This window comes from Pseudoxanthomonas sp. J35 (assembly GCF_000513995.1).
GTDB lineage: Bacteria > Pseudomonadota > Gammaproteobacteria > Xanthomonadales > Xanthomonadaceae > Pseudoxanthomonas.
In genome coordinates, this window is sequence record NZ_AZVB01000004.1 from 1 (window position 1) to 57,213 (window position 57,213).

A 57,213-nucleotide genomic window follows, 5' to 3' on the forward strand; every position below is an offset into this window, starting at 1 on the left:
GATATCGCAGCCGCGCCTGGGCGTTACGCGCCTGGAAGCAGTGGAAGCGCCGGGCCCTGCGCAGCGGGCTGGAGCCGCTGAAGATCTTCGTCCGGCGCCTGGAGCCCTACCTGCCCGGCATCCTGGCCCACTGCCGGTGGCCGCTGGGCACCAACCTGGTCGAGGGCATCAACAACAAGATCAAGGTCATCAAGCGCATGGCCTACGGCTTCCGCGATGACGCCTACTTCTTCCTCAAGATCCGGGCGGCCTTCCCCGGAGTTGGGAGATGAACCAGAAAAAAGCGCCGGCCCCTTGCGGGACCGGCGCCTTGGACTGCTTGCGGACGGCGCTTACTTGGAGATGTCGTCGTCCTTGGTCTCGCGCAGGAACAGGCCGCCGACCACGACGGTCATGATCGCCACGCCGATCGGGTACCACAGGCCAAAGTACATGTTGCCGGTGGCCGCCACCAGGGCGAAGGAGATGGTCGGCAGGAAGCCGCCGAACCAGCCGTTGCCGATGTGGTACGGCAGCGACATCGAGGTGTAGCGGATGCGGGTCGGGAACAGCTCGACCAGGTAGGCGGCGATCGGGCCGTAGACCATGGTCACGTAGATCACCAGCACCCACAGCAGGAACAGCGTCGCCGGGATGTTGATGCGCTCCAGATCGGCCTTCTCCGGATAGCCGGCCGAGGTGAGGGTGGTCTTCAGCAGCTTGGTGAAGGCGTCGGCGCGGGACTTGACCTCTTCCTTGCTCAGGCCGGCCGCGTCATAGGCCTCCACGTCGGTGCCGCCGATGCTGATGCGGGCGATGCTGCCCGGAGCGGCGGGGACGATCTCGTACGGGATACCGGCCTTGGCCAGCGCGGCCGCGGCGATGTCGCACGAGTTGGTGAACACCTTCTTGCCGATCGGGTCGAACTGGAAGGAGCAGGTGGCCGGGTCGGCGTGCACGACGGCCGGCGAGTTCTGGCGAGCTTCCTCGATCGCCGGGTTGGCGAAGTGGGTCAGGCCCTTGAAGATCGGGAAGTAGGTCACCGCGGCCAGCAGGCAGCCGGTGAGGATGATCTTCTTGCGGCCGATCTTGTCGGACAGCCAGCCGAACACGATGAAGAACGGGGTGGCCAGGGCCAGCGCCGCGGCGATCAGCAGGTTGGCGGTGGTGCCGTCGACCTTGAGCGCCTGGGTCAGGAAGAACAGCGAGTAGAACTGGCCGCCGTACCACACCACGGCCTGGCCGGCGGTGGCGCCGAGCAGGACCAGCAGCATCAGGCGCAGGTTGCCGCCCTTCATCGAGTCGCGGAACGGCTTCTTCGAGCCCTTGCCCTCGGCCTTCATCTGCTGGAACAGCGGCGATTCGCTCAGCTGCAGGCGGATCCACACCGAGATGCCCAGCAGGACGATGGACACCAGGAACGGGATGCGCCAGCCCCAGGCCTCGAAGGCCTCGTTGCCCAGCGCCAGGCGGCAGCCCAGGATCACCAGCAGCGACAGGAACAGGCCCAGCGTCGCGGTGGTCTGGATGAAGCTGGTGTACAGGCCGCGCTTGCCGTGCGGCGCGTGCTCGGCCACGTAGGTGGCCGCGCCGCCGTACTCGCCGCCCAGCGCGAGGCCCTGGGCGAGGCGCAGTATGATCAGGATCACCGGCGCCGCCAGGCCGATGCTGGCGTACGTCGGCAGGATGCCGACGATGAACGTCGACAGGCCCATGATCACGATGGTGACGAGGAACGTGTACTTGCGGCCGATGCGATCGCCGAGGCTGCCGAAGAAGGCCGCGCCGAACGGACGCACCGCGAAGCCGGCGGCGAAGGCCAGCAGCGCGAAGATGAAGCCGGTGGTCTCGTTGACGCCGCTGAAGAACTGCTTGGCGATGATCGCCGCCAGCGAGCCGTACAGGTAGAAGTCGTACCACTCGAACACGGTGCCCAGGCTCGAAGCGAAGATGACTCGCTTGTGGCCCTTGGTGAGCTCGCCTTGCGGCGAGTGGTTTGCGGTTGTTGCGTTCATGCGGGGTCCCCTCCTCAGAAGCTGTACTTGACGTGGGTCTGGAAGCGCTTCAGATCACCCTCGCGGTCGTCCTCGAGGGAGCGCTGGCCCCAGCCGATCTCCGCACCGATGTCCAGCTTCGGCAACGGCGAATAGATCAGGTTGGCGTGGAACGACTGCGAGCGCTCGGTCACGCCCCAGCCGACGAGCGACGGATCGTTGTCGAAGTGGGCGGCCGAATACATCAGGTTGCCGCGCAGCTTGGGGCTGAACACGTGGCGCCAGGCGACGAAGCCGCCGTAGCCGTCGAGCGCCTCGATGTCGCCGCCGGCGTTGGTCTGGACCACGTCGCTGCCCAGGCCGAAGGCCATGTAACGGCCGATGCCGGCACCGGCATTGGCCATCCAGCGGATGTCGTCGCTGGCGCCGAGGTTGAACTTGCCCGACAGGCTGACCGCGCCGCCGGTGTCGCTGTTGTTGCCCGACTGGAACCTGCGCAGCAGGCCGGCGATCGAGAAGTGGCCCCAGTCGCCCTTGATGTTGTAGCGGGCGGTCAGGTCCGGGATGCTGTTGTCGCCGGTGGTGGTGCGCGCGCCGGCGGCGGCCGCGTACGGCGCGTAGGCCTGCACGGTGGTGTTCGGGTTCTCCAGGGCGACCGACCACGGGCCCTTGGTGTAGCGGACCTGCGACTGGCGCACGAACACGGTGCCGTCGGTCACGCCGACGAAGTCCACCGCGTCGGGCAGGGCCGCCACGTCCTGGAAGTTCGACCAGGTCTGGCCGGCCAGCCAGTTGTTCCAGCTGACGTAAGCCTGGCGCAGGGTCACCGCGTAGGTATTCGTGGCGACCTCGTTGCCGGCCAGCGCGTTGCTGCCGCCGCCGAAGAAGTCCATCTCCACGTAGGCCTTGAACTTGTCGCCGCTGTCGGTGGCGTGGTCGGCGCTCAGCCAGAAGCGCGAGAACTGCGCGTGGAAGTCGGTGTACGGGTCGCCGCCGTCGGCGCCGGCACCGCCCACCGGGATGGTGCTGGGCACGTAGAACAGGCGGCCGGACGAACCGTCGGCGATGCGCCCGTCGCTGGTGTCGGTGACCATCGCGTCCATCTTGATGAAGCCGCCGTACGAGAATGCTGTGCCGGCGTTGGCCGCGGTGTTGATCGTGGTGCGCTGGATCGGCTGCTTGCCCGCCGGCAGCGGTGCCGGCTGCGCGGCCTTGACCTCGGCGATCTGCGTCTGTGTCGTCTGCTGCGCCTCGAGCAGGGCCTGGACCTGGCGTTCAAGTTCGGCGACGCGGGCCTCCAGGGCCTTCTCCTTGGCGGTCTCGGCCATCGCCAGGCCCGGCGCCACCAGGGCGACGAACAGCGCCGCCGCCAGCGGCCGTCGTACCAGCCTCTTGTTGTTCGTACTCATCAAGCTCCCCTCCCTCTGTACGGATGACTGTTGGGTCCGGATGACAACGGCCGCGCTGCCACGCACGGCTGGCCGCAGCGGGAGACTGCGCATCGGCCCGGTGGGGTGCCTATTCGCCATTAGTCGAAGAGCGCGGCGCGGGCGCCGGCGGAGCCCGCAGCGGCGGGCATGCGCGGCGCCTCCCGCGTGCCCGGGGAGCGCCGCGCTTCGACCAAGGTCTTAAGCCGGCTGCTGCAATGCGTCACGGTGTATGCGTCAAACTGGGGCGCAACAGGCCGCGCCGACAGCGGCCGCCAGTCGAGGCATCCAAGAGGAGGGAGCAGCCATGGCCGACCTTTATCCCGTCAAGCCGGAGTTCGCCGCGCGCGCGCGCATCGGCAGGGACGACTACCAGCGCCTGTACCGCGAGTCCGTGGAGGACCCGGAGGGGTTCTGGCGCAAGGCGGCCGACCGGCTCGACTGGTTCCGCAAGCCGACGAAGATCAAGGACGTCAGCTACCAGCTCGACGACTTCCACATCCGCTGGTTCGAGGACGGCGAGCTCAACGCCTCGGTCAACTGCCTGGACCGCCAGCTGGAGAAGCGCGGCGACAAGGTCGCCCTGCTGTTCGAACCGGACAGCCCTGACGCGCCGGTGCAGAAGGTCACCTACCGGCAGCTGTACGAACGCGTGTGCAAGCTGGGCAACGCCCTGCGCAACCTGGGCGTGGGCAAGGGCGACCGCGTCACCATCTACCTGCCGATGATCCCCGACGCGGTGGTGGCGATGCTGGCCTGCGCGCGCATCGGCGCGATCCACTCGGTGGTGTTCGGCGGCTTCGCCCCCAACTCGATCGCCGACCGCGTCGGCGACTGCGGCAGCAAGCTGATCATCACCGCCGACGAGGGCCTGCGCGGGTCCAAGAAGATCCCGCTGAAGGCCAACGTCGACGCGGCGCTGAAGCTGCCCGGCACCAGTTCGGTGGAGACCGTGCTGGTGGTGCGCCACACCGGCGGCGCGGTGGACATGCAGTCGCCGCGCGACCGCTGGTTCCACGACGTGGTCGACGGCCAGCCGGCGCAGTGCGAGCCGGAGCGGATGAACGCCGAGGACCCGCTGTTCATCCTCTACACCTCCGGTTCCACCGGCAAGCCCAAGGGCGTGCTGCACACCACCGGCGGCTACCTGCTGTACGCCTCGTACACGCACGAGGCGATCTTCGACCTGCGCGAGGACGACATCTACTGGTGCACCGCCGACGTGGGCTGGGTCACCGGCCACAGCTACATCGTCTACGGCCCGCTGGCCAACGGCGCCACCTCGCTGGTATTCGAGGGCGTGCCCAACTACCCGAGCGTGTCGCGCTTCTGGGAGGTGATCGACAAGCACCAGGTCTCCATCTTCTACACCGCCCCGACCGCGATCCGCGCGCTGATGCGCGAGGGCGAGGCGCCGGTGAAGAAGGCCAGCCGCGCCAGCCTGCGCCTGCTCGGCAGCGTCGGCGAGCCGATCAACCCGGAGGCCTGGCGCTGGTACTACGACGTGGTCGGCGACGGCCGCTGCCCGATCGTGGACACCTGGTGGCAGACCGAGACCGGCGGCATCCTGATCTCGCCGCTGCCCGGCGCCACCGACCTCAAGCCCGGCTCGGCCACCCTGCCGTTCTTCGGCGTGCGCCCGGCCCTGGTCGACGCCGGCGGCGAACTGCTCGAAGGCGCGGCCGAGGGCAACCTGGTCCTGCTCGATTCCTGGCCGGGCCAGATGCGCACCGTCTACGGCGACCACCAGCGCTTCATCGACACCTACTTCCGCACCTACCCGGGCACCTACTTCACCGGCGACGGCTGCCGCCGCGACGAGGACGGCTACTACTGGATCACCGGTCGCGTCGACGACGTGATCAACGTGTCCGGCCACCGCATCGGCACCGCCGAGGTGGAAAGCGCGCTGGTCGCCCACCCGAAGGTGGCCGAGGCCGCCGTGGTCGGCTTCCCGCACGACATCAAGGGCCAGGGCATCTACGCCTACGTCACCCTCAAGGCCGGCGAGCAGCCCGGCGAGGAGCTGCAGAAGGAACTGGTGGCCTGGGTGCGCAAGGAGATCGGCCCGATCGCCACCCCCGACCACCTGCAGTGGGCGCCGGGCCTGCCGAAGACCCGCTCGGGCAAGATCATGCGCCGCATCCTGCGCAAGATCGCCGAGAATGCCCCGGACCAGCTCGGCGACACCTCGACCCTGGCCGATCCGTCGGTGGTCGAGTCGCTGGTCAACGAGCGGAAGGTGAAATGAAGCGGTGATTCGTGATTAGTTATTGGTGATTCGAAAGAGCCCAGGCGCTCTCCCGGTCACCACGGGGCGGCAGCCATGCCGCCCCCTGCTTTTTACGAATCACGAATCACGAATCCCCAATCACGACCCTTATGACCATCCTGATCGCCGACGACCATCCGCTGTTCCGCGAGGCCCTGCGCGGGGCGGTGCAGCGGATCCTGCCCGAAGCGACCCTGCACGAGGCCGACAGCGTCGATGCGCTGTACGCGCTGGTCGAGGCGAACGCGGACGCCGACCTGCTGCTGATGGACCTCAACATGCCCGGCGCGCACGGCTTCAGCGCGCTGGTGCACCTGCGCTCGCTGCATCCGCAGTTGCCGGTGGTGGTGGTCTCCGCGCGCGAGGAGCCGGCGGTGATGCGTCGCGCGCTGGACCACGGCGCGCTGGGCTTCATTCCCAAGTCGGCCGATTCGGAGACCATCGCCATGGCGGTGGAGACGGTGCTGGACGGCGAGCGCTGGGCACCGGCGGCGGCGGCCGCGGCGCCGGCGATGGACCGCGACGAGCAGGCGGTGGCGCAGCGCCTGCGCGAACTGACCCCGCAGCAGTTCCGGGTCCTGCAGATGCTCGGCGAGGGCCGGCTCAACAAGCAGATCGCCTGGGACCTGGGCGTGTCCGAGGCCACGATCAAGGCGCACGTGACCGCGGTGCTGCGCAAGCTCGGGGTCAACAACCGCACCCAGGCGGTGCTGATGGCCGGTCGCCTGGCGGTGGACCCGGACCGGGTGGTGGTGCCGCCGGACGAGGCCGACTGAGCCGACTGGGACGCTGGTCACCGGCCCGCGGGCCGCGTAAACGGTTTCATTGAACGAGGCTGAACCGGGTTCCGCCGCGACGGTCGCGGCGGTGGTGATGCGCTGCACAATACCGGCTTGCCTTGCGCACCCCCCTCCGGCGCAAGGCGTACCCGGAGAGTGCACGTGCTCCCAGTGTCCGGTTCCCTCGCCGCCCCCGTTTCCCTGGCCGAATCCCCCGCCGCCCCGGCGACGGACGCCGGCCGCGCCTGGCTCCCGGCCAGCGAGGCACCGCTGCCGATGCCCGTACAGTCGCTGCGCGAAGGCCGGCTGGCCGCCCGGGTCCTGCCGACGACCTCGCCGGGCCTGGGCCGCCGCCGCCTGTTCGTGGTGGGCGCCACCGCCGCCCTGACCGCCGCCGCCAGCATGGGCATGCTGCAGGTCCTGCGCATCGGCGGGCTGGGCGTGCTCGACCTGGTCCTGCTGGTGTTGTTCGTGTTCCTGTTCGCCTGGATCGCGCTGTCCAGCATCGGCGCGGTCTGCGGCTTCCTGCTGCTGATGGCCAGGCGCCACAACCTGCTGGGCATCGAGGTGGACGGGCCGTTGCCCCGGCTGTCCAGCCGCACCGCGCTGCTGGTCCCGACCTACCACGAGGATCCGGCGCGGCTGATGGCCGGCCTGCAGGCGATCTACGAGTCGGTGCAGGCGACCGGGCGGCTGGCGGCGTTCGACTTCTTCGTGCTCAGCGACAGCCGCAAGCCGGAGTTCACGGGGACCGAGGAGCGCCAGTTCGCCGCACTGCTGCAGCGCATCGGCGGGGAAGGGCGCGTGTTCTACCGCCGCCGCACCGACAACCGCGGGCGCAAGGCCGGCAACATCGCCGACTGGGTGCAGCGCTACGGCGCGGCCTACTCGCAGTTCCTGATCCTGGACGCCGACAGCGTGATGAGCGGCGAGACCCTGGTGCGCCTGGCCGCGGCGATGGAGCGCAACCCGCGCGTGGGCCTGATCCAGACCCTGCCGCGGGTGGTGAACGGGCAGACCCTGTTCGCGCGCATGCAGCAGTTCGGCGGGCACATGTACGGACCGATCATCGCCCGCGGCATCACCTGGTGGCACAGCAGCGAAGGCAACTACTGGGGCCATAACGCGATGGTGCGCACCCGCGCCTTCGCCGCCCACGCCGGCCTGCCCGAGCTGCAGGGCCGGCATCCATTCGGCGGCCACATCCTCAGCCACGATTTCGTCGAGGCGGCGCTGATGCGCCGCGCCGGCTGGGCCGTCCACCTGGTGCCGGAGCTGGACGGCAGCTACGAGGAAGGCCCGCCCTCGCTGACCGACCTGCTGGTGCGCGACCGCCGCTGGTGCCAGGGCAACCTGCAGCACATGAAGGTGGTCGGCAGCGCCGGCCTGCACTGGGTCAGCCGCACCCACATGCTGGTCGGCATCGGCCATTACTTCACCGCGCCGATGTGGGCGATGCTGATGCTGATCGGCCTGGCCATCCCGCTGCACCACGGCGACCTGGCCTGGGACGGCTTCCGCCTGCCCGGCTTCTCGCCGCTGGCCTACTGGCGCGCCTCGGACATGGAGCGGATCGAGTGGCTGTTCGCCGCGACCATGGGCGTGCTGTTCGTGCCGAAGATCCTCGGCTTCCTCGCTACCCTGGTCGATCCCGTCGCGCGGCGTGGGGCCGGTGGCGGTTGCAACGCCTTCCTCGGCCTGCTGATCGAAACCGTGCTGGCGGCGCTGATGGCGCCGATCGTGATGTACCGGCAGTCGCGCGGCGTGGCCGAGGTGCTGGCCGGCCACGACTCCGGCTGGGAAGCGCAGCGCCGCGACGACGGCAGCGTGCCGCTGTCGGGGCTGGTCCGCAGCTATGGCGGACTGACCCTGTTCGGCGCGTTCATGGGCGGGCTGTCGTGGATGGTCTCGCCGGGCCTGGCGCTTTGGATGTCGCCGGTGCTGGTCGGCATGGTCCTGGCGATCCCGACGGTGTGGCTGACCTCCGGGCGCGCGCCGGGGCGCTGGCTGCGCGAGCGGCGGATCCTGTGCATCCCCGAGGAAATCGACCCGCCGCCGGTGCTGCGCCGGGCCACCGAACTGCGCGCGGCGGCGGCGCAGGCATAGTTGCCGCCGGTTCCCGGGGATAGAAGGAAATACATGCTGCTGGAATGCGTGGAGCAGGAGACCGGCCCCGCGCCGGCGTGGACCGTGCTGTGGCTGCACGGGCTGGGCGCGGACGGCCACGATTTCGCGCCGATCGTGCCGGAGCTGGTGCGCCGCCACTGGCCGGCGCTGCGCTTCGTGTTCCCGCACGCGCCGGTGCGCCCGGTGACGATCAACAACGGCATGCGCATGCGCGCCTGGTACGACATCACCGGGATGGACTTCGCCACCCGCGCCGATGCCGAGGGCGTGGAGCAGTCGGTGGAGCAGGTCGAGGCGCTGGTCGCGCGCGAGGTCGAGCGCGGCATCGCGCCCTCGCGGATCCTGCTGGCCGGCTTCTCCCAGGGCGGCGCCATCACCCTGGCCGCGGGCCTGCGCCGGCGCCAGCCGCTGGCCGGCCTCATCGCCCTGTCGACCTACCTGCCCGGCGGCGAGGCGGCCGCCTCGCGGCGCGACCCGAACGCGGTGGCGCAGCCGGTGTTCTTCGCCCATGGCGACGGCGACCCGGTGATCCCGGTGCAGTACGGCCTGGCCAGCGCGCAGGCGCTGCAGCGGGTCGGCTTCGAGGTGGAGTGGCACCGCTACCCGATGGCCCACCAGGTCTGCGCGCAGGAGATCGCCGACCTGGGCGACTGGCTGGAACGGCGCCTGCTCGGCTGAGCCCGCGCGCGCAGGCCCACCCGGCGGGCTGGACCGGCCCCTGCTGACGGGGTCACGGTCCAGCCCGGGCCCGGATGACGGCCAGCCGGAGCCACGGCTACTATCCCGAGAGGTCATCCTGCCCATTGCCTGATGCGTAGCCTCAAGCTGGTGATCGCCGACGATGAGCCGATGGCGCGCGAGCGCCTGCGCGTGCTGCTTTCCGAGCAGCCGGGCGTGGAGGTGGTGGCCGAGACCGGCGACGGCCAGCAGGTGCTGGAAGCCTGTGCCGCACTGCAGCCGCACGCGGTGCTGCTGGACATCGCCATGCCCGGCATCGATGGCCTCGAAACCGCGCGCCGCCTGGCCGAGGCCAGCCCCGGCACCGCCGTGGTGTTCTGCACCGCCTACGACGCCCACGCCCTTTCCGCGTTCGAGGCTGCCGCGCTCGATTACCTGGTCAAGCCGGTGCGGCCGGAACGGCTGGCCGCGGCGCTGGAACGCGTGCGCACCTTCCATGCCGGCCGCCCCGCCACCGCCGGGCGCCGCACCCAGCTGTGCGCGCGCCTGCGCGGCAGCCTGCGCCTGATCCCGCTGGACGAGGTCCGCTACCTGCAGGCCGAGGAGAAATACGTGGTCGTGCACCACGCCCGCGGCGAGGACCTGATCGAGGAGTCGCTGCGCTCGCTGGAAGAGGATTTCCCCGACCGTTTCATCCGCATCCACCGCAACTGCCTGGTGGCGCGCGAGGAGCTGGTGGAACTGCGCCGCGGCAGCGACGGCCACGTGCGCGCGGTGCTGCGCAGCGGCGGTGAGCCGCTGGAGGTGAGCCGCCGTTGCGTACCGCAGCTGCGGCAGACGCTGCGCCAGCTCTGACCGCGCCCGCCGCGATGGCGGATAATGCGCCGATGGACAAGACCCTGCGCATCGCCACCCGCAAGAGCCCGCTCGCCCTGTGGCAGAGCGAACATGTCGCCGCCCGCCTGCGCGCGGCCCATCCCGGCCTGGAGGTGGAGCTGGTGCCGATGAGCACCCGGGGCGACGAGCAGCTGGACCGCTCGCTGGCGGCGATCGGCGGCAAGGGGCTGTTCCTCAAGGAACTGGAACTGGCGATGCAGCGCGGCGAAGCCGACTGCGCGGTGCATTCGCTCAAGGACGTGCCGATGGAGCTGGAGCCCGGCTTCGCCTTGCCGGCCGTGCTTGAGCGCGCCGATCCGGCCGACGCCTTCGTCAGCCACCGCTACGCCGGCCTGGACGCGCTGCCGCAGGGCGCGGTGGTCGGCACCTCGTCGCTGCGCCGCCAGGCGCAGCTGCGCGCGCGTCGCCCGGACCTGCAGCTGCGCGACCTGCGCGGCAACGTGAACACCCGCCTGGCCAAGCTCGACGCCGGCGAGTACGACGCCATCGTGCTGGCCTGCGCCGGCCTGCAGCGGCTGGGCCTGGACGAACGCATCCGCGCCCGCCTGGTGGCGCCTGGCTGGCTGCCGGCACCCGCGCAGGCGGTGGTGGCGGTGGAGACGCGCGAAGGCGACGAACGCACCGCGGCCCTGGTATCGGTGCTGGAAGACGCGCCGACTCGTACCCGGATCGAGGCCGAGCGCGCGCTCAACCTGGCCCTGCACGGCAGCTGCCACGTGCCGGTGGCGGCCTTCGCCGAACTGGACGGCACGCGCCTGCGCCTGGCGGCCTGGGTGGGTTCGGCCAGCGACGGCAGCGGCGTGCGCGCCGAAGGCGAAGGCAGCGCCGACGATCCGCGCGCCCTGGGTCGCGCCGTGGCGGCCGACCTGTTCGCCCAGGGCGCCGCGCGCTTCCTCGGCTGAAGCGAGGAGTCGGCTCCCCGTAGAGCGGGGCTTGCCCCGCTGCTTTTTTCCCGGGGCGCGGCCCGGCCATGCGTGGGAGTCGGGCAGGCCCGACTCTACGGGGCCGGTGCCGATTCGCCCGCTGCGGCACCAGGTCTGGCCCAGGGCCGCTCCGCCCCGTGGTGTGTTGGCCCGTGATGTCTCCGCGGCCAGGCTGCGATGGCTCCATCGTCGGCCCGATCCCGTAGAGCGGGGCTTGCCCCGCTGCTTTTCCCGGCGCGCGGCCCGGTCATGCGTGGGAGTCGGGCAAGCCCGACTCTACGGCCGGTGCGGTGTCCTGACCCCGGCACGGGGCCACGCGCCGGCACCGACAGGGTGGCAGGGCCGGAGGGCGTGCCACCGTGACGGGCTCCGCGGTCCCCTGCCGGGGGATGCTTGCCCCGGTCGCCGCAGCCGGCGCCGGCGCGCCATAATCCGGCGCATGGATCGCTACGAACGCATCAACGCGCTGCATCGCATCCTCAAGGCCGCCCGTTATCCGGTGACGGTGCCGCGGCTGCAGGAGGAACTGGGCTGCTCGCGCGCCACGGTCTACCGCGACCTGGCCTTCCTGCGCGACGCGCTGATGGCGCCGGTCGAGGGCGACGGCGAGGCCGGCTTCCGCTACGCGGCCAACGAGAGCGACCGCTTCGAGCTGCCGGGCCTGTGGCTCAGTTCCGAAGAACTGCATGCGCTGCTGGCCTCGCAGCAGCTGCTGCGCCGGACCGGCGGCGGTGGCGTGCTGTCGAGCATGCTGGCGCCGCTGCAGCAGCGCATCGAAGGCCTGCTCGCGGCGCAGGCCGGCAGCAACCGCTGGCCGGTGGAGCGGGTGCGGGTGATCCCGCACCGCGGTCGCCGCCTGGACGAGGCCAGTTTCCGCATCGTCGCTTCGGCGGTGCTTGAGCGCCGCCAGCTGGCCTTCGAGTACCGGGCCCGTTCCACCGACGAGGCCACCCGGCGGCGGGTGTCGCCGCAGCGCATCACCCACTACCGCGACAACTGGTACCTGGACGCGTGGGACCACGACCGCGAGGCGTTGCGCAGCTTCGCGGTGGACCGGATCAGCCATGCGCGCCTGCTCGACGAGGCGGCCACCGACCTGGAGGAGGGCGTGCTCGACCAGCAGCTGGCTTCCAGCTACGGCATCTTCTCCGGCGAGCCGAAAGGCTGGGCGACGATCGTGTTCAGCCCGAAGGTCGCGCGCTGGGTCGCCGACGAGCACTGGCATTCCAGGCAGCAGGGCCGTTTCCTGCCGGATGGACGCTACGAGCTGAAGCTGCCCTACAGCGTGCCGCGCGAGCTGCTGATGGACGTGCTGCACTACGGCGCCGACGCCGAAATCGTCGAACCGCCGATGCTGCGCGAACAGGCCAAGACCCTGCTCGCCCTGGCCCTGGCCCAGTACGACCGCTGAGGCATGCCCTTGCTCCTCTCCCTCCGGCGGAGGGCAGGGGAGAGGGTGGGGATCCGGCAAGCGCTCCCGTCCCCGGTGGCGGGGGCCCCCGACGTTTCCGCTCCGATCTGATCCGTTCGATCGGTAAGCAACAGCAACAGCGCTGGGTGCGCGCGCTTCGGACGGAGCCGCTGCAGCGCGGGGTATGGCGCATCGCGCGGTCCATCCTGGCTCCAACGCGCGAGCGCAGCACATCCAGTGCCGCTTGCGCCGCGCCGGGAATGAATCCGGGCGCTGGCGACGTCCGGCGCGTCGCCACGCGCCATCTGCTTTACCGCATTGCCAGTGTCTGCCGTCGAAAGCGTTGATGTGGCCCGCTTCGGCCGGAGCCGCGGTAGCGTCTTCGGGTGCCTTGGGGGTCGTAGCCTCGTCCTTTGCTCCTCTCTCCAGGCGGGTGACCATGGGCGCGGCGCTCTTGTAGAGCGGGGCTTGCCCCGCTGCTTTCCGCGGGTGCCCGCGCCATCAAGCGGGGAGTCGGGCAAGCCCGACTCTACGGATGTTCCTTTCGGCGGGGGAGAGGGACTGAACCCGCCCGCGTTTCTCCACGACTGCCCGCACCGCCCCACGTCTTAGCCCGTGAGATGGCCCCCCGGCACGCTGCGCCTCCCAACCCAGGAGCTGCAGCCATGTCGAACTGGTCGCCCACCCCCGCCGCCGCCCCCCGCCACGCCGAGCTGGCCGATACGCCGGAGTCGGTGCTGGAACGGGTGCTGCGCTGTTGGTTCGCCGCCGGACTGCTGGGGGTGTGCCTCGTCCCACAGCTGCGCGGCAGTGCTGAGTGGATCGGCTGGCTACCGCTGTGGCTGGTCGGCATGCCGGCCGTGGCCTGGTGGGCGCTGCACCGTTTCCGCCTGCCGCGGGTGGTCGGGCGCGTGGCCTCCACGGCTCGCCACCGGCGCGCCGGCAGCCAAGCCCGTCGCCGCCCGGCCCTGGGCCTGCGGACGACCCGGCGCCAGGCCACGCAGGTGTTGCGGGCCGGCTGATGGGGCCGGCCGGTCGGGCCTATCTGCCGCCCGTCGACCCGCCCACCGCATGCTCTACGCCCCTACGCCTGCGCCTCGACGCCTCGACGCCTCGACGCACCTACGCCCTACAGAACGGGTAACTGGTTGATCGGAAACAGAGATGTCCGCCTTGGGGGGCTTGCGGCCCGCCTCGTCCCAGGCCAGGCGGCACCTGGCGCCTTCCCGGCTGACCCGGTTGCGGGGCCCGCACCGGCGGCCCCGACGACCGTCCCAGCCGGCCTGACCATTGGCACAAGGGCCGGCACCGGGCCTGTGCTAGCGTCCGGGGTTTGTCCAAATCCCGGAGTTTGCTGGATGTCCCGTATCGCCCAGGCCTGCCTCGTGGCCGGCCTCATCGCCGCCGGCGCGGCCCATGCCCAGGAGCCCAAGGTGGCCGACGATCCCTACCAGTGGCTGGAAGAGGTCACCGGCGAGAAGCCGCTGGCCTGGGTCCGCGCCCGCAATGCCGAGTCCGACGCCGCGCTGGCCTCCACCCCGGAGTTCAAGCGCCTGGAGGCCGGCATCCGCGAGGTCCTCGATTCGGACGCCAAGATCCCGTTCGTGCAGAAGATGGGCGGGTACTACTACAACTTCTGGAAGGACCGTAACCACGAGCGTGGCGTCTGGCGCCGCACCACCCTCGAGGAATACCGCAAGCCGAACCCGGCCTGGGAAACCATCATCGACCTGGACGCGCTGAACAAGGCCGAGGGCGAGAACTGGGTCTGGCACGGCGCCGACTGCCTGCGCCCGGCCTACGAGCGCTGCCTGGTCGCGCTGTCGCGCGGCGGCGCCGACGCCGACGTGACCCGCGAGTTCGACCTGGAGAACAAGACCTGGGTCAAGGACGGCTTCTTCCGTCCCGAGGCCAAGGGCGGCCTGGGCTGGATCGACCGCGACACCGTCTACGTATACACCGACTTCGGCCCCGGCTCGATGACCGAGTCCGGCTACCCGCGCGTGGTCAAGCGCTGGAAGCGCGGCACCCCGCTGGAATCGGCGCAGCTGGTGTACGAGGGCAAGCCGCAGGACATGTACATCGCGGCCATGCACGACGACACACCCGGCTACGAGCGCGATTTCGTCTCCCGCACCCTGGCGTTCTACAACGACGAGCTGTACCTGGTCGGCAAGGACGGTTCGCTGACGAAGATCGACGTGCCCAATTCGGCGCAGAAGTCGGTGCACCGCCAGTGGCTGGCGCTGGAACTGCGCGAGCCGTGGACCGTCGGTGGCCGCACCTACAAGGCCGGCTCGTTCATCGTCGCCGACTTCGACGGCTTCATGGCGGGCAAGCGCGAGTTCGACGTGCTGTTCGAACCGGACGAGCACACCTCGCTGGCCAGCGCCACGCTGACCCGCAACCACGTCGTGCTCAACGTGTTCGAGGATGTCAAGAACCGGATCAGCGTGCTTAGCCACGGCCCGCAGGGCTGGACCTCGCAGCCGCTGCAGGTCGGCGACGGCGCCATCGGCACCACCAGCGTCGGCGCGGTCGATGCCGACGAGGGCGACCTGCTGTGGGTCACCACCACCAGCTACCTGACCCCGACCACCCTGCTGCTGGCCGATGCCGCGCATCCGGGCAAGGCGCCGGAAGTGCTGAAGTCGATGCCGGAGTTCTTCGACGGCAGCCGCCACGTGGTCGAGCAGCACTTCGCCACCTCGAAGGACGGCACCTCCGTGCCGTACTTCATCGTGCGCCCGAAGGACCTGAAGGCCGACGGCAGCAACCCGACCCTGCTGTACGGCTACGGCGGCTTCGAGATCCCGATGGTGCCGGGCTATTCCGGCGGCATGGGCCGCGCCTGGCTGGAGAAGGGCGGCGTGTACGTGGTCGCCAACATCCGCGGCGGCGGCGAGTACGGCCCGCGCTGGCACCAGGCCGCGCTCAAGGCCAACCGCCACAAGGCCTACGAGGACTTCGCCGCGGTCGCCCAGGACCTGTTCAGGCGCGGCATCACTTCGCCGAAGCACCTGGGCGCGCAGGGCGGCAGCAACGGCGGCCTGCTGATGGGCAACATGCTCACCCAGTACCCGGAGCTGTTCGGCGCGATCGTGGTGCAGGTGCCGCTGCTGGACATGAAGCGCTACAACAAGCTGCTGGCCGGCGCCTCGTGGATGGCCGAGTACGGCGATCCGGACACGGCCGACTGGGAGTTCATCCGCCACTTCTCGCCGTACCACCTGTTCGACCCGGCGAAGGAGTACCCGCCGGTGCTGTTCACCACCTCCACGCGCGACGACCGCGTCCATCCGGGCCACGCGCGCAAGATGGCGGCGAAGATGCTCGACGCCGGCAAGGACGTGACCTACTACGAGAACATCGAAGGCGGCCATGGCGGCGCGGCGAACAACGCCCAGGCCGCGCACATGTCGGCGCTGGCCTACAGCTTCCTCTGGAGCCGGCTGTCCGGCGACGCTTCGAAGTGACACCGGAACCCCGGCCCAGGCCGGGGTTTTCCTTCAGGGACCGCGGCCGGCGGCAGCTCGCCGCCGTGCCACGGCCGGAATCGCGGCTTGGAATCCACTCCTGCGGGCCCCATCCATGAAACTTCCCTTCCTGCTTGCCACGCTCATGACCCTGCCCACGCCCCCCGCCGCTGCCGCCCCGGTCCCGCCCGACGTCGAGAAGCGTCCGCACGTGGTCGAGGCCCCGTTCGGCGCGAAGCGCACCGACGACTATTACTGGCTGCGCGACGACGAGCGCAAGGATCCGGCGATGCTGGCCTACCTGCACGCCGAGAACGCCTACGTCGATGCGCAGATGGCGCGGCTGAAGCCGCTGCAGGAGCGGCTCTACGGCGAGATCGTCGGCCGCATCAAGCAGGACGACAGCTCGGTGCCGTTCCGCTACCACGGCTGGTGGTACTACTCGCGCTTCGAGGCCGGCAAGGACTATCCGGTGTTCGCCCGCCGCAAGGACGGCCCGGGCGTGGACGCGATCTCGATCCAGGCGGCGAACGAGGCCGGCGACTTCGCCGCCGAGCAGGTGCTGCTGGACGTCAACGCGATGGCTGCCGGCAAGGACTACTTCCAGATCGGCGACTACGAGGTGACCCCGGACAACGCCGTGCTGGCCTGGGCCGAGGACGACGTCGGCCGCCGCCAGTACACGATCCGGTTCCGCAACCTCGCCACCGGCGAGGTCTATCCGGACACGATCACCGGCGTGTCGCCGAACCTGGTGTGGGCCGACGACAACCGCACCCTGTTCTACGTCGAGAACGACCCGGAAACCCTGCTCACCGTGCGGGTGAAGAAGCACGTGCTCGGCACCCCGGCCGACCAGGACGAGCTGGTGTACGAGGAGGAGGACGACAGCTTCTACATGGGCATCGGCCGCACCCGCGACGACCGCTTCATCACCATCGAGGTGGAAAGCACGGTGTCCTCGGAGCTGCGCTACGCGCCGGCCGCCGACCCGCGCCAGTTCACCGTGCTGGCCCCCCGCCAGCGCGACGTCGAGTACGACGCCGACCACCACGGCGGCCGCTGGGTGATCCGCACCAATGCCGACGGCGCCACCAACTTCAAGCTGGTCACCGCGCCCAGCGACGCCACCTCGCGCCAGCAGTGGCAGGACTGGCTGGCCCACGACCCCGAGGTGTTCATCGAGGAGTACGAGCTGTTCGACGGCTTCACCGCGGTGGGCGAGCGCTCCGGCGGCCTGGAGCGGGTACGCATCCTGCGCGCCGACGGCAGCCAGCAGTACGTCTCGGCCGACGAGCCGGCCTACTCGATGGGCCTGTCGACCAACGCCGAGCCGGACACGCCGTGGCTGCGCTACGGCTACACCTCGCTGACCACGCCGGCCACCACCTACGAGCTCAACGTGCTCACCGGCGAGCGCCGCCTGCTCAAGCAGCAGCCGGTGCCCGGCTACGATCCCTCGCAGTACGTGACCGAGCGGCTGTGGGTGGAGGCGCGCGACGGCGTGCGCATCCCGGTGTCGCTGGTCTACCGCAAGGGCTTCCGCAAGGACGGAAGCGCGGCGCTGTTCCAGTACGCCTACGGCAGCTACGGCATTTCCACCGACCCGGGCTTCAACAGCCAGGTGGTGAGCCTGCTGGACCGCGGCGTGGTCTATGCGATCGCCCACGTCCGCGGCGGCCAGGAGATGGGCCGCAAGTGGTACGAGGACGGCAAGCTGCTGAAGAAGCAGAACACCTTCAACGACTTCGTCGACGTGACCCGCGCGCTGGTGGCGCAGGGCTACGCCGCGCCGGGCCGGGTCGCGGCCATGGGCGGCAGCGCCGGCGGCCTGCTGATGGGCGCGGTCGCCAACCAGGCGCCGCAGGACTACCGGGCGATGGTCGCCCTGGTGCCGTTCGTGGACGTGGTCACCACCATGCTCGACCCGTCGATCCCGCTGACCACCAACGAGTACGACGAGTGGGGCAACCCGGAGCAGCAGACCTACTACGAGTACATGCTCAAGTACTCGCCGTACGACAACGTCAGCGCCCAGGCGTACCCGGCGCTGTTCGTCGGCACCGGCCTGTGGGACTCGCAGGTGCAGTACTGGGAGCCGGCCAAGTGGGTGGCGAAGCTGCGCGACCTCAACACCGGCAGCGCGCCGATCCTGTTCCGCACCAACATGGACGCCGGCCACGGCGGCAAGTCGGGCCGTTTCCGCCGCTTCCGGGAACAGTCCGAGTACTACGCCTTCGTCCTCGACCAGCTGGGCGTGGCCAGCGAGCCCTGAAGCCCGTCGCCGCCTATGATGGGCGGCGATGGACGAGCGCAGACGCTTCCGCTGGGCCTGGTGGCTGCTGGCCTACACGAGCCTGGCGGTGGGTATCGCCGGGGTATTCATCCCCGGCCTGCCCACCACGGTGTTCGTGCTGGTCGCGGCCTGGGCGGCCGCGCGCGGTTCGAAGCGCCTTGAACAGCGGCTGCTCGCCCATCCGCATTTCGGCCCGGTGATCCGCAGCTGGCGCGAGCACCGGGCGGTGCCGCGCCACGCCAAGTGGGCGGCGACCTGGACGATGCTGGCTTGCGCGGTGGTGCTGCTGGTGGTGATGGTCGCCGTGCCCTCGCACCGGGCGTGGATGGTGGCGCTGCCGATCGGCTGCATGGCCATCGTCGGTACCTGGCTGTGGCGGCGCCCGGAACCGCCGCCGGCCGACGCGGCTTCCGCTGCGCCCCGGGAATAGCCCGCGATCGCTGCACACTGCCTGCGCCCGGCGTGGACACGACCCCGCGGCGGCGCTGGCTATACTGCGGCCATGAACGCCCGAACCGTCTTTTCCGTGCTCGCCGCCGCCGTGCTGCTGTCCGCCTGCGGCAACAAGGGGCCGCTGGTGATGCCGCAGCAGCCCGTCCCCATCGAACAGCAGCAGCTGCCGGCGCCAGCCGCGCCTGTACCTGCGGACGAGCCCGCCGCGGACGACGCCGACGCTGCCGATACCCGCGCGGATGACACCGGAACGGATGCGGACGCGACCGGCACGGACGACCCCGCCGATCCGCCGGGCGGCGGCCGTGGCTGAGGCCCTGCGCTTCAGCAAGATGCACGGCGCCGGCAACGACTTCGTCGTCATCGACCTGCGCGACGGCACGCCACCGCCCGATCCGGCGCTCGCCGCGACGCTGGCCGACCGCCACCGCGGCGTCGGCTGCGACCAGATCCTCACCATCGGCCCGCCGCGCAGCGCCGGTGCCGTGGCTTCGTACGCGATCTGGAACTCCGACGGCAGTCCGTCGGGCCAGTGCGGCAACGGCGCGCGCTGCATCGCCGCGTGGCTGGAACGCGACGGCACCGCCACCGGTCCGCGCTTCGTGGTCGACAGTCCGGCCGGCACGCATGCGGTCGAGTCGCTGGGCAACGGCCGGTACTCCATCGCCATGGGCGTGCCGCGCTTCGCGCCGGCGGAGATCCCGCTGGCCGGGTTCGATGCGGCCCAGGCCGAGTACGCGCTGGAACTGCCGGAGGGCAGGGTGGTGTTCGGCGCGGTATCGATGGGCAATCCGCATGCGGTGATCGAGGTGGCCGACGCGGGGGCGGCGGACGTGGCCGGCCTCGGGCCGGCGCTGCAGCGTTCGGCGGCGTTCCCGCAGTCGTGCAACGTGGGCTTCGCCCAGGTGCTGGCGCCGGACCACGTGCGCCTGCGCGTGTACGAGCGCGGCGTCGGCGAGACCCTGGCCTGCGGCAGCGGCGCCTGCGCGGCGGTGGCGTCGCTGGTGCGGCGCGGGCGCCTGGCGCGCGAGGCGACGGTATCGCTGCCCGGCGGCGACCTGCGTATCCGCTGGCCGGACGATGGTGCCGAGGTCATCATGTCGGGACCGACGGCTTTCGTATTCGAGGGGGAGTGGCGGGCATGAGCGACACGCAGGAAATGCAGGGGGCACACGAGGTCGCGTCGTGGCTGCGGCGCCATCCGGGCTTCCTCAAGCAGTTCCCGGACCTGGCGCTGAGCCTGGTGGTCCCGCGCGACGACGGGCGCACGGCCTCGCTGGCCAGCTACCAGCTGGAAGTGCTGCGCGACAAGAACCGCGAGCTGTCGCGGCGGCTGGCCGAGCTGTCGGCCAATGCGCAGGTCAACGAAAGGTTGGCGGTGCGCACGCACCAGCTGACGCTGTCGCTGCTGCGGCAGACCAGCTACGCGGACACGCTGCGGGCGATGGCGGCGTCGCTGGCCGAGGATTTCGCCGGGGATCTGGTGCGGATCGTGTCGTTCCGGCCGGTGGCCGGGATGGAGGACGCGGAGTGGCTGCAGGTGCGCGGCGAGGGCGAGCCGGAGCTGCAGCCGTTCCGCGATGCGCTGCGCGAGGGCGAGCCGCTGTGCGGGCGCCTGCAGGCGGAGAAGAACGCGGTGCTGTACGGGCCGCGCCGCGAGGAGGTGCAGTCCAGCGCGCTGCTGCCGCTCACCGGGATTGGCCTGGTCGCGGTCGGCAGCCACGATCCGAACCGGTTCTACCCGGGCATGGGCACGCTGTTCCTGCGGATGATGGGCGAGTCCCTGGCGGTGGCGTTGGAGCGCTTCGATACGCCGTAAGGGCGGGGCTGCGGTTGCCGGGTGGCGGCAACAGCAACGAGCAACAGCAACAGCGTTGGGCTGACGGGCTTCGGAAGGAGCCACGGCAGCGCGGGGGTATCGCGCATCGCGCGGTTCCGCGTCCGCGCCGGGAATGAATCGGGGCGCTGGTGAGGTTTGCCGCGTCGCCACGCGCCAGCCGCCTCACCGCATCATGCTGCGATCTCCCAGGTGTGGCGTCGGGTTCTGGTGGCCAGCTTCGGAAGGAGCCGCGGCACTCCGGGGGTATGACGCATCGCGCGGTTCCGCGTCCTGCTCCAACGCGCGACCGCGGCACATCCATGTGCCGCTTGCGCCATACCCCCCGGAGCACCGCGTCTTCGGGCGTCTTGAGGTTGCGGCTTCGTTCCTTGCAGAGGGGGCGGGGGCGGGAACCGGGCGGCGTCGGAGTCGGGCAAGCCCGACTCTACAAGGGGGCGGCAGGCGCGCTTTTGTAGAGCGGGGCTTGCCCCGCTGCTCTTCATGCGCGCTGGGACATCAGCGTGGGAGTCGGGCAAGCCCGACTCTACGGGGGCGGGGTTGGCGATGCCATGGGGTCGCGGGGTGATCCGGCCGGGCTTTGCGCGCATCATGTGCGCATGCACGCCCGCGCCTGCCAACTCCGATGAGCGGCATCGACGCCTTCCTCGAGCACCTGCGCGTGGAGCGGGCGGTGTCGCCGCATACGCTGGATGCGTACCGCCGCGACCTGGAGGCGCTGGATGCGTTCGCCCGGCAGCAGGGCGTGGACGGACCGGCGCGGCTGGATGCGGCGCGGCTGCGCGAGTTCGTCGCCGCCGAGCACCGCCGCGGGCTGTCGCCGAAGAGCCTGCAGCGGCGGTTGTCGGCCTGCCGCAGCTACTACGCCTGGCTGCTGCGCAACGGTGCGATCCCGGCCAGTCCGGCCGCGGGCCTGCGCGCGCCCAAGGCGCCGCGCAAGTTGCCGCAGGTGCTGGACGTGGACGAGGCGGTGCGCCTGGTCGAGGTGCCGACCGACGTGCCACTGGGCCTGCGCGACCGGGCGCTGCTTGAGCTGTTCTATTCCTCGGGGCTGCGCCTGAGCGAGCTGTGCGCGCTGCGCTGGCGCGACCTGCAGTTGGACGCCGGGCTGGTCACGGTGCTGGGCAAGGGCTCCAGGCAGCGCAGCGTGCCGGTCGGTTCGCATGCGCGGCGGGCGCTGGCCGAGTGGCGCGCATCCACCGGCGCGGGCGATGGCGATTTCGTGTTCCCGGGCCGCGGCGGCGGGCCGATCGGCCAGCGCGCGGTGCAGATCCGGATCCGCCAGCTGGCCGCGCGCCAGGGGCTGTTCAAGAACGTGCACCCGCACATGCTGCGGCACAGCTTCGCCAGCCACGTGCTGGAATCCTCCGGCGACCTGCGCGGGGTGCAGGAGCTGCTCGGCCACGCCGACATCGCCACCACCCAGATCTACACCCACCTGGACTTCCAGCACCTGTCGAAGGTGTACGACGCGGCGCACCCGCGGGCGAAGCGCAAGCGCGGCTGACCCGGCGCTGCGGCTTCGCGCCGCTGCCGATGCAGTGTCCGGATCCGGCGAGAACCCGGGCCCGCAACTGGCGATGCTGCGGTTCCGTTCCGGGCTGGAGTCCCTGTATGTCTTCCTTCCGCCTCGTGGGCCTTGACCCGGCCCCGTTCGCCCCGCTGTTCCTGCTCGACGCCGCGCAGCTGGCCGCGTGCGGCATGGCGCGTGTCATTGCCGATGCCGACCACGGCTACCCGTGCCGGGTCAGCCTGGAGGACGCGCGCCGGGGCGACGAACTGCTGCTCCTGCCTTGGATGCACCAGGCGGCGCCCTCGCCGTACCGGGCGTCCGGGCCGGTGTTCGTGCGCCGCGCCGCGTGCCGGCGCGTGCTGCCGCCGGGCGAGGTGCCGCCGTATGTGAGCGACCGGCTGGTCTCGCTGCGGGCCTATGACGCGGCGGACCTGATGGCCGATGCGGAGGTCTGCGAGGGCCGTGAGGCGGGCGCCTGGCTGGAGGCGGCGTTCGGCCGTGGCGAGGTCGCGTACGTACACATGCACAACGCCCGTCGCGGTTGCTTTTCCTGCCTGGCGGAGCGGGTTCCGGCTTCCGGCCGGGCGGAGGGTTGATCGGGGCAGGGGCGTCCCCATCTCCGGGGGACAGCTTCCCGGAGGCCGCATGGACCCCAGCCAGAACCCCAACGTGTTCCACGCCACCACCATCATTTCCGTGCGCCGCGACGGCAAGGTCGCCGTGGCCGGCGACGGCCAGGTCACCCTCGGCCACACGGTGATGAAGGGCAACGCCCGCAAGGTGCGCCGGCTCGGCCGTGACGGCCAGGTCCTCGCCGGCTTCGCCGGCGCCGCCGCCGATGCCTTCACCCTGTTCGAGCTGTTCGAGGCCAAGCTGGAGAAGCACGGCCAGCTGCAGCGCGCCGCGGTGGAACTGGCCAAGGACTGGCGCACCGACCGCCGCTACGGGAAGCTCGAGGCGCTGCTCGCCGTCGCCGACAAGGACACCTCGCTGATCATCAGCGGCACCGGCGACGTGATCGAGCCGGAGGACGGCATCATCGCCATCGGTTCCGGCGGCAGCTACGCGCTGTCGGCCGCGCGCGCGCTGCTCGTGCACACCTCGCTCGACGCCCGTTCCATCGCCGTGGAGGCGCTGAACATCGCCGGCGACATCTGCATCTACACCAACCGCAACGTGGTGGTCGAGGAGTTGTGACTGGGAGCCGTGATTCGTGATTGGGGATTGGTGATTCGTAAGAGCCAAGGCGCTCCTTCGATTCCCTCCCGTCGCGATGTCACCTGCTTCTGCTTCTTCCAATCCCGAATCACGAATTACGATCACGGACCACTGCCCCCAATGACCGCGAATACCTCATCCTCCACCATGACCCCGCGCGAGATCGTGCAGGAGCTCGACCGCCACATCGTCGGCCAGCACGCGGCCAAGCGCGCGGTGGCGATCGCCCTGCGCAACCGCTGGCGCCGCATGCAGCTGGCCCCGGAGCTGCGCAACGAGGTCATGCCCAAGAACATCCTGATGATCGGCCCCACCGGCGTGGGCAAGACCGAGATCGCGCGGCGCCTGGCGACGCTGGCCAACGCGCCGTTCGTCAAGGTCGAGGCCACCCGCTTCACCGAGGTCGGCTACGTCGGCAAGGACGTCGAGCAGATCATCCGCGACCTGGCCGATACCGCGGTGAAGATGTACCGCGAGCAGGCCAAGGCGCGCGTGCGCCTGCAGGCGGAGGAACGCGCCGAGGAGCGCATCCTCGACGCGCTGCTGCCGCGCCGCACCCCGCCGATGGGCTTCGACACCGGCCACGCCGAGGTCCAGGTCTCCGGCCCGGAGGATTCCACCCGCGCCAAGTTCCGCAGGATGCTGCGCGCCGGCGAGCTGGACGAGCGCGAGATCGAGCTGGAGATGTCGACCAACGTCGGCGTGGACATCATGACCCCGCCGGGCATGGAGGAGATGGGCCAGCAGCTGCGGCAGATGTTCGCCAACCTCGGCGGCGGCAAGACCCACAAGCGCACGGTCACGATCAAGGCGGCACGCCCGCAGCTGGTCGAGGAGGAAGCGGCCAGGCTGGTCAACGAGGACGACGTGCGCGCCGCGGCGATCGAGGCCTGCGAGCAGCACGGCATCGTCTTCATCGACGAGATCGACAAGGTCGCCAAGCGTGGCGATTCGCTCTCGTCCGGCGGCGATGTCAGCCGCGAAGGCGTGCAGCGCGACCTGCTGCCGCTGGTCGAAGGTTCCACCGTGTCGACCAAGTACGGCACGGTGCGTACCGACCACATCCTGTTCATCGCCTCCGGCGCCTTCCACCTGGCCAAGCCCTCGGACCTGATCCCGGAGCTGCAGGGCCGCTTCCCGATCAGGGTCGAGCTGAGCGCGCTGACCAAGGACGACTTCGTCCGCATCCTCACCGAGCCGAAGGCCTCGCTGACCCGCCAGTACGTGGAGTTGATGGCCACCGAGGGCGTGAAGCTGGAATTCGCGCCGGACGCGATCACCCGCCTGGCGGAGATCGCCGCGCAGGTCAACGAGCGCCAGGAGAACATCGGCGCGCGGCGCCTGCACACCGTGCTCGAGCGCCTGCTCGACACGCTCAGCTACGAGGCGCCGGACCGCGACGGCCAGGCGGTGACCATCGACCGCGCCTACGTCGACGCGCACCTGGGCGACCTGGTCCAGGACCCGGACCTGAGCCGCTACATCCTGTAAGCGTGCCGGGGCTGGCCGCGGCCTGGACCGTGGCTAGCCCCACAGCTCCGGCGACGGGGGCAGCATGCGCCCGCGCTCGTACGCCATGCCGCCGGGCCAGTCTTCCGACTGCAGCCACGGGCCGTCGAGGTCGCAGACCTCGCACAGCTGCGCCAGCACCATGCCCGGCGCCACCGACACCGAGCCGCCGAGCATGCAGCCCACCATCAGGCGGAAGCCGGCCGCGCGCGCGGCCCCGGCCAGTTCCAGCGCAGGGGTCAGGCCGCCGACCTTGTCGAGCTTGATGTTCACGAACCGGTAGCGCCCGGCCAGTCCGGGCAGATCGGCTGCGGTCGACAGCGACTCGTCGGCGCACAGAGGGATCTGCCCGGCATAGCCCACCAGCCCGGCATCGGCGCCCGCGGCAACGGGCTGCTCCAGCAGGTCCACCCCCAACGGCCTCAACAACGGTTCGTACTCGCACAGCTCTTCGACGCTCCAGGACTGGTTGGCGTCGACGATCAGGCGCGCGCGCGGTGCCCCGCGACGCACGGCCTGGATGGCGGTCTCGGGCGAGCCCGGGCCGACCTTCACCTTGATCCACGGATAGCCGTCATAGGCGTGCGCGGCGGCCTCGTAGGCATCGATGTCGCGCATGCCGATGGTCACCGCGCTGTCGATCGGCGCCCACTTTCCCACGCCGGCGCGCTGCCACACGGGCATGCCGGTCAGCTTGGCCTCCAGGTCCCACAGCGCGGCGTCGAGCGCATGGCGCGCGCCACCGGCAGGCAGCAGGTCGGCCAGTTGCCGGCGGTCGCAACCGGCTTCCACCGCGGCGCGCACCTGTTCGATCTGCGCCGCCATGCTCTCCGGGGTTTCGCCGTGGTAGGCGACGCCGCCGGCCTCGCCGCGGCCGAGCTTGCCGGCCTCGTGCACCTCGACGATCACCACGCGCGCATGCGTGCGCGTGCCGCGCGAGATCGCGAACGGTTCCTTCAGCGCCCAGGCATGGGGACGGACGGACAGGGTGCGGGGCATCTGCTCAGCCCACGATCGAGGCGATGACGCGGCCGTGGGCGGTGCGCATCGGGTCGAATGCCGGCACGCCGAGTTCGCGTTCGGCCTGCTCCAGCGCCTCGCGCGCCGCCGCTTCGTCCAGCGCCGAGGTATTGAGGCTGACCGCGGCCAGCCGGGCCTGCGGGTTGGTCAGGCGGGCGACGGCAAGGTACAGGTCGCGCGCCTCGCGCAGGCCCGGCACCGGGTAGTCCGGCCAGCTGACCAGATGCTCGCGCAGCGGGTCGTGGCACAGCACCAGGGCATCGGCCTGCGAACCATGCAGCAGGCCCATGGTCACGCCGGCGTAGGCGGGGTGGAACAGCGAGCCCTGGCCTTCGATCAGGTCCCAGTGGTCCGGGGCGGCGGCCGGGGAGATGCATTCGGCCGCGCCGGCGATGAAGTCGGCGATGACCGCATCGATGGCGATGCCGGAGCCGGCGATCATGATGCCGGTCTGCCCGGTCGCGCGGAAATCCGCATCAAGGCCGGCGGCGCGCATCGAGCGGGCCAGCGCCAGCGCGGTGTACTTCTTGCCCAGCGCGCAGTCGGTGCCGACCATCGCCACGCGCTTGCCGCTGCGCTTCCGGCCGGTGGCGCGCGGCAGGTCGGCGGGCGGGCGGCGCACGTCGACCAGGCGTACGCCGGCCTCGGCCGCCGCTTCGGCCAGGCCGGGCACGATGTCCAGCGGGGTGTGCAGGCCGCTGACGATGTCCAGGCCGTTGCGCACCGCGTCCAGCAGCAGCGGCGCCCAGTGCGCCGGGATCCGGCCCTGCGGCGGGGTCACGCCGATCAGCAGCGAGCGCGCGCCGGCGGCATGGGCGGTGGCGGCATCCATCTCCGGCAGGCCCAGGTTGACGCTGCCGCCCGGGGCACGGGTCTGGCCGACGCAGTCGGCGCCGGCCCAGTCGCGCAGGCCGAAGGCGGTCTTGGCCTTGAGCGGATTGGTTTCCTCGCCGAGGAAGAGCAGGTAGGGCTTGCGCAGGTTGACCGTGTTGACGAGCTGGTTCATCGGGTTTCCCGAGATGTGCCGGGGAGAGGCTTGGGGTCGGAGGGACGGTGGAAACCCATTCCAGCACTTTCCCGGGGCCGGCGAATCGGAAGAAACCCCCATTCCCGACCGGCGGATCCATCGCGCGCTTGCCGGCCGGGCGATGGCGATGCTAATTGTCAGCCAGCCCCCGCAACCTGCCCGGAAGGTGATGCAGTTCCTGATCCCCGCACTGAGCGACTCCCCGCCTGCCGAGGCCGACCTTCCGGCGGCGGATCCGTGGGTGGCCCAGCGCATGGCACTGGTCCGCGCCCTGGACATGGACGCGCTGTGGGAGGCCTGCGTGGCCTGGATCGGCAAGGCCCTGCCGTGCCATTCCTTCAGCCTGCTCTACGACATCGACGGCTACCGGCCGCAGCAGGGCCGGCATTACCTGGCCGAGGTGCGCGACGCCGGGGCGCGGCTGGTGACCAGCCTGGACGTGGCCGCGCCGTACCTGGACGCCAACCCGCGGATCCCCTGGTACACCTATTCGCAGATCGCCTCCGGCGACGGCCAGGCCGAGGCGCGGCTGCGGGCGCAGGATCCGGCGCCGGCCTGGCGCGACTTCGTGCACCTGGCCTTCTGGGGACCGAAGGCACTGGAGGCGGTGCTGAGCATCCGCCTCCATCCGAGCCTCGCCGAGCTCGGCAGGCGCGAACTGGCCCTGCTGCAGGAGCTGCATCCGTTGCTCGAAGCCAGCCTGCAGCGGATCCGCGCCGCGGAAAGCGAGCGTGCGAAGCGGCAGACGCTGGAGGCGCTGGTCCATGAGCTGCCGATCGCGGCGGTGCTGGTCGACGCGAAGCTGATGCCGTTCTACATGTCGGCCGAGGCGCGGCGCATCTGCCGCACATGGAGCGAAGAGGGCGACCCGAAGGGCCGCCTGCCGTGGGCGATCGAGCTGCCGTTGCGGCAGTGGCTGCATGGCCCGGGCGTGGCCGCGACCGGTCCCGCTCCGGCGCTGGGGAAGGGGGGCGCGTTCGAGGTGCGCCATGCCCACCGCAGGCACCTGCGCCTCGGGATCGAGGTCTCCTCGGCCGCGCGCGCGTCGGGCCGCGACCTCCACCACATGCTGGTGCTCACGCCCGTCGACGAGAAGCTGCCCGAGGGGCCGGAACCGTCGCCGCAGGCGCTGGCGCTGTTGCGTGGCCTCTCCCCCAGCGAACGCAAGGTGGCCTTGCTGGCCGCCAGCGGACTGAGCAACGAGGAGATCGCCGCGCGGCTCTCGCGGTCGCGCAAGACCATCGAGAGCCAGCTCAGTTCGGCCTACCGCAAGTTGAACGTGTCCAGCCGCACCCAGCTGACGCGGCTGCTGTCCTGAACCTGGCGCTCAGGGCGCCGGGCGGGGCCGCGCCCCGGCGCGGTCGAGCGCTTCGAGCACCGGCTCCAACGGCAGCGCGGCGGCGGTGCCGCGGTGGCCACGCACGGTGCGCGCGCGGAACATCGAATTGACGATCGCTTCCTCGGTGGCCTCGGCGGCGGCCTGGAACAGCGGCGACATGGCCTCGCCGGCGAGGCTGCGCGCCGGCTGCAGCGGGCGGTCCGGCGAGCGCAGGTTCTCCGGCGCGGTGGAGAAGGCGATGACGTAGTCGCCCGAGCCGTTGGACATGACCGAGCCGGTGCGCGCCAGCCCGACCAGGGCGCGCCTGGCCAGCCGCTGCAGCTGCTGCGGGTCCAGCGGCGCGTCGGTCGCGACCACCATCATGATGCTGCCGTCGCCGGTGCTGGGCGGGGTGGTGAGGTTGCGCGCGTACTCGCCCGGGTCCGGCAGCTGCTTCCACACCGGCACGCCGGCGATGGTCAGCTCGCCACCGAAGTTGCTCTGCACCAGCACCCCGACGGTGTCGCCACCGTCGCCCGCCGCGAGCCGGCGCGAGCTGGTGCCGATGCCGCCCTTCCAGCCGAAGGCCACGGTGCCGGCGCCTGCACCGACGGCGCCCTCCTCGACTTCGGCGAAGGAGATGCCGGCCAGGGCCTGCTCCACCAGCGCCGGCGTGACCGGGCGGGCGCGGATATCGCTCAGGTAGCCGTCGTTGGTCTCGCCCACCACCGGATTGATCGAACGGACGTTGTCCATGCCCGGCTGGCGCAGCAGCCAGTCCACCGCCGCGTCGGCGACCTTCCAGGTGCTCAGGGTGCCGGTCAGAAAGATCGGCGTTTCCAGCTCGCCCAGTTCCTGCACCTGGGTGATGCCGGTCAGCTTGCCGAATCCGTTGCCGACCACGACGGCGGCCGGCACGCGCTCGCGGTAGGCATTGCGGGGGTGCGGTACGACGACGGTGACGCCGGTGTTGAAGCGCGTGCCCTCGGCCAGGGTGGCGTGGCCCACGCCGACGCCGGCCACGTCGGTGATGGCGTTGCGCGGGCCGGTCGGCAGCGTGCCGGGGTCCCCGCGTCCGATCCTAGGTGGGAGGTCAGGCCCCAGCCATCAGTGAAAACCCCTAATTCGATCCGCGTCGAACACGTCCACCGGGCGCATGGCTATGCTGGTTCGAGGCCGGGGGAAGGCCCGGGAACCAGGAGGAAAGATGAAAGGAACGATGCGGTCCCGGCGTTGGCTGGCCGTCGTATTCGGGTTGGTGGCGTGCGCCGTGCAGGCCGCGACCGCGGCCGCGTCGGCCGGTGGCCGGCAGGCCGATGCCGCCACCGGCGGGAATGCGGAGAATTTCGCCGCGATCATGCAGCGCCACGGCATTCCCGGCGCGCAGCTGGTGCACGTGCGCGAGGGGCGCGAACAGGCGTTCGAGTACGGCGTGATGCGCGCCGACGGCACGCGCCCGGTGCAGGCGGACACGCTGTTCCAGGCCGCGTCGCTGTCGAAGGTGGTCGGCGCCTACATCACCCTGCGCCTGGTCGATCGCGGCGTGATCGAGCTGGACCGCCCGCTGTTCGAGTACTGGCCCTCGCCGCGTGCGAAGGACAATCCGCAGGCCCGGCGCATCACCGCGCGCATGGTGCTCGACCACACCACCGGCCTGAAGAACTGGGAGATCTCGCCGTCCAACCCGGCGATCGACGGGACGCCGCTGCAGAGCCTGTTCGACGCGGGTGCGCGCTATTCCTATTCCGGCGAGGGCTTCTACCTGCTGCAGCGCACGCTCGAGCACCTCACCGGCAAGCGCTGGGAGCAGCTGGCGCGCGAGGAAGTGTTCGACGTGTTCGGCATGCCCGGCAGCCGCTACATGACCGATCCGGAGTCGGCGGTGCGCAACGCGTCGGGACACCGCCAGGATGGGTCGGTGATGGCGGACCGGGTGTTCGGCTGGGAGAACACGGCCTGGACCCTGGTCACCACCGCACGCGAGTACAGCAGCTTCCTGCAGCGCGCGCTGTATCGCGGCGAAGGCCTGTCGCCGGCCAGCCATGCGCTGCTGAAGACGCCGTCCAGCAACGCCGACGACCAGGCGGTCCCGGTGCCGGTGGATCCGTACATCGACTGGAGCCTGGGCGTGGGCCTGGAGACCGTCGACGGCCGCACCCGGCTCTGGCACTGGGGCGACAACCCGGGCTTCAAGGCTTTCTTCCTGCTCGACCCGGAAAGCGGCGAAAGCCTGGTGCTGCTGACCAACAGCGAGAACGGACTGGACGCCTACAAGGATGTGCTGCGCCTGTTCCTGGGCGAAGGCGAGTATCCGGCCGTGGACTGGGCGCGCGCGCAGAGCTGAGCGGAAGCGGCGCGGCCGGATCGCCGGCCGCGCTCAGTGGTCGTGGCCGTCGCCGTCCTCGCCGATGTCCTCGTTCCAGACCTGCGGGTGGGCGGCGATCCAGTCGCCCAGCATGCGGATGCATCCGGCGTCGTCGAGGTCGACGACCTCCACGCCCTGTTCGCGCAGCCAGTCGTGGCCGCCCTGGAAGTTCCGCGCCTCGCCCATCACCACCGTGCCGATGCCGAACTGCTTGACCAGGCCGCTGCAGTACCAGCACGGCGACAGCGTGGTGACCATGATCGTGTCGCGGTAGCTGCGCTGGCGGCCGGCCTTGCGGAACGCGTCGGTCTCGCCGTGCACGGACGGATCGCCCTCCTGCACGCGCCGGTTGTGGCCGCGGCCGAGCAGGGTGCCGTCGCGGCGGAACAGGGCGGCGCCGATCGGGATGCCGCCTTCGGCCAGGCCCAGGCGGGCCTCTTCCAGGGCGACGGCGAGCATGGCGCGGTAGTCGGGGGTCTGGCTCACGTGGGTGCGGTCCGGTGGCGGGGCCGACAGGGTACGCCGGGCCGGCGGCGGAGTCAGGCGCCGGCGCCTGCATTCCACGCCCGCACGAACCCGCCGCCGTGAGCCGTCCGTGACCCCGCCGCCGGCGCCCGGTGCCATAATTGCCGCATGAGCGAATCCCCCTACGAACGCGGTACCACCCACTTCGGCTTCCGCGACGTCCCGGCCACGGAGAAGCAGAAGCTGGTGGGCCAGGTGTTCACCTCGGTCGCGCGCAAGTACGACCTGATGAACGACCTGATGAGCCTGGGCATCCACCGCGCGTGGAAGCGCTACTTCACCGCCACCTGCCAGGTGAAGCCGGGCGACCGGGTGCTGGATCTGGCCGGCGGCACCGGCGACATCGCCGCGCTGCTCAAGCCGCGGGTGGGCGATACCGGCACCATCGTCCTGGGCGACATCAACGCCGGCATGCTGACCGTCGGTCGCGACCGCCTGACCGACCGCGGCCTGGTCTCCGGCCTGGATTACGTGCAGTGCAATGCCGAGAGGCTGCCGTTCCCGGACGCCAGCTTCGACCTGGTGACCATGGCCTTCGGCCTGCGCAACGTCACCGACAAGGACGCGGCGCTGCGCGAGATCGCGCGCGTGCTGCGCGTCGGCGGCCAGGCGCGGGTGCTGGAGTTCTCCGAGGTTACCGCCGACTGGTTCAAGCCGATCTACGACTTCCACTCGTTCAAGGTGCTGCCGAAGCTGGGCCAGCTGTTCGCCGGCGACGCCGGCAGCTACCAGTACCTGGCCGAGAGCATCCGCAAACACCCGCCGCAGGAGCAGCTCAAGGCGATGATGGAAGAAGCCGGCCTGTCGCGCTGCGGCTACGTCAACCTCAGCGGCGGCATCGTCGCCGTGCATACCGGCTACAGGGTCTGAGGACGCGGGCGACCGGCGCCTGCTGCCGGCCGTTCCGCCAGCCCGGGTAAAGCCAATGCGGCTCGCGGCGCGGTTAAACTGCGCCTTTCCCCTGATCCCAGGCTGTCTGCATGCGCTTGCCCCTGCTGCTGTTATCCCTCGCGATGGTCGCCACGAGCGGCTGCTCCGGCGACAAGGCCGGCACCGATCCGGCCGCGGCCGCCAAGCCGGCCAAGGAGGCCACCGTGTCCGCCCGCCGCCACGACGAAAGCTCCTACGCCCAGCCCGGGAAGGTGCGGATCACCGACCTGGCCCTCGACCTGGCCCTGGACTTCGACCGCAAGCAGCTGGCCGGCACCGCTACCTACACCCTGGACTGGGTCGATCCGCAGGCCACCGAGCTGGTCCTGGACACCCGCGACCTGGCCATCGACAAGGTCGAAGGCGAGGCCGAAGGCGGCTGGTCGCCGCTGGAGTTCGCCCTGGCCGCGGCCGACCCGGTGTTCGGCAGCAAGCTGACCGTGCAGGTCCCGCAGCGCAATGCGAAGGTGCGCGTGACCTATGCCACCTCGCCGCAGGCCTCGGGCCTGCAGTGGCTCGAGCCATCGATGACCGAGGGCGGGCAGCTGCCCTTCATGTTCAGCCAGTCGCAGGCGATCCACGCCCGCAGCTGGGTGCCGCTGCAGGACACCCCCGGCGTGCGCTTCACCTACAGCGCGCACGTGACCTCGCGCCCGGACGTGATGGTGCTGATGAGCGCCGACAACGACCCGGCCGCGGCGCGCGACGGCGACTACAGCTTCACCATGCCGCAGCCGATCCCGTCGTACCTGCTGGCGATCGCCGCCGGCGACCTGGTGTTCAAGCCGATCTCCGCGCGCAGCGGCGTGTGGGCCGAGCCGTCGATGGTCGACCGCGCGGTGAAGGAGTTCGAAGACACCGAGCAGATGATCGTCACCACCGAGCAGCTGTACGGCCCGTACCGGTGGGAGCGCTACGACATGCTGGTGCTGCCGCCGTCGTTCCCGTTCGGCGGCATGGAGAACCCGCGCCTGAGCTTCATCACCCCGACGGTGATCGTCGGCGACAAGTCGCTGGTGTCGCTGATCGCGCACGAACTGGCGCACAGCTGGTCCGGCAACCTGGTGACCAACGCCAGCTGGAAGGACATCTGGCTCAACGAGGGTTTCACCACCTACGTCCAGGGCCGGATCGTCGAGGCGCTGTACGGCAACGAGCTGGCCGAGATGGAGCGCCAGATCGACCAGGCCGGCGTGAAGCGCGACATGGAGCAGATGAGCCCGGGCGACCAGGCGCTGATGCTGCCGCCGCTGGCCGAGCGCGACCCGGACGAGGCGCTGAGCGAGGTGGCCTACGTGAAGGGCTCCTGGTTCCTGCAGTTCCTGGAGCAGCGCTTCGGCCGCGAGGTGTTCGATCCGTTCCTGCGCGGCTGGTTCGACGACCACGCCTTCCAGAGCGCGGACACCGACCAGTTCATCGCCTACATGCGCGAGCACCTGCTGCCGAAGAGCCCCAACGCGGTGCGCGAGGAGGAACTGGATGCGTGGCTGAACCAGCCGGGCATCCCGGCCATCGCCCCGGTGGCGCGTTCGCGCGTGTTCTCCAACGTCGACACCGCGCGCATCGCCTGGCGCGGCAGCGCCGAGCTGCCCAACCCGCAGGTCGCCAACGAGTGGGGCACCCAGGCCTGGGTGCACTTCCTCGAAGGCATGGGCGAGAAGCTCAAGCCCGAGCAGCTGAAGCAGCTGGACGAGGCCTACCACTTCACCGGCACGCCGAACGGCGAGATCGCGATGCGCTGGTATCCGCTGGCGCTGCGCAGCGGCTACCTGGAGGCGCGCCCGGCCGCGGGCGAGTTCATCCAGCGCGTCGGTCGCCGCAAGCTGATCCTGCCGGTATACGAGGGGCTGGTGAAGACGCCGGACGGCCTGGCTTTCGCCCGCGAGGTGTTCGAGCGGGCCCGGCCCGGCTACCACCCGATCACCACCGCCTCGGTCGAGGCGATCCTGGCCAAGGCCGAAAAGGCCCAGGCCCGGTAAGTCCCGCCACGCGCCGGCCCCTGGGCCGGCGCGTGCGTTTCCAGGGTCGGAATGCCGGCCCATGCAGGAGGCAGCATCGATGAAACCGAGCCCGTCCCAAGTCGCCCTGGGCGCACTGCTGGCCGCCGCCGTGCTGGCCAGCGCCGGCTGCACCGACCGCGAGGCCCAGCGCCAGGCCCAGGCCGCCGCCGAGGCCCAGGCCAGGGAAGAGGCCGCAAGCCGGCTGCAGGGCGAGTACGAGGCCGCGGTGGCCGTGGACAACTGGGAGCTGGCGCGCGTGCACGGCGCCGCGCTGCTGGCCCAGTACCCCGGCAGCGAGGCCGCGGCCGCGGTCGAACCTGGCCTGGCCGAGGTCACCGCCAAGGCCGAGGCCGCGCGCGAGCAGCGCCGTCTGGCCACGCTGTGGAACTACGCACGCGTGGCCGCCGGCAAGGGCGAGCAGCGCACCGCGGCGATCTTCAGCAAGGATGCGGTCGATACCGGCGGCAGCGCCGCGGCCAGCGTGCAGCTGGTGATCCGCGACCATCCGGAGTGGAAGCGCAGCGCCTACCTGGTGCTGGAAGGTGGCGACTTCGACTGCTACGGCGGCTGCAAGGTCAAGGTGAAGTCCGACGACGCCGCGGCCAGGCCGATGTCGGCGTGGCGGCCGAAGACCGACGAGGCCATCGCCATGTTCATCGAGGACTACCGCGGCCTGTGGAAGCGGATGCGCCAGGCGCAGCGGTTGGAGATCGAGTTCCCGGTGAAAGCCGGCGGCACCCGCACCGCGGTGTTCGAGGTCGGCGGGCTGGACGGCAGCCAGATGCCCGGCTGGGACTGAGCGCGGGACAGGGGGCGTGCGGTGAACCTGGATTACGTCGTCGTCGGCGTGGTCAGCCTGCTGGCGCTGGCCATGCACGTGGTCCTGTTCGTGCTGGTGCGGCGCTGGATGGACCGCGACCTGGCCCTGTCGATGGCCGGCGACGACCCGGTCCGGCGCGCGTGGATGCTGGAGAGGCTGGCCCAGGCGAAGCGCGAAGGCGTGCGCCGCCGCGACCTGCAGGCCTGGCTGGAACGGGCCGCGGCCGAGGCACCGGCGGGCGGGCAGGGTGTCTGACCCGGCGGGNCNCAACCAGCCGCTCCCGTAGAGCCGGGCTTGCCCGGCTCCCCCGTCTCCGGAGGGATGGCGTCGCACAGCGGCAGCGGGGCAGGCCCCGCTCTACGAAGGCGGGTGGTTCAGGCCAGCGAGTAGCCGAATTGCTGCTTGAACTGCTCGTTGAACTCGTCGAAGGTGAAGCGCTGGTTCTGGGTACCCGGGTGCTCGACCTTGAGCGCGCCCATCAGGTTGCCCATGCGGCCGATGGTCAGCCAGTCGTAGCCCTTCTCGATGCCGAAGATCAGGCCGGCGCGGAAGGCGTCGCCGCAGCCGGTCGGGTCGACCACGCGACGCTCGTGCGCCGGCGGGACCTCGTAGGTCTTCTCGGGAGTGTGCACCAGGGCGCCGCGCGGGCCCTGGGTGGTGATGTAGGCCTTGACCCGCGAGACGATCTCGCGGTCGGTCCAGCCGGTGCGTTCCTGCAGCAGGTTCGACTCGTAATCGTTGACCACGACGTAGTCGGCCTGCTCGATGAACTGGCGCAGCTCCTGGCCGTTGAACAGCGGCATGGCCTGGCCCGGGTCGAAGATGAACGGGACGCCCATCTCCCGGAACTCGGCGGCGTTCTGCAGCATGCCCTCGCGGCCGTCCGGGCCGACCAGGCCCAGGCTGATCCCCGGCACGTCCTTAACGTGGTTCTCGTAGGACCGCATCATCGCGCCCGGGTGGAAGGCGGTGATCTGGTTGTTGTCGTGGTCGGTGGTGATGAAGGCCTGCGGGGTGAACAGCTCCTCGATCACCTTGACCCGCGACAGATCGATCCCCAGGGCCTCGAAATGCTCGCGGTACGGGCCGAAATCCGAGCCCACCGTGCCCATCGGCACCGGCTTGCCGCCCAGCAGGTGCAGGTTGTAGGCGATGTTGCCGGCGCAGCCACCGAACTCGCGGCGCATCCGCGGCACCAGGAACGAGACGTTCAGGATGTGGACCTTGTCCGGCAGGATGTGGTTCTTGAACTGGTCCGGGAACACCATGATGGTGTCGTAGGCAAGGGAACCACAGATCAGGGTGGACATCGTCTGGCTGCTCGGGGAGGCCCGGTGGCGGGCATGGAACGCGCGCGGCACCGGCGCCGCAGGTGCAAAGGTTACCGGCTGCGTCCCCGCGCGGCCAGTCCGGGCTTGCCGCCGCTGCCGCCGCGACGGCGCCCCGAAGTGACGGAAATCGCCGTTTTAACGCGGATTTTTCCTTGCCCGCGTGCGGGACCGTTGCTAGGCTAGCCGGCCAGTTTCGTGCCCAATTTTTCGCCACCGGCGCCCCTTCCTGCGCCGCCTCCCGGCCCCTTCCGCCCGCCCCCCAGGATCGCCCCTCCCGATGTTCAAGAAGCTCCGCGGCATGTTCTCCAACGACCTGTCCATCGACCTGGGCACGGCCAACACCCTGATCTACGTGCGCGGCCAGGGCATCGTGCTGAACGAGCCGTCAGTGGTCGCGGTACGCCAGGACCGGGCGATCGGGGGGACCCGCTCGGTGGCAGCGGTGGGCACGGAAGCCAAGCAGATGCTGGGCCGCACGCCGGGCAACATCACCACCATCCGCCCGATGAAGGACGGCGTCATCGCCGACTTCACCTATACCGAGGCGATGCTCAAGCACTTCATCAAGAAGGTGCACAAGTCGCGCTTCCTGCGCCCGAGCCCGCGCGTGCTGGTGTGCGTGCCGGCCGGCTCCACCCAGGTGGAGCGCCGCGCGATCAAGGAATCGGCCGAGGAGGCCGGCGCCCGCGACGTCTACCTGATCGAGGAGCCGATGGCGGCGGCGATCGGCGCCGGCATGCCGGTGTCCGAGGCGCGCGGTTCGATGGTCATCGACATCGGCGGCGGCACCACCGAGGTGGCGGTGATCTCGCTCAACGGCATCGTCTACTCGGCCTCGGTGCGCATCGGCGGCGACCGCTTCGACGAATCGATCACCAACTACGTGCGCCGCAACCACGGCATGCTGATCGGCGAGGCCACCGCCGAGCGGATCAAGGTCGAGCTGGGCTGCGCCTATCCGCAGACCGTGGTGCAGGAACTGGAGATCTCCGGCCGCAACCTCGCCGAGGGCGTGCCGAAGATGATCAAGATCAGCTCCAACGAGGTGCTCGAAGCGCTGCACGAGCCGCTGTCGGGGATCGTCTCGGCGGTCAAGCTGGCGCTGGAGCAGACCCCGCCGGAACTGTGCGCCGACGTGGCCGAGCGCGGCATCGTCCTCACCGGCGGCGGCGCCCTGCTGCGTGACCTGGACAAGCTGATCTCCGAGGAAACCGGCCTGCACGTGCAGGTGGCCGACGATCCGCTGACCTGCGTCGCCCGCGGCGGCGGCCGCGCGCTTGAGCTGGTCGACATGCATGGCAACGAGTTCTTCGCGCCGGACTGACCGGCGTAGCGTTCCACGTGCCCGGCGGTGGGGACGCGCCGGGCGCGCCTTGCCGTCCGCCCTCATACTCGCCTCTGCCCAACACGCGACCGCCGATCCCCTTCCGTGTCGTCCTTTCCCGGACCCGCCGCCGCCGCCGCCCGTCCCGGTGATACCGCCGGCACGCTGCGGTTGCTGGCCTACCTCGCCCTCGCCATCACCCTGCTGGTGCTCGACCACCGCGGCGGCTGGCTGCGCCAGGTCCGCACCCAGGCCAACCTGCTGGCGCAGCCGGTGTGGGCGCTGGCCGGGCTGCCCGGCCGGGTGGGCGGCGCGCTGCGCGACCACCTGGCCACGCGTTCGGCGCTGCTGGAGGAGAACCGCGAGCTGCGCAACGAGCTGCTGCTGGCCAACGCGCGCCTGACCCGCCTCCGCAACGCCGCCATCGACAACGCCCAGCTGCGCGACCTGCTCGGCGTGGTCGAGCGCAGCGGCCTGGACGTGCAGCTGGCGCCGATCCTGGACATCGACCTGGAGCCGTCGCGGCAGCGCCTGGTGCTGGCCGCCGGCAGCCGCCAGGGCGTGCACGAGGGCCAGGCGGTGATCGACGCCGGCGGCCTGCTCGGCCAGGTGGTCGAGGTCACGCCGATGCATTCGACCGTGCTGCTGCTGACCGACCCGGACCACGCGGTGCCGGTGATGATCGCGCGCAACGGCGTGCGCCTGATCGCCTACGGCCGCGGCGACCGCCTGGAACTGCACGACGTGCCGCTCAACCGCGACGTCCAGGTCGGCGACCTGCTGGTCACCTCCGGGCTGGGCGGGCGCTTCCCGCCGGGTTTCCCGGTCGCCACGATCACCGCGCTGCGCCCGGACGAGAGCCAGGCCTTCCTGGTCGGCGAACTGGCGCCGGCCGCGCACCTGGACCGCGGCCGCGACGTGCTGCTGCTGCGTACCGGCCCGGCGCCGGAACGGCCGGCGACCACCGGGGCCGCGGAGGGAGCGGCCGGGCCGGCGGCTGCGGGGGCTGCCGATGCGGATGCCCCCGGTGGCCCGCCCGCCCGCCAGGGACCGGCCCCGCGTCCCGCCAACCCGCCGGCGACCACGCCGCGCGAAGCCGCGCCGGCCGGCGACGCGGCTTCGCCGCCCGGCGCCGCCAGCCCGCCGGAGGAGGCCCGATGAGCCGCCTGCGCGAAGGCGGCTGGGTGCTGCCGGCGAGCCTGTTCGTGGCCCTGCTGCTGGGCCTGCTGCCGCTGCCGGTGGTGCTGCAGCCGCTGCGGCCGTTCTGGCTGGCGCTGGTGCTGGCCTACTGGCTGATCGAGACACCCTCGCGCGCCGGCCTGGGCCTGGCCTTCGTGGTCGGCATCGTCGCCGACCTGGTCTATGGCGGCGTGCTCGGCGAACACGCGCTGCGCCTGGTGATCATGGCCTTCATCCTGCAGCGCTTCCGCGCGCGGCTGCGCTTCTTCCCGCTGTCGCAGCAGGCGCTGGCGATCGGCGCGCTGCTGCTTAACGACCGCATCGTCGACGCGGCCGTGCACCTGTCGCTGGGCCTGCCGCAGCTGCCATGGAACTACTGGTGGGCGCCGGCGCTGGGCGTGGTCCTGTGGCCGCCGCTGTTCCTGGTGCTGGACGCACTGCGGCTGGGCCGGCGCCGCGACTGAGGCCAGGGCGATGATGAGCCGGCGCCAGGTCAAGAACCCGCACGCGGAAGCCGAGCAGTTCCGCCGCCGCGCCGTGCTCGGTTTCCTCGCCGTGGCCCTGGCCCTCATCGGGCTGGCGGCGTGGTACTTCCGCCTGCAGGTGGTGCAGCACGCCGATTACGCCACCCGCTCGGAAGCCAACCGCATCCGCCCGCGCCCGGTGGTGCCGGCGCGCGGCATGATCTACGACCGCCAGGGCCGGCTGCTGGCCGAGAACCTGCCGGCGTTCCGCCTCGACGTGACCCCGGACAAGGCCGGCGACCTGGACCGACTGCTCGAGGAACTGGGCAAGGTGGTGCCGCTGGGCGAGGACGAGATCGAGCGCTTCCACCGCGAGCGCAAAGCCGGCCGCGGCTTCCTGCCGATCACCCTGAAGCTGCGCCTGAGCGACGAGGAGATGGCCGCCTTCGCGGTCAACCGCTGGCGCTTCCCCGGCGTGGAACTGCAGCCCTACCTGACCCGCCACTATCCCTACGGCGACCTGCTCGCGCACGTGGTTGGCTACGTCGGCCGCGTCGACGAGGACGACCTGGAGAAGCTGGGCGAGGCCGGTGCGGCGCTGACCCACGTCGGCAAGACCGGCATCGAGCGCTCCTACGACGACCTGCTGCGCGGCCAGGTCGGCTACGAGCAGATCGAGACCAACGTGCAGGGCCGCGCGCTGCGCACGATCGGCCGGGTGCCGGCGAAGCCGGGCGCCGACCTGCGCCTGTCGATCGACGCGGAGCTGCAGCGCGCCACCGTGGCCGCGTTCGGCGAGCTGGAAGGCACGGCGGTGGCGATGGACCCGCGCACCGGCGAGATCCTGGCGCTGGTGAGCCTGCCCAGCTTCGACCCGAACCTGTTCGTCAACGGCATTTCCCATGCCGACTACCGCGCGCTGACCGACAACCCTTCGCGCCCGCAGTTCAACCGCGCGGTGCTTGGCGGCGTCGCGCCCGGTTCGACGCTGAAGCCTTTCATGGCCCTGGCCGGCCTGGACAGCGGCACGCGCCGGCCGGAAGACCGGGTCCTGTCCACCGGCATGTTCTACCTGCCCGGCACCAGCCGCGGCTGGGGCGACTCGCACCGCGGCGGCCATGGCTGGACCGACGCGCGCAAGTCGATCGCCGACTCGGTCAATACGTACTACTACAAGCTTGCCCTGGACATGGGCATCGGCCGCATCGGCGAGTACCTGACCAGGTACGGCTTCGGCCAGCCCAGCGGCATCGACCTGGCCGGCGAGACCTCCGGCATCCTGCCCGGCCCGGCGTGGAAGATGAAGACGCGCAAGGAGCGCTGGTACCCGGGCGACACGGTGAACATCAGCATCGGCCAGGGCGACTGGAAGGTGACCCCGCTGCAGATGGTGCGCGGCACCGCTGCGCTGGCCGACGGCGGGCGCCTGCGCCGGCCGCACCTGGTCGACGCGCGCCGCGAGGGTTTCGATGCGCCGTGGGCGCCGCTGCCGCAGCCGGAGCCGACCCTGATCAGCGACCGCCCGGACAACCTGCAGGTGGTGCGCGAGGGCATGATCGCCACCGTGCACGGGCCCGGCGGCACCGCGCGCCCGATCGGCGTCGGCATCCCGTACCGGATCGCCGGCAAGACCGGCACCGCGCAGGTGGTCAGCCGCCGCGGCACCGCCGCGGTCAACCCGCGCAGCTTGCCGATGCACCTGCGCCACCGCGCGCTGTTCATCGGCTACGCGCCGGCCGACGATCCGCAGATCGCGGTGGCGGTGGCGGTGGAAGGCGGCGGTTACGGCGGCAGCACCGCCGCGCCGATCGCGCGGGCGATCTTCGACGCCTGGCTGCTGGGCAAGCTCCCGGAAGGGCTGGAGCCGATCGACGGGCCCGCTCCGGCGACCGCCTGCGCCGACGGTGCGGCCCCCTGCGCGCCTGTGGGGGGTGCCGAGGCAGGCGCGGAGGCGGGGGCGGGCGTTGCGCCGTCGCCCGGCACGGCCGCGTCCTCGCCAGCATCCGTTCGGGTCGAGGGCAGCGCCGCGACGGCCGGCGCGGCCGCTGCGTCGGCACCCGCGGTGACCTCGGCCCAGGGCCGCACGCCGGCGCTGGCCGCCGACGCCACGCCCTCGCAGAACACCTTCGGCAGCTGGATCCGTCGCCAGGGCGGCGCCGTGGCCGTACCCGCGAGCCGGCCCGCTGCGCCTGCCCCGGCGACACCTGCCGCAACGCCCGCGAAGGCGCCGCCCGCGGCGGAGCCATCGGCCGACGCGCCCGCCCCGGCGCAAGCGCAGGAGGACACCCGATGAGGGATTTCCTGCGCTGGCTGCTGGAGATGCTCGGGCGGATCACCCGCACCGTCGACTGGCCTCTGCTGCTGGCGCTGGGCGCGCTGATGGGCTTCGGCCTGGCGGTGCTGTACAGCGCCGGCGGTCCCGGCAATGGACCGGCGCTGGTGAAGGCGCAGGGCGCGCGCTTCGCGATCGGCCTGCTGGCGATGTGGGGCCTGTCGCGGATCCCGGTGATCCGCCTGCGTGCCTGGTCGCCGGCGGTGTACGCGCTGTCGCTGCTGCCGCTGCTGGCGGTGCTGCTGGTCGGCACCGGCAAGCACGGCCGCCACTGGCTCAACCTGGGCGTGTTCTTCCTGCAGCCGTCGGAGCTGCTGAAGATCACCCTGCCGATGATGGTGGCCTGGTACCTGCACCTGCGGCCGCTGCCGCCGCGGGTGGGCACGGTGCTGGTGGCCGGCGTGCTGATCGCGGTGCCGACCGGGCTGATCCTGCTGCAGCCGGACTTCGGCACGGCCATGCTGATCGCCAGCAGCGGCGTGTTCGCGCTGCTGCTGGCCGGGCTGCCGTGGTGGTGGGTGGGCGTGGGCGTCGGCGGCGTGGCCGCGGTGGCGCCGGTGGCCTGGTTCTGGCTGCTGCGCCCGTACCAGAAGGACCGCATCCTCACCTTCCTCGAGCCCGAACGCGACCCGCTGGGCACCGGCTGGAACATCATCCAGTCGAAGATCGCGATCGGCTCCGGCGGCCTCACCGGCAAGGGCTGGGGCGAGGGCAGCCAGGCCCACCTGAACTTCATCCCCGAGCAGACCACCGACTTCATCTTCGCCGTGCTCAGCGAGGAATTCGGCTGGGTCGGCGTGGCCACGGTGCTGGCGCTGTACCTGTTCGTGGTCGGGCGCTGCCTGTGGATCGCGGTGGAAGCGCGCGACGGCTACGCACGCCTGCTGGCCGGTTCGCTGGGCCTGGCCTTCTTCGTCTACGTGCTGGTCAACGGCGGCATGGTCTCCGGCCTGCTGCCGGTGGTCGGCGTGCCGATGCCGCTGCTCAGCTACGGCGGTACCTCGGCGGTGTCGCTGCTGGCCGGGCTGGGCCTGGTGATGGCGGTGCGCACCCACCGGCCGGTTCACGGCTACCGCTGAGCCGCGCCACGTCGCGCGGCGACGCTGAACGCCGCGGAAAACGCGGTTCCGCGCCCCTGCGGGCGATGCTAATCTGCCGACGATGATGAAGCCCGCATTGACTGGCCTGCTCGCCCTCGTCCTGTTCGGCTGCGTGCCGAAGGACGCGAAGCTGGCGTCTCCGCCCGCGTCCACCCCGGTTCCCGCGCCCGCATCGGCGCCGGTGCCGGCCGAAGCCGCGCCCGAGAACGCCGCCGCGCCCGCGGTGGACCTGACCCCGGTGCCGTTCGAGACCGCGCGCGCGCAGTTCATCCGCGACACCTCCGCGCGCTTCGGCATTCCCGCCGCGGAGATCGAGGCGACGCTGGCGAAGGCGAATTTCCTCGACAGCGTGGTCGCGGCGATGTCGCGCCCGGCCGAACGGGTCAAGCCGTGGCATGAATACCGGTCGATGTTCATCACCCAGGCGCGGATCGACGGCGGTCGTGCCTTCCTGGCGAAGAACCGCGCCGCGCTGGAGAAGGTGCAGGCCGAAACCGGCGTGCCGGCCGAGGTGATCGTGGCGATCATCGGCGTGGAGACCAGCTACGGCGGCAACACCGGCCGCTACTCGGTGCTCGACGCGCTGTACACCCTGGCCTTCCGCTACCCGCGCAGCGGCGATCCGGCGAAACTCGAGCGCGAGGTGCGCCGCGAACTGTTCTTCCGCGACGAACTGGCGCAGCTGTTCGCGCTGGGCCGCGAGGAGAAGCTGGACATCACCACACTCAAGGGCAGCTACGCCGGGGCGATGGGCCTGGGCCAGTTCATGCCTTCGAGCTACCGCCAGTTCGCCGTGGACGGCGACGGCGACGGCCGCCGCGACCTGTTCAACAGCCTCGACGACGTGTTCGCCTCGGTCGCCAACTACTTCGTGAAGAAGGGCGGCTGGGTCGCCGGCGGCCCGATCGCGGTGCCGGCCACCCTGGCCGAAGGCCGCGAGCCGTTCAATCCCGAGGACTGGACGCCCGAGCACAGCCTCGAATCGCTGGCCGCGCGCGGCTACACCGCCCGGCAACCGGTGCCGGGCGGCGCCACCGCCACCCCGGTGTCGCTGGAAGGCAGCGCCGGGCCGCAGTACTGGCTCGGCTTCCGCAACTATTACGCGATCACCCGCTACAACATCTCCAAGATGTACGCGATGGCGGTGTTCCAGCTGTCGGAGGCGATCGCCGGCCGCGAGCTGCCACCGGCATGAAGCGCTGGCTGCTGGTGCTGCTGGTCCTCGGCCTGGCCGCCTGCGGCAGCGCGCCGAAGAAGGACGGGCACGGGCGGGCGCACGGCGCGGCGGTATCCGGCCACGCCAGCCATGGCGCCACCGCGGCGCTGCCGCCGGGCTGCACCGGCGTGTCGCCCTACAAGCCGGCGGAGGAGGATCCTTCGACCCGTGGCGACTATGTCGCCGGCGGCCTGTACAAGCCGGGCGTGAAGGACACCACGCCGGACTACATCCCCAACGTCGACTGCATCCCCGAGCCGCTGGTCGTGGCCGAGCCGCGCTCGCCGGTCGGCAACCGCTCGCCGTACACCGTGCTGGGCAGGCAGTACCACGTGATGGACCGTCCGCGCGGCTATGTCGAGCAGGGCATCGCCTCGTACTACGGCGCCAAGTTCCACGGCCGCCGCACCTCCAACCAGGAGGTGTACGACATGTACGCCTTCACCGCCGCGCACAAGACCCTGCCGCTGCCCAGCTTCGCCCGGGTCACCAACCTCGACAATGGCAAGTCGGTGGTGGTGCGGGTGAACGACCGCGGTCCGTTCCACGACGGCCGGGTAATCGACCTCAGCTATGCGGCGGCGGTGAAGCTGGGCATCGTCGCCCGCGGCACCGGCCGGGTCGAGGTGCGCGCGCTGGAACCGGGCGACGAAGGCAACCCGGTCGCCGCGTCGCCGGCCGCGTCCGGCCCGGCGGCCGGTGCCAGGGGCGCGGCGGTGACCTCGCCGGCGACCCCGGCCACCGGCCTGGACCAGCTGGTGCAGGCGCTGCCGTCGACCACGGGCAGCTTCGCCCAGGCGCCGGTGTCGGTCACCCCGGTGGCGAAGGTCGAGGTCGCCACGCCCGCGCCGGCCACGGCCGCCGCAGCGGCTCCGGCGGCCCCGGTTTCGTCCGGCCAGGTCCTGCAGGTGGCCAGCTTCTCCAGCCTGGACAACGCCCGCCGCGCGCTGGAACGCCTGCTCGCCGCCGGCATCGCCGGGGCCCGCCTGGACGACGTGGTCGCCGGCGGCCGCCAGATGTGGCGGCTGCGGGTCGCCGCCGGCAGCGACGACGCCGCGGAACTCGCCGGGCGCATCGCCGGTCTGGGTTTCGGTGCGCCGCAGCTGGTCCGCGAATGAGGCCGCGCCGGGGCTGCCGATTACAATTCCTCCCTTGCGCCGCCATCTTCGCCGGCGCCCTGTCCGTCCTGCCGGCCCCGTTGCCGGCCCAGCTGGAGTCCCCGTCCGCATGAAGTTCCGTCCCGCCACTGGCGTCTTCGCCGTCGCGCTGGCCTCGACGTTCGCCGTCGGCCTGGCCGTCGCCCAGGCGCCGGCACCGGCCCCCGCACAAGCCGCCGCACCCGCCGCCGTCGCCATCCCCGCGGCGCCGGCCCCCGCGAAGTCCACCGCCTGGCTGGTCATGGACTACGCCACCGGCCAGGTGCTGGCCGGCGAGAACGTCGACGCGCGCGTGGAGCCGGCCAGCATCACCAAGGTGATGACCGCCTACGTGATCGCCGCCGAGATGGCCGCCGGCAAGGTCAAGCCCGACGACCAGGTGCTGATGAGCGAGCGCGCCTGGCGCGAGGGCGGCGCCCGCACCGACGGCAGCTTCAGCGGCTTCCCGGTCAACCAGCGCGCGCCGCTGGTGGACATGGAGAAGGGCATGGCCGTGCAGTCGGGCAATGACGCCGCCATCGCCCTGGCCGAGCACGTCGCCGGTACCCAGGAGGCCTTCGCCGACCTGATGAACAGCTACGCGGCGAAGATCGGCATGAAGAACAGCCACTTCGTCAACGCCCACGGCCTGTCGGCGCCGGAGCACTACAGCACCGCCCGCGACCTGGCCCTGCTGGGGCGCGCCTTCGTGCGCGACTACCCGGAGTCCTACGCCTACAACAGCATCAAGGAGTTCACGGTCAACGGCATCACCCAGCCGAACCGCAACCTGCTGCTGTGGCGCGATCCGAGCGTCGACGGCATCAAGACCGGCCACCATTCCGGCGCCGGCTACTGCCTGATGAGCTCGGCCAAGCGCGGCGACCAGCGCCTGATCGCGGTGGTGATGGGCGCCGGCTCGGAGAAGCAGCGCGCCGACGACAGCCTGGCCCTGCTCAACTGGGGCTTCCGCTTCTACGAGACCCACAAGCTCTACGAGCCGGGCAAGCCGGTGGCGCAGCTGAAGGTGTGGAAGGGCAAGGCCGGCCAGGTCCAGCTGGGCGTGGCCGAGCCGCTGCTGGTGAGCGTGCCGCGCGGCCGCTACGCCGAGCTGAAGCCGAGCATGGAGGTGCCCAAGTCGCTGGTGGCGCCGATCGCGGCCGGCCAGCAGATCGGCACGGTCAAGGTCGCCCTCGACGGCCAGGTCCTGGCGCAGGCGCCGCTGGTGGCGGTGTCGGCGGTGGAGGAGGGCGGCTTCTTCAAGCGCCTGTGGGACGCGTTCTGGATGTGGTGGGAGTCCGAGTAAGCGGCTCCGCCCCTCCGTGCAGTACCTCCGACAGCCGGCGCAAGCCGGCTGTCGTGTTTTCCGGCCCTGGACACCCCTGACCAATGGCCGGGTGTCGAATGGCCGGGTGCCCAGCCCATTCGCGTGATCTATGATTGCCCGGCGAGGGGAAGGGATGGCCTCGATGGATCGGTGGCCGCGGCGACCCGTCGCTATACCAAACCAGAGTGGGGAAAATCGACATGCGTAAAGGGAATTCCGGGGCGGTCGCCTCGGCCGTCGGGCTGCTCGCCGTGATGCTGTGCGTGGCCGGCCCGGCTTCGGCCCAGCGCCAGAGCGCGCAGGAGCAGCGCAAGCAGCAGACCGCGCAGATCCCGGTGTGCGCCAAGCCGCTGGGCACCATCTCGGTGATCGAGCCGGATGATGCGGTGAACTGGTGGACCGGCCAGCAGCTGCCGGCGCCGTCCAAGCTGATCAAGGTCTTCGTCAACAAGTCGCGCTGCTTCACCCTGGTCGACCGCGGCGCCGGCATGGCCGCCGCCCAGGCCGAGCGCGCGCTGGCCTCCGAGGGCGACCTGCGCCGCGGCTCCAACATCGGCAAGGGCCAGATCAAGGCCGCCGACTACGTGATGATCCCGGACCTGGTCTCGACCAACAGCAACGCCGGCGGCAACGCCATCGGCGGCCTGATCGGCGGCCTGGTCGGCGGCAACGCCGGCGCCCTCATCGGCGGCCTGAACTTCAAGAAGAAGACCGCCGACGTGGTCCTGACCATCACCGACGTGCGTTCCTCCGAGCAGGTGGCGATGGCCGAGGGCAGCGCCAAGAAGACCGACATCGGCTGGGGTGCCAGCGGCGGCCTGTTCAGCGGCGGCGGCTTCGGCGCGGCCGGTGCCGGCGGTTACGCCAACACCGAGATCGGCCAGGTCATCACCCTGGCCTACCTGCAGGCCTACACCGACATCATCGAACAGCTGGGTGGCCTGCCCGACAACGCTTCGGAGGCCAACGTCACCCAGGCGCTGCGCGTGACCAAGCCGGCGCGCCTGCTGGCCAACTCGAAGGGCTCCGGCAAGGCGGTGCGCGAGCTGGATCCGGGCATGCTGCTGTATCCCACCGGCGAGAAGGACGGCCAGATGTGGGAAGTGGAGGACGAGCTGGGCAACAAGGGCTGGGTCAACTCGGCGATGACCGAGCTGGCGAAGTAGGCCCGCGCCAGCGGTATACGACGAACGGGGCGGCGTGGTGCCGCCCCGTTCGCGTTTCCGGCGAGGGTGCCGCTCAGAGCATGCGGCTGATGGTGAAGCTGCCGTATACCGGCCGCTCCTTCTGGCCTTCGAATTCGCGCGTGCCGTGGTAGCGCGCCAGGGCGAGCTTCCAGCGTCCACGCGTCACCGCCAGGCCGTATCCGATCTCGCCGACCAGCGGCTTCCTGTCGACGCTGTGGCTGCGGCGGAAGGTGTTGCCGTCCAGGGTGATGTCGCGCAGCACCCAGCGCGCGTCGGAGGTGAGGAACATGTGCGCCGACCAGCCCGGATGGCGTCCGCGGGCGGGCGGGGCGGTGTTCTCGCCGGCCGGGCGCAGCGGCGTGCTGCCGAAATCGTCGGGCAGGCGCCAGCCGAAACGCACCTCGGCGCCGGCGTTGGCGTGGGTGCTGAGGTTGCCGACCGCCCCGCCCCAGTGGGTGATCGCATCCCAGCCCCAGCCGTTGGCGTTCGTATCGGCATCGCGCGGCCAGCGGCGCATGCGTTCGTGCACCAGGCGCACCACCGGCTCGTTGCGCAGCTGGTTGTCCCAGCCGAGGAAGCGCTCGCTGCCGGTGAGCTTGTGCACGGCGTCCTGCACCTGGCGGCCAAGCGCGGCCGGGCCGACCACGCCTAGCTGCAGCTGGGTGGTGGCCAGCTGCGAGTCGTTGCGCGCGTTGTAGCCGAAGCTGGCCAGCAGTACCGCCGCGTATGGCCGGTCGTCTCCGACCAGGTCGCGGCGGGTGTAGTCGGTGGGCGTGTAGATCTTCTGCGCGACCGAGAAGACCATGTTCTGCTGGTCGAAGCGGCCCGGCTGCAGGCGTTCGAGGTGGCGGTTGGCCCAGCGCGCGAGCCGCGGCAGGCAGGGGTCGTCGGTGTAGTCCTTCAGGTTCGGCGACACGAAGGTCAGCTGCGCGCCGTTGGTATAGCCCTGGTCCTGGCCGCCGAACAGGTCGTTGTCGACGCGGAAATTCACCGCCGGCGGGGTCTGCCGGAGCACGTTGTCCTGGCAGCGGTCGGCCGCGTGCGCGGGGAGGGTGGCGGCCGCCAGGGCCAGGGCTGCCAGGGGATGGCGGAAAACAGGTGGCATGTGGTGGGGATTCCGTGGGCGCGCAGCGCGCGGAGCGGGGCAGACCATGGGGGAGTGGGCGGGGTGCCACCAGCCCGCCGTGCGCACCGCTGCGTTTCATGCGGTGGCCGACCGCCGGTCGCAGCGGGGTTGGGTTTGCCGGGAGGCGGCCCGATAATGCCGCAATGGAAATCCGTTCTGACAATCCCGAGCACGGCTTCCAGTTCCCGGGCACCTTCGAGCTCAGCGCGATGGGTGCGGCCGACAAGGGGCTGGAGACCGAACTGCCGAAGCTGCTGGGCGAGGCCGGCGTGGAAGTGCTGGAAGAGAGCATCCAGTGGAAGCACTCTTCCAACGGCAAGTACGTGTCCGTGCGCTTCGGCTTCCGTGCCGAAAGCCGTGAGCAGTACGACCGCGCCCACCAGGCGTTGCGCGACCACCCCGAAGTGAAGTGGACGCTGTGAACGCGACGGCCTGCCCTGCGCCGCGGGATGGCGCGAGCGATCCGGCGCGCGCGCGCGCGCCGTTGCCGGCGACGGTGTTCGACCTGGGACGGCAGCCCTACGAGCCGGTGTGGCGGGCGATGCAGGCCTTCACCGATGCGCGCGGCGAGGACACGGCCGACCAGCTGTGGCTGGTCGAGCACGAGCCGGTCTTCACCCTGGGCCAGGCGGGCAAGCCGGAACACGTGCTGGCGCCGGGCGGGATCCCGGTGCTGCACGTGGATCGCGGGGGGCAGGTGACCTACCACGGGCCGGGGCAGATCGTGCTGTATCCGCTGCTGGACCTGCGCCGTATCGGGATCGGGGTGCGCGAATACGTGTGCCGGATCGAGCAGGCGATCATCGACACGCTCGACGAGTGGAATGTCGGTGGCGAACGCAGGGAAGGCGCGCCGGGCGTCTACGTCGGCGGGGCCAAGGTGGCGGCGCTGGGCATCCGCGTGCGCCGCGGCTGCACCTTCCACGGGCTGGCCTTCAACATCGGCATGGACCTGGAGCCGTTCCACCGGATCAATCCCTGCGGCTACCAGGGCCTGCAGGTGACGTCGCTGCAGGACCTTGGCGGTCCGTCGTCGATGGACGCGGTCAAGCCGGTGCTGCTGGAGCAGATCGCGCGGCAGTTCGGCCTCGAACTCCAGGCGCGCGACGGGTTGCCGGCGCAGCTGGCGGGCTGACGGTCGCTCGCTGTTGTTCCCGTGACAGCAGCAAGGACAACAGCAACAGCAACAGAAACGGCAAAAGCAACGGCATTGGGTTGAGCGGGCTTCGGACGGAGCCGCGGCAGCGCGGGGGTACGCCGCATCGCGCGGTTCCGCGTCCGCGCAGGGACTGAAGGTGGGCGCCGGCGCCGTCTGGCGCGTCGCCACGCGCCAGCGCCCTGGACGCATCGTTCAGCGAGACGCTTTTTCGCGCTACCGCGTCTTCCGGCACGTTTGGGTCGTGGCTTCGTTGCTGATCCCTTCTTCCAGAGGGAGACAGGCCGGGGGGAGAGGGTCGGTTGCCTGCAGCCGGCCCGGTCGCAGGTGGCGCGCTTGCGCCCGCGAGGCCCGGCCGACACCTTCACGCCCGGCGGGGCGAATCGCCGTCCCTAGCCGTTCCATCCACCGCCACGCCCCGTTTCACCCCCGTAACCGGCCGTGCCGGGCGCCGGGGGCGCCTGCGGCCTACAATAGGCGCCATGAGTACGCCCGCCCCCCGCACGATCCCGCTCCAGGTCCTGTCCGAGAACGCCGCGTCGGCCGCGCCGCTGGAGGCGGGCGCCAAGCAGCTCGGCGGCGACAAGATCGGCCGTTCGCCGGTCCAGTTCGCCGATGCGCCGGTGCTGCGCAAGCCGTCGTGGATCCGCGTGCGGATCCCGTCGGGCAACGCCGTGCAGAACCTCAAGGCCAAGCTGCGCGAGAACCGCCTGGTCACGGTCTGCGAGGAGGCCAGCTGCCCGAACATCCACGAGTGCTTCGGCCACGGCACGGCGACCTTCATGATCCTCGGCGAGGTCTGCACCCGCCGCTGCTCGTTCTGCGATGTGGCCCACGGCCGCCCGAAGCCGCCGGATCCGAACGAGCCGGCCAGCCTCGGCAACACCGTGGCCGACATGGGCCTGAAGTACGTGGTGGTCACCAGCGTGGACCGCGACGACCTGCGCGATGGCGGCGCCCAGCACTTCGTCGACTGCATCACCGCGATCCGCGAGCGCTCGCCGGGCACCCGGATCGAGATCCTGACCCCGGACTTCCGCGGCAAGGGCCGCATGGAGCGGGCGCTGGAGATCCTGGCGCAGAACCCGCCGGACGTGTTCAACCACAACATCGAGACGGTGCCGGACCTGTACCGCAACGTGCGCCCGGGCGCGGACTACCAGTGGTCGCTGACCCTGCTCAAGGAGTTCAAGGCCCGGCATCCGTCGATCCCGACCAAGTCCGGGATCATGCTCGGCCTGGGCGAGACCCTGGAACAGGTGCAGGCCACCCTGCGCGACCTGCGCGCGCACGACGTGGACATGGTCACCATCGGCCAGTACCTGCAGCCGACCGTGCACCACCACCCGGTGCTGCGCTACTGGACGCCGGAGGAATACAAGGCGCTGGAGGCCTACGGTTACGAGCTGGGCTTCAGCCACGTCGCCTCCGGGCCGATGGTCCGTTCGTCCTACCACGCCGACCGCCAGGCGGCCGGCGCCGGGGTCGCGGCCTGAGTCCGGTCCCGGCCCCGGCGGTTCCGTTCACTTTTCCGTACGCCGCGGGAGCTAGCCTGCAGCTGACCGGCGGAAACAGGCCACGGCAACTTCCGGCACTGTTTCCCGGTCACAGCCCCCAGCAGCCTGTCCCGACCGGCCTGACGCCGGCCACGAGTACTCAATGAACCGCAGATTCGCCGCCCCCCTGCTTGCCCTGTTGCTCCTGTCCCCGCTCGCGCTGCTGGCGCGCACGGACGGCAAGGACCAGGTCGCGGTCGCGCCCACCGCGGACCAGGCCACCATTTCCAAGATGGTCTACGGCGTGCTGTCGGACAGCCGCCTGGCCTATCGCCCGCGCCCGGCCGACGACGCGCTGTCGGAAGACATCTTCCGCCGCTACCTCGAGGCGCTGGATCCGAACAAGCAGTTCTTCACCGCGGCCGACATCGCCCGCTTCGAGCCGTACCGGCACCAGCTGGGCAACGCGGTGCGCCAGGGCGATCCCTCGGCGGCCTTCGCCATGTTCGCCGTCTACCGCGAGCGGGTGGACCAGCGCGTGGCGCATGCGCGCAAGCTGCTGAAGCAGGACTTCGACTTCACCGGCAACGAGCGCTGGGAGTACGACCGCAAGGACAAGCCCTGGGCGCCGGATGCCGCCGCCCTGGACGACGTGTGGCGCAAGTCGGTGATGAACGACTGGTTGAGGCTGAAGCTCGCCGGCAAGGAGCCGGCCGAGATCCGCAAGACGCTCGACAAGCGCTACGCGCAGGTCTCCCGTTCGGTGGCCGAGCTCAAGAGCGAGGACGTGTTCACGCTGTTCCTCAACGCGTACACCGCCTCGGTCGATCCGCATACCGCCTACCTCAACCCGCGCAGTGCCGAGAACTTCAACCAGCAGATGTCGCTGTCGCTGGAAGGCATCGGTGCGCAGCTGCAGCGCCAGGACGATTTCGTGGTGATCCGCGAGATCATCCCCGGCGGCCCGGCCGCGCTGGACGGCACGCTCAAGCCCGGCGACCGCATCGTCGGCGTCGGCCAGGGCAAGTCGGGCCCGGTCGAGGACGTGATCGGCTGGCGCATCGACGACGTGGTCGGCAAGATCCGCGGCTCCAAGGGCACCCAGGTGCGCCTGGAGTACATCCCGGCCGAGAGCGGCATCGACGGCGGGCACCGCAGCGTGGTGCTCACCCGCGCCCGCGTGCAGCTGGCCGAGCAGGCCGCCAAGAGCAAGACCTACACGATCCCGGCGCAGAACGGCTCGGCGCAGCGCCTGATCGGAGTGATCGAGCTGCCGGCGTTCTACCAGGACTTCGAAGGCCGCCGCCGCAACGGCACCGACTACACCTCCGCCACCCGCGACGTCGCCCGCATCCTCGGCGAGTTCAAGCAGAAGGGCGTGGACGGCGTGGTCCTGGACCTGCGCAACAACGGCGGCGGCTCGCTCGACGAGGCGGTGCAGCTGACCGGCCTGTTCATCGACCAGGGCCCGGTGGTGCAGCAGCGCGAATCCGGCGGCCGCGTGCAGGTCTACAGCGACCGCAACCCGGGCGTGGCCTGGGAAGGCCCGCTGGCGGTGCTGGTCAACCGCGGCTCGGCCTCGGCCTCGGAGATCTTCGCCGGCGCCATGCAGGACTACGGCCGCGCCCTGATCATCGGCGAGACCACCTTCGGCAAGGGCACGGTGCAGAACCTGCTCGACCTGGACCGCTGGCCGGCCGCCGGCGAGGGCCCGCGCTACGGCCAAGTGAAGCTGACCATCGCCCAGTTCTTCCGCGCCGACGGCGGCAGCACCCAGAACAAGGGCGTGGTCCCGGACATCGCCTATCCGCTGAGCGTGGACGCCAACGAGTTCGGCGAGAGCACCTACGACAACGCGCTGCCGTGGACCCGCATCGCCGCGGTCCCGCACGCGCGCTACGGCAACTTCGCCCCGCTGCTGCCGCAGCTGCAGCAGCTGCACGCCCAGCGCATCGCCGACGACCTCGAGTTCCGCTGGTGGAGCGAGGACGTGGCGCACTATCGCGCCGAGGCGGCGAAGAAGTACCTCTCGCTCAACGAGGCCGAGCGCCGCGCCGAGCGCGACCGCCAGGAAGCCCAGCGCAAGGAGCGCCAGGCGATCCGCAAGGCCAAGGGCCTGGACCTGGACCCGCTGGCCGAGGACTTCGACGACGGCCTGACCGCCGCCGAGCGCGACGTGGTCCGCGACGCCGAGCGCGAGAAGGCCGCCGAGAAGCGCCCTGACCCGCTGCAGCGCGAAGCCGCCGCGATCCTGGCCGACGCCATCGGCCTGCTCGAGGAGGACCGCCCGCTGACCGCCCAGGTCCTGCCGAAGACCGCCTCGGCGATCCGCTGGGCCGAATGACCCCGGCGCCCTGACGCGACCTGGAAACGGCGGCCATCGGCCGCCGTTTCCCTTTGTGCTGCCCCGGGCCCGGCACCGACGGATCCGCCTCCCGTGGAGTCGGGCTTGCCCGGCTCCCACACCTGATGTCCCGACCGTCGTGAAAAGCAGCGGGGCAAGCCCCGCTCTACAACAGCGGCGCGGCCGATAGTCCCTCCCGCCGTGTGAGGGGGGCAGCGAACGAAGCCACGACCGGAACGAATCCGAAGACGCGGCATGACCGCCGCTACACCGGCGGCACCTCCAGCGCCAGCGTCTCCTTGACCTCCTCCATCACGATGTAGCTCTTCGACTCGCGCACGTGCGGCAGGGTCAGCAGGCTGCTGCCGAGCAGCTTGCGGTACGACGCCATCTCCGAGATGCGCGCCTTGATCAGGTAGTCGAAGTCGCCCGACATCAGGTGGCACTCCAGCACGTTCGGCAGCTTCAGCGCCGCCCGCCGGAACTCCTCGAAGATGTCGCCGGACTTGTAGGCCAGGCTGATCTGCACGAACACCAGCAGCCCCGCCTCCAGGTGGTGCGGGTTGAGCCGCGCGTAGTAACCCTCGATCACACCGTCGCGTTCCAGCCGGCGCACCCGCTCCGTGCACGGCGTGGTCGACAGCCCCACCCGCTCGCCCAGCTCGGTGAAGGAGATCCGGCCCTCCTGCTGGAGGATGCGCAGGATGTGCCGGTCGATGCGGTCGAGCTCGCGCTGGCGGGCCGGTCGGGGGCTGGGCATGGAAACCTCCGCTGGAAGCGTTTCTGACGGGAATAACAACTGCCTTCACGCCAAAATACGGGAAAAATTCCCACGAAACCACCAATACAATGCGCGCATTGCCGGCGTCTTCCCCATTCAGCCAGTGGAAGCGCCTGAAACCGAGGAAAACACGATGCAGCGCGTTCTGGTTCTGGGCAGTGGCGTGATCGGCGTGGCGAGCGCCTGGTACCTCTCGCGCGCCGGCTTCGAAGTGACCGTGGTCGACCGCGAGGCCGGCCCGGCCCGTGCCACCAGCTTCGCCAACGCCGGGCAGATCTCGCCCGGCTACGCCTCCCCCTGGGCCGCCCCCGGCGTGCCGCTGAAGGCGCTCAAGTGGCTGTTCCAGAAGCACGCCCCGCTGGCGATCAAGCCGACCCTCGACCCGGACCAGTACCTGTGGCTGGCGCAGATGCTGCGCAACTGCACCGCCAGTCGCTACGCGGTGAACAAGGAGCGCATGGTCCGCCTGGCCGAGTACAGCCGCGACTGCATGGACGAACTGCGCCAGGAAACCGGCCTGGCCTGGGAAGGCCGCCGCCTCGGCACCACCCAGCTGTTCCGCACCCAGGCCCAGCTCGACGCGGCCGCCCGCGACATCGCCGTGCTGGAAGAGGCCGGCGTCCCGTACGAAGTGCTCGACCGCGCCGGCATCGCCAGGGTCGAACCGGCGCTGGCCGCCGCCGGCGACCTGCTCGCCGGCGCCCTGCGCCTGCCGGGCGACCAGACCGGCGACTGCCAGCTGTTCTGCGAGCGCCTGGCCGCGCTGGCCAGCCTGCGCGGCGTCGAGTTCCGCTATAGCGCCAACATCGAGGCGATCGAGTCCGACGGCGGGCGCGTCACCGGCGTGCGCATCGACGGCAAGCTGGAAACCGCCGACCGCTACGTGCTGGCCCTCGGCAGCTGGTCGCCGAAGCTGCTCAAGCCGCTGGGCATCCGCCTGCCGGTGTACCCGCTGAAGGGCTACTCGCTGACCATCCCGATCACCGACGCGGCGATGGCCCCGGTCTCCACCGTGCTGGACGAGACCTACAAGATCGCCATCACCCGTTTCGACCGCCGCATCCGCGTCGGCGGCATGGCCGAGGTTTCCGGCTTCGACCTGTCGCTGGACCCGCGCCGCCGCGCCACGCTCGAGAAGTGCGTGCGCGACCTGTATCCGAAGGGCGGCGACATCGAGCGCGCCGATTTCTGGACCGGCCTGCGCCCGGCCACCCCGGACGGCACCCCGGTCGTCGGCGCGACCGCGCTGCGCAACCTGTACCTCAACACCGGCCACGGCACCCTCGGCTGGACCATGGCCTGTGGCTCCGGCCGCTACCTGGCCGACGTGATCGCCCACCGCCCGACCCAGATCAGCCGCGAAGGCCTGGACATCTCGCGCTACGGCGGCGCCGCGGTCGCCGATGCCGGCGGCGAGCCGGTTCCGGCGACAATGTCGCGCTGATCCGGGTCTTCCCCCGCACCCGAAGCCCGGCGCGCCGCGCGCGCCGGCCCGACCGGAGCCGTTCCCCCGCATGCGTCCCGCCCGCGCCCTGATCGACCTGGAGGCCCTGCGCCACAACTACCGCCTCGCGCGACGCCTCGGCGGCGGCCGCGCGCTGGCGGTAGTGAAGGCCGATGCCTACGGCCACGGCGCCGTGCGCTGCGCCGCCGCGCTGGAGCCGGAAGCCGACGGCTTCGCCGTGGCCTGCATCGAGGAAGCGCTGGTGCTGCGCGAGGCCGGCATCCGCAAGCCGATCCTGCTGCTGGAAGGCTTTTTCGAAGCCAGCGAACTGCCGCTGCTGCTCGAACACGACCTGTGGACGGTGGTGCACGCGCCGTGGCAGGTCGAGGCGCTGGAGCACACGCCGTTGCCGCGGCCGCTGCGCGTGTGGCTGAAGCTGGATTCGGGCATGCACCGCGTCGGCATCGATGCGGCCGCCTACGCCGACACCTGGCGCAGGCTGCAGGCGCTGCCCCACGTCGAGGTGGCGGTGAAGATGAGCCACTTCGCGCGCGCCGACGAGCTCGACTGCGCGCGCACCGCGCAGCAGCTGGCCACCTTCGCCGAGGCCACCGCCGGCCTCGGCGGCCAGACCAGCATCTGCAACTCGCCGGCGCTGCTGGGCTGGCCCGACGCGCGCGCCGACTGGGCGCGGCCCGGGCTGATGCTCTACGGCGTGTCGCCGTTCGCGCAGGCGCACGCACTGGCCGCGCAGCTGCACCCGGTGATGACCCTCGAGTCGAAGGTGATCGCGGTGCGCGAACTCCCCGCCGGCGAACCGGTGGGCTATGGCGCGCGCTTCGTCACCGAAGCGCCGACCCGCATCGGCGTGGTCGCGATGGGCTATGCCGACGGCTACCCGCAGTTCGCGGTCAACGGCACGCCGGTGGCGATCGACGGACGCCCCGGCCGCCTGGCTGGGCGCGTGTCCATGGACATGCTGACCGTCGACCTCACCGACCATCCGCAGGCCGGCGTCGGCAGCCGCGTCGAGCTGTGGGGCAACCAGGTCCCGGCCGGCGAAGTCGTCGCGCACAGCCAGACCAGCACCTATCGCCTGCTGTGCGCGGTGAAGCGCGTGCCGCTCGAGTACCGCGGCTGAGCGTCGCGCGCCCGCACGCCGGGCGCGGTGCCTGCATGCGGGTGCCGTGACCGGCGGCACCGCACCACACACACAATCGAACAGCGCTGGCCGTACCCCATGTGCGGCCATGAGGGAGCCAGCGATCCGGAAAGCGCAACCGCGCGGCTCCGGGCGCCTGCTCGAGGTCCGGCTGCAGTCGATGCGCGCGACCTATCATTCCAACGGACAGAACCGCGCGGCGGCGGGCTTCGATCTCGCCGACGGATTCGAAGCTGCGGTTGCGCATGCCGTCGCAGGCGCGCAGCATCGACGGGGTGTTCGCGGTGCAGGCGCGTTTCCCGCGCGAGGGGGTA

Annotated in this window: 49 protein-coding genes and 1 pseudogene (1 of these 50 only partly in view); 41 read left to right on the forward strand and 9 right to left on the reverse strand. The window is 71.1% G+C overall.

Annotated features, from left to right (window positions below; translation table 11 throughout):
• Positions 1-272: transposase (locus PSEJ35_RS15370; RefSeq protein ID WP_037082403.1), on the forward strand; the 272-nt coding region annotated here is incomplete at its 5' end.
• 60 nt (positions 273-332) lie between these two features.
• On the opposite strand, the gene PSEJ35_RS0104305 is transcribed toward PSEJ35_RS15370, so the two are convergent.
• Together PSEJ35_RS0104305 and PSEJ35_RS0104310 are read right to left on the reverse strand one after the other, a co-directional pair.
• Positions 333-1,994: an MFS transporter gene (locus tag PSEJ35_RS0104305; RefSeq protein WP_028916722.1), complete on the reverse strand. Its 1,662-nt coding sequence runs from the start codon at positions 1,992-1,994 to the stop codon at positions 333-335.
• A 14-nt stretch (positions 1,995-2,008) separates the two neighbouring features.
• Entirely contained in the window at positions 2,009-3,382 is a 1,374-nt protein-coding gene (locus PSEJ35_RS0104310; protein WP_028916723.1) for a DcaP family trimeric outer membrane transporter, read from the reverse strand.
• Positions 3,383-3,707: 325 nt separating this feature from the next.
• On the opposite strand from PSEJ35_RS0104310, the gene acs reads away from it, so the two are divergent.
• The 18 genes from acs to hslU all read left to right on the forward strand — a co-directional run bounded on the left by acs (position 3,708) and on the right by hslU (position 24,771).
• Positions 3,708-5,651, forward strand: a complete 1,944-nt coding sequence (gene acs, locus PSEJ35_RS0104315) for an acetate--CoA ligase (protein WP_037082405.1) — start codon at positions 3,708-3,710, stop codon at positions 5,649-5,651.
• A gap of 131 nt (positions 5,652-5,782) precedes the next feature.
• The gene (locus PSEJ35_RS0104320; protein ID WP_028916725.1) at positions 5,783-6,448 is read left to right on the forward strand and encodes a response regulator transcription factor; all 666 of its coding nucleotides are present in this window, start codon (positions 5,783-5,785) and stop codon (positions 6,446-6,448) included.
• Between the two features lie 174 nt (positions 6,449-6,622).
• Entirely contained in the window at positions 6,623-8,557 is a 1,935-nt protein-coding gene (mdoH, locus tag PSEJ35_RS0104325; RefSeq protein ID WP_037082408.1) for a glucans biosynthesis glucosyltransferase MdoH, read from the forward strand.
• A 33-nt stretch (positions 8,558-8,590) separates the two neighbouring features.
• Entirely contained in the window at positions 8,591-9,256 is a 666-nt protein-coding gene (locus tag PSEJ35_RS0104330; RefSeq protein ID WP_028916727.1) for a dienelactone hydrolase family protein, read from the forward strand.
• A 132-nt stretch (positions 9,257-9,388) separates the two neighbouring features.
• Complete coding sequence (locus PSEJ35_RS0104335; protein ID WP_028916728.1) at positions 9,389-10,111, forward strand: LytTR family DNA-binding domain-containing protein; 723 nt, start codon at positions 9,389-9,391, stop codon at positions 10,109-10,111.
• A 32-nt stretch (positions 10,112-10,143) separates the two neighbouring features.
• Complete coding sequence (gene hemC, locus PSEJ35_RS0104340; RefSeq protein ID WP_028916729.1) at positions 10,144-11,055, forward strand: hydroxymethylbilane synthase; 912 nt, start codon at positions 10,144-10,146, stop codon at positions 11,053-11,055.
• A gap of 460 nt (positions 11,056-11,515) precedes the next feature.
• Entirely contained in the window at positions 11,516-12,487 is a 972-nt protein-coding gene (locus tag PSEJ35_RS0104345; RefSeq protein ID WP_028916730.1) for a YafY family protein, read from the forward strand.
• 665 nt (positions 12,488-13,152) lie between these two features.
• Positions 13,153-13,509 (forward strand): hypothetical protein, encoded by a 357-nt coding sequence (locus PSEJ35_RS0104350; RefSeq protein ID WP_028916731.1) that lies wholly within the window; start codon positions 13,153-13,155, stop codon positions 13,507-13,509.
• Between the two features lie 336 nt (positions 13,510-13,845).
• The gene (locus PSEJ35_RS0104355; RefSeq protein WP_028916732.1) at positions 13,846-15,963 is read left to right on the forward strand and encodes a prolyl oligopeptidase family serine peptidase; all 2,118 of its coding nucleotides are present in this window, start codon (positions 13,846-13,848) and stop codon (positions 15,961-15,963) included.
• 115 nt (positions 15,964-16,078) lie between these two features.
• The gene (locus PSEJ35_RS0104360; protein WP_028916733.1) at positions 16,079-18,238 is read left to right on the forward strand and encodes an oligopeptidase B; all 2,160 of its coding nucleotides are present in this window, start codon (positions 16,079-16,081) and stop codon (positions 18,236-18,238) included.
• Between the two features lie 28 nt (positions 18,239-18,266).
• A complete protein-coding gene (locus PSEJ35_RS0104365) occupies positions 18,267-18,689 on the forward strand; it encodes a YbaN family protein (protein ID WP_028916734.1) in 423 nt (140 codons plus the stop codon).
• A gap of 72 nt (positions 18,690-18,761) precedes the next feature.
• Positions 18,762-19,025, forward strand: a complete 264-nt coding sequence (locus PSEJ35_RS0104370) for a lipoprotein (RefSeq protein ID WP_028916735.1) — start codon at positions 18,762-18,764, stop codon at positions 19,023-19,025.
• 19 nt (positions 19,026-19,044) lie between these two features.
• Positions 19,045-19,857 carry a diaminopimelate epimerase gene (gene dapF / locus PSEJ35_RS0104375; protein WP_051412518.1) on the forward strand — a complete coding sequence of 271 codons (813 nt, stop codon included), beginning with the start codon at positions 19,045-19,047 and terminating at the stop codon, positions 19,855-19,857.
• Positions 19,854-20,531 carry a DUF484 family protein gene (locus tag PSEJ35_RS0104380; protein WP_028916737.1) on the forward strand — a complete coding sequence of 226 codons (678 nt, stop codon included), beginning with the start codon at positions 19,854-19,856 and terminating at the stop codon, positions 20,529-20,531. The genes dapF and PSEJ35_RS0104380 overlap by 4 nt, the downstream gene beginning before the upstream one ends.
• Positions 20,532-21,174: 643 nt before the next feature.
• Positions 21,175-22,056 (forward strand): tyrosine recombinase XerC, encoded by an 882-nt coding sequence (gene xerC / locus PSEJ35_RS0104385; protein WP_028916738.1) that lies wholly within the window; start codon positions 21,175-21,177, stop codon positions 22,054-22,056.
• 107 nt (positions 22,057-22,163) lie between these two features.
• Positions 22,164-22,658, forward strand: coding sequence for a DUF1203 domain-containing protein (locus PSEJ35_RS0104390; RefSeq protein ID WP_028916739.1), 495 nt, complete (start codon positions 22,164-22,166; stop codon positions 22,656-22,658).
• Between the two features lie 49 nt (positions 22,659-22,707).
• Positions 22,708-23,259, forward strand: a complete 552-nt coding sequence (gene hslV / locus PSEJ35_RS0104395; RefSeq protein WP_028916740.1) for an ATP-dependent protease subunit HslV — start codon at positions 22,708-22,710, stop codon at positions 23,257-23,259.
• A 141-nt stretch (positions 23,260-23,400) separates the two neighbouring features.
• Complete coding sequence (hslU, locus tag PSEJ35_RS0104400) at positions 23,401-24,771, forward strand: ATP-dependent protease ATPase subunit HslU (protein ID WP_037082412.1); 1,371 nt, start codon at positions 23,401-23,403, stop codon at positions 24,769-24,771.
• Between the two features lie 33 nt (positions 24,772-24,804).
• On the opposite strand, the gene dgcA is transcribed toward hslU, so the two are convergent.
• Both dgcA and PSEJ35_RS0104410 read right to left on the reverse strand, forming a co-directional pair.
• The gene (gene dgcA / locus PSEJ35_RS0104405) at positions 24,805-25,788 is read right to left on the reverse strand and encodes an N-acetyl-D-Glu racemase DgcA (protein WP_028916742.1); all 984 of its coding nucleotides are present in this window, start codon (positions 25,786-25,788) and stop codon (positions 24,805-24,807) included.
• Positions 25,789-25,792: 4 nt separating this feature from the next.
• Positions 25,793-26,815, reverse strand: coding sequence for a DUF1611 domain-containing protein (locus tag PSEJ35_RS0104410; protein ID WP_028916743.1), 1,023 nt, complete (start codon positions 26,813-26,815; stop codon positions 25,793-25,795).
• 190 nt (positions 26,816-27,005) lie between these two features.
• Here PSEJ35_RS0104410 and PSEJ35_RS17140 point away from each other — a divergent pair, with 190 nt between their 5' ends.
• Complete coding sequence (locus PSEJ35_RS17140; RefSeq protein WP_028916744.1) at positions 27,006-28,154, forward strand: LuxR family transcriptional regulator; 1,149 nt, start codon at positions 27,006-27,008, stop codon at positions 28,152-28,154.
• 9 nt (positions 28,155-28,163) lie between these two features.
• Here the strand turns inward: PSEJ35_RS17140 and PSEJ35_RS0104420 are convergent, their stop codons facing one another.
• Entirely contained in the window at positions 28,164-29,258 is a 1,095-nt protein-coding gene (locus PSEJ35_RS0104420; protein ID WP_343122512.1) for a P1 family peptidase, read from the reverse strand.
• Positions 29,259-29,424: 166 nt separating this feature from the next.
• Between PSEJ35_RS0104420 and PSEJ35_RS15375 the strand changes: the two genes are divergently transcribed.
• Positions 29,425-30,498 carry a serine hydrolase domain-containing protein gene (locus tag PSEJ35_RS15375; RefSeq protein ID WP_198014145.1) on the forward strand — a complete coding sequence of 358 codons (1,074 nt, stop codon included), beginning with the start codon at positions 29,425-29,427 and terminating at the stop codon, positions 30,496-30,498.
• A 33-nt stretch (positions 30,499-30,531) separates the two neighbouring features.
• On the opposite strand, the gene PSEJ35_RS0104430 is transcribed toward PSEJ35_RS15375, so the two are convergent.
• Positions 30,532-31,005 (reverse strand): nucleoside deaminase, encoded by a 474-nt coding sequence (locus PSEJ35_RS0104430; protein ID WP_028916746.1) that lies wholly within the window; start codon positions 31,003-31,005, stop codon positions 30,532-30,534.
• A gap of 147 nt (positions 31,006-31,152) precedes the next feature.
• Here PSEJ35_RS0104430 and ubiE point away from each other — a divergent pair, with 147 nt between their 5' ends.
• The 4 genes from ubiE (at position 31,153) to PSEJ35_RS0104450 (ending at position 35,049) form a co-directional block, all read left to right on the forward strand.
• Positions 31,153-31,914: a bifunctional demethylmenaquinone methyltransferase/2-methoxy-6-polyprenyl-1,4-benzoquinol methylase UbiE gene (ubiE, locus tag PSEJ35_RS0104435; protein WP_028916747.1), complete on the forward strand. Its 762-nt coding sequence runs from the start codon at positions 31,153-31,155 to the stop codon at positions 31,912-31,914.
• Positions 31,915-32,024: 110 nt separating this feature from the next.
• Entirely contained in the window at positions 32,025-33,953 is a 1,929-nt protein-coding gene (locus tag PSEJ35_RS0104440; RefSeq protein WP_028916748.1) for a M1 family metallopeptidase, read from the forward strand.
• A 106-nt stretch (positions 33,954-34,059) separates the two neighbouring features.
• Positions 34,060-34,773 carry a hypothetical protein gene (locus tag PSEJ35_RS0104445; protein WP_028916749.1) on the forward strand — a complete coding sequence of 238 codons (714 nt, stop codon included), beginning with the start codon at positions 34,060-34,062 and terminating at the stop codon, positions 34,771-34,773.
• A 21-nt stretch (positions 34,774-34,794) separates the two neighbouring features.
• Entirely contained in the window at positions 34,795-35,049 is a 255-nt protein-coding gene (locus PSEJ35_RS0104450; protein WP_232207577.1) for a hypothetical protein, read from the forward strand.
• Between the two features lie 119 nt (positions 35,050-35,168).
• Here the strand turns inward: PSEJ35_RS0104450 and PSEJ35_RS0104455 are convergent, their stop codons facing one another.
• The gene (locus PSEJ35_RS0104455) at positions 35,169-36,104 is read right to left on the reverse strand and encodes a carbohydrate kinase family protein (protein WP_024869984.1); all 936 of its coding nucleotides are present in this window, start codon (positions 36,102-36,104) and stop codon (positions 35,169-35,171) included.
• A 298-nt stretch (positions 36,105-36,402) separates the two neighbouring features.
• Here PSEJ35_RS0104455 and PSEJ35_RS0104460 point away from each other — a divergent pair, with 298 nt between their 5' ends.
• The 9 genes and pseudogenes from PSEJ35_RS0104460 to PSEJ35_RS0104500 all read left to right on the forward strand — a co-directional run bounded on the left by PSEJ35_RS0104460 (position 36,403) and on the right by PSEJ35_RS0104500 (position 47,369).
• Positions 36,403-37,449: a rod shape-determining protein gene (locus PSEJ35_RS0104460; protein WP_028916751.1), complete on the forward strand. Its 1,047-nt coding sequence runs from the start codon at positions 36,403-36,405 to the stop codon at positions 37,447-37,449.
• 105 nt (positions 37,450-37,554) lie between these two features.
• On the forward strand, positions 37,555-38,610 hold the full coding sequence (gene mreC, locus PSEJ35_RS15380; RefSeq protein ID WP_084635427.1) for a rod shape-determining protein MreC: 1,056 nt from the start codon (positions 37,555-37,557) through the stop codon (positions 38,608-38,610).
• Positions 38,607-39,092 carry a rod shape-determining protein MreD gene (gene mreD, locus PSEJ35_RS0104470; protein WP_028916752.1) on the forward strand — a complete coding sequence of 162 codons (486 nt, stop codon included), beginning with the start codon at positions 38,607-38,609 and terminating at the stop codon, positions 39,090-39,092. The genes mreC and mreD overlap by 4 nt, the downstream gene beginning before the upstream one ends.
• Positions 39,093-39,102: 10 nt before the next feature.
• Positions 39,103-40,965: pseudogene (gene mrdA / locus PSEJ35_RS15385) on the forward strand (penicillin-binding protein 2); the annotation flags it as partial.
• Positions 40,966-41,381: 416 nt separating this feature from the next.
• The gene (gene rodA / locus PSEJ35_RS0104480) at positions 41,382-42,503 is read left to right on the forward strand and encodes a rod shape-determining protein RodA (RefSeq protein ID WP_028916753.1); all 1,122 of its coding nucleotides are present in this window, start codon (positions 41,382-41,384) and stop codon (positions 42,501-42,503) included.
• A gap of 82 nt (positions 42,504-42,585) precedes the next feature.
• Positions 42,586-43,719, forward strand: a complete 1,134-nt coding sequence (gene mltB, locus PSEJ35_RS0104485) for a lytic murein transglycosylase B (RefSeq protein WP_028916754.1) — start codon at positions 42,586-42,588, stop codon at positions 43,717-43,719.
• On the forward strand, positions 43,716-44,858 hold the full coding sequence (locus PSEJ35_RS0104490; protein WP_028916755.1) for a septal ring lytic transglycosylase RlpA family protein: 1,143 nt from the start codon (positions 43,716-43,718) through the stop codon (positions 44,856-44,858). Before mltB ends, PSEJ35_RS0104490 begins: the two co-directional genes overlap by 4 nt.
• Positions 44,859-44,967: 109 nt before the next feature.
• Complete coding sequence (locus PSEJ35_RS0104495) at positions 44,968-46,182, forward strand: D-alanyl-D-alanine carboxypeptidase family protein (protein WP_028916756.1); 1,215 nt, start codon at positions 44,968-44,970, stop codon at positions 46,180-46,182.
• Positions 46,183-46,403: 221 nt separating this feature from the next.
• Positions 46,404-47,369: a CsgG/HfaB family protein gene (locus PSEJ35_RS0104500; RefSeq protein ID WP_028916757.1), complete on the forward strand. Its 966-nt coding sequence runs from the start codon at positions 46,404-46,406 to the stop codon at positions 47,367-47,369.
• A 73-nt stretch (positions 47,370-47,442) separates the two neighbouring features.
• Here PSEJ35_RS0104500 and PSEJ35_RS0104505 read toward each other — a convergent pair whose 3' ends face one another.
• A complete protein-coding gene (locus PSEJ35_RS0104505) occupies positions 47,443-48,495 on the reverse strand; it encodes a lipid A deacylase LpxR family protein (RefSeq protein WP_028916758.1) in 1,053 nt (350 codons plus the stop codon).
• Between the two features lie 164 nt (positions 48,496-48,659).
• On the opposite strand from PSEJ35_RS0104505, the gene PSEJ35_RS0104510 reads away from it, so the two are divergent.
• From PSEJ35_RS0104510 to PSEJ35_RS0104525, 4 genes are all read left to right on the forward strand, one after another.
• On the forward strand, positions 48,660-48,938 hold the full coding sequence (locus tag PSEJ35_RS0104510; RefSeq protein ID WP_028916759.1) for a DUF493 family protein: 279 nt from the start codon (positions 48,660-48,662) through the stop codon (positions 48,936-48,938).
• 62 nt (positions 48,939-49,000) lie between these two features.
• Positions 49,001-49,651 (forward strand): lipoyl(octanoyl) transferase LipB, encoded by a 651-nt coding sequence (lipB, locus tag PSEJ35_RS0104515; RefSeq protein WP_028916760.1) that lies wholly within the window; start codon positions 49,001-49,003, stop codon positions 49,649-49,651.
• 503 nt (positions 49,652-50,154) lie between these two features.
• Positions 50,155-51,168: a lipoyl synthase gene (gene lipA, locus PSEJ35_RS0104520; protein ID WP_028916761.1), complete on the forward strand. Its 1,014-nt coding sequence runs from the start codon at positions 50,155-50,157 to the stop codon at positions 51,166-51,168.
• Between the two features lie 163 nt (positions 51,169-51,331).
• Positions 51,332-53,512, forward strand: a complete 2,181-nt coding sequence (locus PSEJ35_RS0104525; protein ID WP_028916762.1) for a carboxy terminal-processing peptidase — start codon at positions 51,332-51,334, stop codon at positions 53,510-53,512.
• A gap of 265 nt (positions 53,513-53,777) precedes the next feature.
• Here the strand turns inward: PSEJ35_RS0104525 and PSEJ35_RS0104530 are convergent, their stop codons facing one another.
• Positions 53,778-54,272, reverse strand: coding sequence for a winged helix-turn-helix transcriptional regulator (locus tag PSEJ35_RS0104530; protein WP_028916763.1), 495 nt, complete (start codon positions 54,270-54,272; stop codon positions 53,778-53,780).
• 154 nt (positions 54,273-54,426) lie between these two features.
• Here PSEJ35_RS0104530 and PSEJ35_RS0104535 point away from each other — a divergent pair, with 154 nt between their 5' ends.
• From PSEJ35_RS0104535 to PSEJ35_RS15390, 3 genes are all read left to right on the forward strand, one after another.
• Positions 54,427-55,737, forward strand: coding sequence for a D-amino acid dehydrogenase (locus PSEJ35_RS0104535; RefSeq protein WP_028916764.1), 1,311 nt, complete (start codon positions 54,427-54,429; stop codon positions 55,735-55,737).
• A gap of 70 nt (positions 55,738-55,807) precedes the next feature.
• On the forward strand, positions 55,808-56,878 hold the full coding sequence (gene alr, locus PSEJ35_RS0104540; RefSeq protein ID WP_028916765.1) for an alanine racemase: 1,071 nt from the start codon (positions 55,808-55,810) through the stop codon (positions 56,876-56,878).
• 266 nt (positions 56,879-57,144) lie between these two features.
• A protein-coding gene (locus PSEJ35_RS15390; RefSeq protein WP_051412498.1) for a GFA family protein crosses the window boundary here: on the forward strand, positions 57,145-57,213 show its start. 243 nt of this gene lie beyond the right edge of the window; the window shows 69 of its 312 coding nt (coding positions 1-69); it begins with the start codon at positions 57,145-57,147; the stop codon falls past the right edge of the window.

Coding starts and splice junctions, on each gene's coding strand:
- PSEJ35_RS0104305 (WP_028916722.1), bottom strand. CDS start 1,994: ATGAACGCAACAACCGCAAACCACTCGCCGCAAGGCGAGCTCACCAAG.
- PSEJ35_RS0104310 (WP_028916723.1), bottom strand. CDS start 3,382: ATGAGTACGAACAACAAGAGGCTGGTACGACGGCCGCTGGCGGCGGCG.
- acs (WP_037082405.1), top strand. CDS start 3,708: ATGGCCGACCTTTATCCCGTCAAGCCGGAGTTCGCCGCGCGCGCGCGC.
- PSEJ35_RS0104320 (WP_028916725.1), top strand. CDS start 5,783: ATGACCATCCTGATCGCCGACGACCATCCGCTGTTCCGCGAGGCCCTG.
- PSEJ35_RS0104330 (WP_028916727.1), top strand. CDS start 8,591: ATGCTGCTGGAATGCGTGGAGCAGGAGACCGGCCCCGCGCCGGCGTGG.
- PSEJ35_RS0104335 (WP_028916728.1), top strand. CDS start 9,389: ATGCGTAGCCTCAAGCTGGTGATCGCCGACGATGAGCCGATGGCGCGC.
- hemC (WP_028916729.1), top strand. CDS start 10,144: ATGGACAAGACCCTGCGCATCGCCACCCGCAAGAGCCCGCTCGCCCTG.
- PSEJ35_RS0104345 (WP_028916730.1), top strand. CDS start 11,516: ATGGATCGCTACGAACGCATCAACGCGCTGCATCGCATCCTCAAGGCC.
- PSEJ35_RS0104350 (WP_028916731.1), top strand. CDS start 13,153: ATGTCGAACTGGTCGCCCACCCCCGCCGCCGCCCCCCGCCACGCCGAG.
- PSEJ35_RS0104355 (WP_028916732.1), top strand. CDS start 13,846: ATGTCCCGTATCGCCCAGGCCTGCCTCGTGGCCGGCCTCATCGCCGCC.
- PSEJ35_RS0104360 (WP_028916733.1), top strand. CDS start 16,079: ATGAAACTTCCCTTCCTGCTTGCCACGCTCATGACCCTGCCCACGCCC.
- PSEJ35_RS0104365 (WP_028916734.1), top strand. CDS start 18,267: ATGGACGAGCGCAGACGCTTCCGCTGGGCCTGGTGGCTGCTGGCCTAC.
- PSEJ35_RS0104370 (WP_028916735.1), top strand. CDS start 18,762: ATGAACGCCCGAACCGTCTTTTCCGTGCTCGCCGCCGCCGTGCTGCTG.
- dapF (WP_051412518.1), top strand. CDS start 19,045: ATGCACGGCGCCGGCAACGACTTCGTCGTCATCGACCTGCGCGACGGC.
- PSEJ35_RS0104380 (WP_028916737.1), top strand. CDS start 19,854: ATGAGCGACACGCAGGAAATGCAGGGGGCACACGAGGTCGCGTCGTGG.
- xerC (WP_028916738.1), top strand. CDS start 21,175: ATGAGCGGCATCGACGCCTTCCTCGAGCACCTGCGCGTGGAGCGGGCG.
- PSEJ35_RS0104390 (WP_028916739.1), top strand. CDS start 22,164: ATGTCTTCCTTCCGCCTCGTGGGCCTTGACCCGGCCCCGTTCGCCCCG.
- hslV (WP_028916740.1), top strand. CDS start 22,708: ATGGACCCCAGCCAGAACCCCAACGTGTTCCACGCCACCACCATCATT.
- hslU (WP_037082412.1), top strand. CDS start 23,401: ATGACCGCGAATACCTCATCCTCCACCATGACCCCGCGCGAGATCGTG.
- dgcA (WP_028916742.1), bottom strand. CDS start 25,788: ATGCCCCGCACCCTGTCCGTCCGTCCCCATGCCTGGGCGCTGAAGGAA.
- PSEJ35_RS0104410 (WP_028916743.1), bottom strand. CDS start 26,815: ATGAACCAGCTCGTCAACACGGTCAACCTGCGCAAGCCCTACCTGCTC.
- PSEJ35_RS17140 (WP_028916744.1), top strand. CDS start 27,006: ATGCAGTTCCTGATCCCCGCACTGAGCGACTCCCCGCCTGCCGAGGCC.
- ubiE (WP_028916747.1), top strand. CDS start 31,153: ATGAGCGAATCCCCCTACGAACGCGGTACCACCCACTTCGGCTTCCGC.
- PSEJ35_RS0104440 (WP_028916748.1), top strand. CDS start 32,025: ATGCGCTTGCCCCTGCTGCTGTTATCCCTCGCGATGGTCGCCACGAGC.
- PSEJ35_RS0104455 (WP_024869984.1), bottom strand. CDS start 36,104: ATGTCCACCCTGATCTGTGGTTCCCTTGCCTACGACACCATCATGGTG.
- PSEJ35_RS0104460 (WP_028916751.1), top strand. CDS start 36,403: ATGTTCAAGAAGCTCCGCGGCATGTTCTCCAACGACCTGTCCATCGAC.
- mreD (WP_028916752.1), top strand. CDS start 38,607: ATGAGCCGCCTGCGCGAAGGCGGCTGGGTGCTGCCGGCGAGCCTGTTC.
- rodA (WP_028916753.1), top strand. CDS start 41,382: ATGAGGGATTTCCTGCGCTGGCTGCTGGAGATGCTCGGGCGGATCACC.
- mltB (WP_028916754.1), top strand. CDS start 42,586: ATGATGAAGCCCGCATTGACTGGCCTGCTCGCCCTCGTCCTGTTCGGC.
- PSEJ35_RS0104490 (WP_028916755.1), top strand. CDS start 43,716: ATGAAGCGCTGGCTGCTGGTGCTGCTGGTCCTCGGCCTGGCCGCCTGC.
- PSEJ35_RS0104495 (WP_028916756.1), top strand. CDS start 44,968: ATGAAGTTCCGTCCCGCCACTGGCGTCTTCGCCGTCGCGCTGGCCTCG.
- PSEJ35_RS0104500 (WP_028916757.1), top strand. CDS start 46,404: ATGCGTAAAGGGAATTCCGGGGCGGTCGCCTCGGCCGTCGGGCTGCTC.
- PSEJ35_RS0104505 (WP_028916758.1), bottom strand. CDS start 48,495: ATGCCACCTGTTTTCCGCCATCCCCTGGCAGCCCTGGCCCTGGCGGCC.
- PSEJ35_RS0104510 (WP_028916759.1), top strand. CDS start 48,660: ATGGAAATCCGTTCTGACAATCCCGAGCACGGCTTCCAGTTCCCGGGC.
- lipA (WP_028916761.1), top strand. CDS start 50,155: ATGAGTACGCCCGCCCCCCGCACGATCCCGCTCCAGGTCCTGTCCGAG.
- PSEJ35_RS0104525 (WP_028916762.1), top strand. CDS start 51,332: ATGAACCGCAGATTCGCCGCCCCCCTGCTTGCCCTGTTGCTCCTGTCC.
- PSEJ35_RS0104530 (WP_028916763.1), bottom strand. CDS start 54,272: ATGCCCAGCCCCCGACCGGCCCGCCAGCGCGAGCTCGACCGCATCGAC.
- PSEJ35_RS0104535 (WP_028916764.1), top strand. CDS start 54,427: ATGCAGCGCGTTCTGGTTCTGGGCAGTGGCGTGATCGGCGTGGCGAGC.
- alr (WP_028916765.1), top strand. CDS start 55,808: ATGCGTCCCGCCCGCGCCCTGATCGACCTGGAGGCCCTGCGCCACAAC.